The following is a 57671-nucleotide window of genomic DNA, read 5'->3' as shown; positions in this document are numbered from 1 at the left end:
CAGCAGGTTCGTCTTGCCCGACTCGGTGTCGCCCACCACGATCATGTGCGGGTTCTCGGTGAAGTCGTGCCACACCGGCTCGAGTTCGTTCTCGTCCAGACCGATGGCGAGGCGGAGCCCGTGCTCGCCCCGAGGTCCGGGCAACTCCCCCACGGGCAGCGAGGCCGGCAGCATCCGTACCCGGGGCGCGGGCGGGCCCGCCCAGTTCTCGGTGATCGCGGCGACCAGCCCGGCGACCCCGTCGGCGAGATCGTCCGCCTCCTCGACGCCGTCGACGCGCGGCAGCGCCGCAAGGTAGTGCAGCTTGTCCGAGGTCAGGCCCCGTCCCGGGCTGCGCGGGACCGTGGCCGCCCGGCGGGAATCGATCCCTGAGTCCATCGCGTCGCCCATCCGCAGCTCCAGCCGGGTTCCGGCCTGGTCGCGCACCGAGGACGGCAGCTCCACCCAGCGGGCCGTGGTGACCATCAGGTGCACGCCGTAGTTGAGGCCGCGGGCGGCCAGGGCGTTGAAGGCGGGGATCTGCCGGTCGTAGTCCTGGCGCACCGACGACCATCCGTCGACGACCAGGAAGACGTCCCCGTGCGGTTCGCCGGGGAACTCACCCGCCGCGCGCCGCCTGCGGTAGGTCGGCATGGAGTCGATGCCGTGCTCCAGGAAGAACCGCTCCCGCCTGCTGAGCAGCGTGGTGACCTCCGCGATCGTACGGCTCACCCGCTCGGTGTCCACGCGTGCGGCCACCCCGCTCACATGGGGCAGCCCGTCCAGGCCGGCGAGCGTGCCACCGCCGAAGTCCAGGCAGTAGAACTGCACTTCGCGTGGCGTGTGGGTGAGGGCCAGCGCCGTGATGAGGGTCCGCAGCAGCGTGCTCTTACCGCTCTGCGGGCCGCCCCCGATGACCACATGGCCACCGGCGCCCGACAGGTCGACCGTCAGCAGATCGCGCAGCTGGTCGAACGGCCGGTCCACGACACCCACCGGCACGGTGAGCCGGCCCCGCTGCGGCCAGTCGGCCGTCGTCAGACCGTGGCGCGGGTCCGGCGTCAGCGGCGGCAGGATCTGGTCCAGGGTGGCCGGCGCGCCCAGCGGCGGCAGCCAGACCTGATGCGCCGGCGGGCCCGCACCGCGCAGGCGGTCCAGCGCCACCGACAGCAGCGTCTCCCCGTTCTCCGTGTCGGTCCCCTCCGCCCCCTCCTCTTCCTCCGGCCCACCGGCGGGATCGGGATCGGCGGGCGCACGCGGCACCACCCACTCGGCCGTCCACGGCACCACCTGGCGGGCGACCTGCGCCTGTACGAGGGCACGCCGCCGCCGGTACGGGCCGGAGACGTACGCGGCCCGGAACCGGGTCAGCGCCTCGACACCGCTCTTGAGGAAACCGGCACCCGGCTGCGCCGGCAGCTCGTACGCGTCCGGCACCCCCAGCACCCCGCGGCTCTCCATCGCGGAGAAGGTCCGCAGACCGATCCGGTACGACAGATGGCTCTCCAGCTGGTGCATGCGGCCCTCGTCCAACCGCTGCGAGGCCAGCAGCAGATGGACCCCGAGACTGCGCCCCAGCCGGCCGATCATCACGAACAGCTCCATGAAGTCCCGGTGCGCGGACAGCAGTTCGCTGAACTCGTCGACCACGACGAACAGGCTGGGCAGCGGCTGCAACGGCGTACCGGCCGCGCGGGCCTTCTCGTACTCCAGCGCCGAGGTGTAGTTGCCGGCGGCGCGCAGCAGCTCCTGGCGGCGGATCAGCTCGCCGTGCAGGGCGTCCTGCATCCGGGAGACCAGGGACACCTCGTCGGCGAGATTGGTGATGACCGCGGAGGTGTGCGGCAGTTCGTCCAGGCCGAGGAAGGTGGCGCCGCCCTTGAAGTCGACCAGGACGAAGTTCAGCGTCTCGGAGGAGTTCGTCAGCGCGAGCGCCAGCACGAGGGTGCGCAGCAGTTCGCTCTTGCCGGAGCCGGTGGCGCCGATCAGCATCCCGTGCGGGCCCGTGCCGCCCTGAGCGGACTCCTTGATGTCCAGCTCCACCGGCCGGCCGTCGCCGCCGACCGCGATCGGCACCCGCAGCCGGGCACTGCCGGTGTACCGCTCCCAGAGGGTGGCCGGTTCGTGCCGGTGCAGGTCGGGGATGTTCAGCAGCGACGTCAGCTCGACCTCGTCGGTCAGCGGCCGGGAGTCGTCCCCGCCCATGCTCATCCGGTACGGCGCGAGCAGCCGGGCCAGCGTCAGGGCCCCCGCCGGCCCCAGCCGGTCGGGCCGGCCGAGCAGCGTCGACTGCTCCTTGCGGTCCCGGTCGGTCCGCACCAGGGCGACACCGTTCTCCTCCACCTCCAGGCGCAGGGTGGTCCGTCCGGGCTTCCAGACGAGGGCCCCGGAGAGGTCGAGCACCACGGCGTTGCGGAAACCGTGCCCGTCGAAACGGTGACCCGAGGGCACCGCACACCCGTCGATCACGATCACCGTGTACGGCTCCTCCCGCCCCGGCACCGCGTCCGGGTCGGCGCCCGGCCGCTCGTGGAACTCGGCACCGAGCAGGTTCTCCAGCTCGTTGAAGGCCGAGACGATCATGCGGGTCGGACCGGCGCCGTCCTCCTCGTGCCGGTGCAGACTGTGCGGGAGCCACTTCGCCCACTCCCACTCGGCACGCCGCTCGTCCGACACGCACAGCGCGATCCACAGGTCGTCGGGGGAGTGGAAGACCGCCAACTGGGCCAGAACGGACCGGGCGAGCGACCGTACGCGATCCGCGTCCCCGCGGAACAGCACCTTGGACCAGGCCCGTAGGAAGATCGCGATGGGCTGGTCCCGCACCGAGGCGTACGCCCGGGTGAAACTGCGCAGCGCGTGCGCGGACAGCGGTTCCAGGTCCTCGACCGGTTTCGTCGACAGCGGCGTCAGCCGCATCGCCAGCCGCTGGTCACCGATGCCCATCCGGACCTCGGCGAAGTCCTCGTCGGACGACCGGCGCTCCCACAGGCGGGTGGTGCGCACCAGGGAGGACAGCGCCTCGGGCTCGGGATGACGCCAGGCCAGGGCGAGCCGCTGGTCGACGATGGACGCCCGCACCGTGCGCCGGGTCTGCCGCAGATAGCGCAGGTAGTCGCGGCGCTCCCCTTTCATCCGCTGCTTGCGTTCGCTGTTGCGGCGCATCACCTGACCGAGCATCATGCCCGCGGACGCGATCACCATCACTCCGAGCGCGATGTAGATGAATCCGCCGCTGGACCGGGTGATTCCGGGGCGCATGAACATGAGCATCATGGAAACCGACATCAGCGCCATCGGCAGGTACGTCCATACCGCCGAACTGTCCGGAACCACTTCCGGAAGTGTGGGCGGCTCCTGAAGGCTCACGTCCCCCGACGGCAATTCAGGCCCTTTGCGGCGGGCCGGCCTGCGGAACAGGATCACGCTCAACGAAAAGGCCTCCTCGAAGATGGCGGAGCAATTCCGCGGCCACGGCCAGGTAAACACCGGAGCCCGCATCACCCCGGCGTGAAAATATCCGCGGGGTTCCGGAACAGTGAATTGTTGGGGGGAGTTGCGAAAATGCCCGGCCTGCCGTCAAACTCGTCGGCGCGTGCCCCGTCCGACTTCCCGTCGCATTCAGCGGCCGACCGGCGAGCCACTGCTCATTCCCAGCCACCGTGCATCCCGTGGTCCGCCAGAAAGCGTGAACCCGAATCCCATGACCGATCTTCAGACGGCGAATCTGAGCCGCCTCACCGTACGCGCCCCGGCCAGGACCATCGACCTGGCCGTGCCCTCCGACGTCCCCGTGGCCGATCTGCTGCCCACAGTGATCGGCTACGGAGGGGACGACCTGGCCGAAGCCGGTCTGGAGCATGGCGGCTGGGTACTGCAACGCCTCGGCGGCCCACCGCTCGACCCCGAGAGTACCCTGGACTCCCTCGGTCTGCGGGACGGTGAGGAACTTCATCTACGGCCCCGCGACGAGGCCTTGGCCGAAGTGCACCTCGACGACCTGGTCGACGGCATCGCGGATGTCATGCAGCGCAGGCCGCACGGCTGGAGCGCCGAAGCGGGTCGGCGACTGCTGCGCGGTCTGTCGCTCACCACCCTGACGCTGGGCATCGTCCTCCTCGCCCTGCCGGGAACCGAGGGCTGGGTACGGGCCGTGGCGGCCTCCGCCGCGGGTCTGCTGCTGCTGGCCGGCGCGGGCTCCGCGACCCGTGCCGTCGGCGACGCCGGTGCGGGTTCGGCACTGGGTCTCATGGTGGGCCCCTTCTTCGCCCTCGCGGGCTGGCTGCTGCCCGGCGGCCAGCTGGGCGGCGACGACGGCGAAACCGTCCTGGCCGCACGCCTGCTGGCGGCCTCGGCGGCGGGCGGAGCGGGCGCGATCCTCGCCCTGGCGGCGGTCGGGGTGTACCCGGCGCTGTTCGTCGGCGCCGCCTGCGTCGCCGCGGCCGGAGCGCTCGGCGCCACCCTCATCGGCCTCGATCTGTCCCCGGCACAGGCGGCAGGCGTCGTCGCCGTCGTGGTGGTCCTGTTCGGCGGCTTCGTCCCCACGCTGTCGTTCCGGCTCGCCGGTATGCGGATGCCGCCGCTGCCCACCAACGTCCAGCAGTTGCAGCAGGGCATCGATCCGTACCCCGCGGCGGACGTCGAGGTACGGTCCACGCTGGCCGACGGCTGGATGACGGCCCTCTACGGGGCCATCGGAATCATCTGCCTGCCCTGCCTGGCGGCACTCCTGGCCGGCGGTCCGGAACTCCCCCGCGTCCTCACCGTGGCAGCACTCTCGCTGCTGCTCCTGCTGCACAGCCGCGGGCTGGGCAACGTCTGGCAGCGGCTCGCTCTGACCATCGCGGGCGCCTGGGGCGTGATCCTCCTGCTGGCCGCGTTCGCCCGTTCCCTCGACGCGGTTGACCGACTGACCCTGACGGCTGGGCTGCTGGGCCTCGCGGCCGGTCTCGTCATCGCCTCGTGGACCGTGCCCGGCCGGCGGCTCGTCCCGTACTGGGGGCGCGCGGCCGAGTTGCTGCACTCGCTGGCCGCCCTCAGCATCCTGCCGCTGACGCTCTGGTCGATGGGCGTCTACGGCCTGCTCCGCGGCATCAACGGCTGACCCCGGGAGAACGGCGACCATGCACAGCAAACGAGACCAGGTACAGGCGCATCTCTTCGTCATGGGCAGGCTGGCCTCGGCCATGCTGCGCGCCGAGCCCGACGACCCCGAGAGCCCTCTGGGCCGCACCAACCGCGGCGCCGCCATCGGCGTGATCATCTCCCTGCTGGTGTGCGCCGGGGCCTTCGTCTTCGGGCTGATCCAGCCCGGCGGGAACGACACGTGGCGATCCGGGGAGAAACTGATCGTCGACAAGGAGACGGGAGCGCGCTACCTGTACCTGGACGGGCGGCTGCGCCCGGTCCGCAACTACGCGTCGGCGCGGCTGATCGCCGGCGGCGACCTCGGTGTCACCACCGTGCGTACGTCGTCGCTGGCCGGCGCCCCGCACGGCTCCCCCGTCGGCATCCCGGGCGGTCCCGAGGCACTGCCGGGCCCCGGTGACCTGGACGGCACACCCTGGCTGGTCTGTTCGGGCACCCGCCCGAGAACCACGGGCGTCGTCACGGCGGTCACCACGCTCGCCCTCGGCGCCGGCCGGCCCCAGGACCTTCCCGGCGGACGGCAGCTGGGAGAGCGGGACGGCCTGCTGGTCACCGGTCCCCAGGACGCCACGTACCTGCTGTGGCAGGGCAGCCGGCTCCGGCTGGACACGCGGGCGAAGGCGGCCGAGTCCCTGGGCTACGCGAGCGTCACCCCCCGACCGGTCTCGGCCGCGTTCCTCGACGCCTTCCCCCAGGGGCCCGACCTGTCCCCGGCCGAGGTGCCCGGCCGGGGCGAGGAGGGACCCGGCCTGGCGGGGCACGGCACCAGGGTCGGACAGCTCTTCCGGGTCGATGTCCCCGGCTCGGCGCCCCGTCACCATCTGCTCACCAGGGAAGGCCTGGTGCCGCTCACGGCCACCGGGGCGACGCTGCTGCTGGGCGACCCCGAGACGCGTGAGAAGGCGTACGACGGCGCTGCCGTGACCGTGGCGACGCTCGGCGCCGACACCCTGACCGAGCATCTGGCCCCGGGCTCCGGGAACCCCGCGGAGAACGCGGCGAAGCTGCCGCAGACGCCACCGGAGGCGGTCACGCCCGGCGACGGCGCCGTGGTCTGCGCGGCCGTCGACTCCACGGCGGGGGGCGTCCGGGTCGGTACGTCCTTGCTGCCCGGGAGCGCACTGCCGGACGCCGCGCAGGCACCCGGCCCCGAGGCCGAACCGGCGTGTCTGAAGGTCGATGTCACCGCGGTGCGGGCCGGAAAGGGCGCGCTGGTCAGGGCGTTGAGCGCGAGTGGCAGCTCCCTGGGCAGCACCACCTACCTGGTGACGGAGGCCGGTGTGAAGTACCGGCTGCCGTCCCGGGAGGGGGTGGAGGCGCTGGGCTACGGGGACGTGCAGGAGCGGAGCATGCCGGCCATGATGCTGGCGATGCTCCCCACCGGGCCGGACCTCACTCCCGAAGCGGCCTCCTCGAGCGCGGCCCGGGTGACGCTGCGGTGTCCGGGAGCGTAGCGGGCGGGAACGGAGAAAACGGTCGTTCCGCTGCCCCGCCCCGTGAGAACTTCTTGAATGCGCGCCATCACGTCAGGTGAGGAAAGGCGCCCGGACGTATCGCGGCCAAGGGTGGAGATGACCGATCTGCCCGACTGAATTCATGACGGTGCTCAGGTGAGCGCAGTGAATTCCGCGTGATTTCTCAATTGAGCGCGCGGAATGTACTCGGAAGATCGCCGAGTGGGTGCGGTGATTGATTGCCAACCGTATGGGAGCCGGTTAGCATCCTGCCGTCCCGTGTCCTGGCCGACCGGTTGGGAATCCGTGGGCCCCGTCTGCCCGCGGGGTCCGATCATCCGTGAACGGCAGTGAAACATGAACGCTATCGAATTGTTTCGCCGAAAGGAGTTTCCTGATGGCCATGCAGCAGTCCGAGGAGCGGGCGACCCGTAATGGGATCATGGCGCTGGAGCAGGCATTCACCGGTGTCCAGCGCTGCCAGCAGGACGTGCAGGCTACGTCGCACACGCTCGCCTCGCATTACGGGGGTGCGGACGGCGGGAAGTACAAGGGCCTGCTGGAGCAGTGGGACCAGCACGTCGACACCATCCTGATCAACCTGGACCGCATGGTCGACGAGCTCAACGGCACGCTTCAGGAGCACGGCCTGGTCCAGGGATCCACCAACGACGCGATCGACGCGGCGTACTCGCGCTCCACGACCGTGTTCGACGAGCTCAACGGCACCAGCACGGCCGCCTCCTAGCCCCACCCACGCACCCGGCCGGCCCTGCCCCCGCCCACCGACCGCTGCCCCGGACGGTGTGCGGCACCGCGCGGCCCTCCCGGCGAATCGAGGAATCTGATGGACTTCTCCGACGGCTTCATCCACGTCGACTACAACCACGCCGAAGGCGCGGCGGACGACATGGTCGGCCAGTCGCAGGCGATCATGAGCATCATCGCGAATCTCGAAATGGAACTGACCGAGCTCAGGGCCAGCTGGATCGGTGACGACAAGGACGTCTACAGCGAAGTGCAGGCGGCGTGGGACCAGGCCGTGACGAACATCAGGAACCTGCTCGCTCAGCATTCCGGTCTGCTCACCGACATCTCCTCCAACTACCGGTACACGGAGCAGAGCCTCTCCCAGCGGTGGGGTGACATCCGGATCGGCAGTCGCTGACGATCCGACGGGAGAAGGGATGCCGAGATGGCCACAACCCTTGACGCCGCATTCCTGAGGCAGTTCATCACCCACCACATCACCGAGTTCAGGGCCGCGCTGGCCGGCATCGCCACGGACGATCCGAACGGTGTCCCGGCCATGTCGAGTCTCCTGGACATGGGCGGCACCACCATCGACTCCACGAAGCCGCTCGTGATCGGGCTCATGGCCGGCGAGGGCAGTGCGGTCGGCGGCGATGCGCTGAACAAGTCCATCCAGGGGGTCGCGGAGACGATCGAGGGAATCCTCAAGGACCATGGATTCCTCTTCGAGGACATCGAGGAGGCGTTGCGGGAAACGATCGACGAGCTGCTGGGGACGCAGGACAGGAATCTCGAGAACATCGCCGTGGACGACTTCATGGACGTCTTCGAAGACGTGGACACCGACCTCTCCCATCCTCCCCCTGCCGCCGGCCCGGCGCAGTAGCGCGGTGCGGCGGTCGGCCGTCGCCCACGGCGGAACGACGCAACCCCGGTAGTTTCCCCCTTCACGATCCCGCGGAGCTCGGTGATGGCTGAGACGGTAGACAACAATGCGGACAACTGGGGCAGGGCAGTCAAGTTGCTCACCGGTTACGAAGCGCCTGAACTGAGAACGCTGTTCGAAAACGACGATCTGAAGGGCAACGACGGCATCCCGCTGATTCATGTCAAGGTGGACCGGGTCGGCGGCTCGGAACCGGTGGACGGATTCCTCGAGGACGCCGGCTGGAAGAAGCTCAACACCAATTACATCGCGCCGTTCTACCGTCCCAAGGACGGTGATGAGGCGGTGGTGCGTCCGGGCACCCGCCTGGATCACTACCGGGCGTTCATGACCTTCCTCCTCACCGGTGGTGAAGAGCCGCCCGCCGGGTCGGGGACGATCGCTGACTACGAGAAGACCAGTGAACACCTGGAGGAGGAGGTCAGCTGGAACACCAAGAGCCTGACCCGGTACATCTACGGAACCCGGGACGCTCTTGATGAGCTGATCGCAGGACCCGACTACAGCACCCACGGCTTCAACACCACACGCGGCAAGGTGGAGGATCCCCACTACGTCGACCTGCTCTCCTTCACGAGGACCGCCCAGGCGTTCGACCGGACCGTCACGTTCTTCCAGGACAGCGCGCGCACCATGGAGAAGTGGGACACCGAGGACATCGGGGAGGGGAGCGAGTCCTGGGACGGCACCCCGGCGGCCATCTTCAAAGGGTTGATCCACAAGCTCGCACGCAACTACGAGGGGTACGTCGAACAGCTGGGCGGCGACGGCACCGAGGGTGTCGATGTCACCATCGACGGGCAGATGGTGACGTCCGCGCCGGCCCGTGCCCTCGCCGAGGCACAGCGCGTGCTCCTCGAGCAGGCGAAGAAACTCCGCCGGGCCTGGGACGCGTGGCGTCCCGAGAGCAATCCAGAGCGTTGGCTCTTCGACATGCTGGACAACATTCGCTGGGACTGGCTCGACACCCACTACGGTCCGACCACCGTCGGTGTCACCCATTGGGACTCTGTCCATCATGAGCAGGGCAACACCAGTGAGTCCTCCAGTACCACGGTGGATGTCGAGTCGGAGTCCGGGTTCCAGTACGTCGTCCACGTCGACGGTGTGGATTACGGCCCGCCACATGCCATGACGACGTGGAAACGGGTGGGCGAGGAGGCCGTGCGCCGCTGGGAGGACTCCGTACAGAAGTGGCTCGGTGCGGTGGCGGCAGAGGCCATCATCGAAATCAACAACGCCTTCGACGTCGCACGGCAGTCGTTCGACCCCCGCATGGTCGACAAGGACAGACGGCCCCTGTCGGACATCGCCGGCAAGGCACAGGCGGAGGCCGAGAAGAGCAAGGCGGAGGCCGAGCGGGCGGCGGCGAAGGCGGACGCCGAGAGGGAGCGGGCCGAGGCGGAGGCCAGGTACGAGAAGGACAAGGCGGACGCGGAGGCCGAGCAGGAGGCGGCGAAGGCGGACGCCGAGAGGGAGCGGGCCGAGGCGGAGGCCGAGTACGAGAAGGACAAGGCGGACGCGGAGGCCGAACAGCAGGCCGCGAAGGCGGACGCCGAGCGCGAGAAGGCCGACGCCGAGGCCGAGCAGGAGAAGCAGAGGGCGGAAGCCGAGCAGTATCAGCAGACGGTACTCGCGCAGAACCAGAGGGCGCAGGACGAGGCCCGGCGCGATCGTGAACGCGAGCGGGCACAGAACGAGGCGGACCGGGCCGAGGCGGAGGCCGAGCAGGACGCGGCCAGGGCGCAGGCCGAGAAGGACAGGGCCGAGGCGGAGGCCAGGTACGAGAAGGACAAGGCGGACGCGGAGGCCGAGCAGGAGGCCGCACAGGCCGCGGCCGAGGCCGAGCGGGAGCAGGCCCGCAGCGAGGCCGTGCTGGAGAAGCAACGGGCCCGGATGGAGGCCGAGGAGGCCAAGGCCGACGCTCAGGCGGAGTACGAGAAGGACAAGGCCGAGGCGAGAGCCGAACGGGAAGCCGCCGAGCAGGAGGCGGACCGTCAGGAGGCGCAGGCCAGGAGCGAGTACGAGCGGGAGAAGGCCGAGGCGCAGGAGCAGCGGGAACAGGCACGCGCCGAAGCCGAACAGGAGCGGGCGGAAGCACGCCAGGAGTACGAACGACAGACAGCCGCCGGCGTCGACGAGAGCGAGGCGCGCCGGGAGTACGAGGACCGGCTCGCGGAGATCGACGCAGCGGAACAGGAAGCCGTCGACCGGGCCGACGCCGCCGAACAGCGGGCCAGGGACGAATACGGGCAGGCCAGGGCCGACGCGCAGGAGGCGCGGGACCAAGCACGTGCCGATGCGGAGCAGGCGCGGAGGGACGCCCGGACCGAGTACGACCAGCGCATGGACGGCATCCGGGACCAGTACGACCGGATCGGCGGCGGCGAGCCGGACATGGAGGAACGGATCCGTCAGCGCCTCGCCGAGCTCCCCCAGGTCGCCGGGATCGACCTGGGTGCCGCCCCGGCGGGGCCTGCGTACTCGTCCCTGTTCAGCGACGACCCCCTCGGGCAGGGTGATCCCGTCGCGGCGCTGGGACGCCCTCAGGGCAGCGACGCGGGCGGCATGGGAGCGGGGTCGCCGGGGATGTACCCGCCGCCGATGATGCGGGGTGCCGGCGGCGAGGCGGGCGGGAACTCCGGTGAGCGGGTCAGGAACGTCATCGAGCCCGCCGTCGGCCGCCCCGGCAGGGTGCGGACCTCCTCCTCGGCCGTCGACGAGGAGCACCGCGTGAGCCCACGGGGCAGGCAGCAGACCAGCAGCGCGCCCTTCATGGGACCCATGGGCGGCGGCATGGGCGGCGCCGGGGACGGCAGGCAGCAGACCGAGAGCGGGGACCGGGAGCGCACCACATGGCTGGCCGAGGACGAGGACGTCTGGGGCACCGACGAGGGCGGCACGCCCCAGGCGCTGGGCCGTTGAACGTGAGGAGAGGGACATGAGTCAGCCGATGGAGGAGCGTGTGGCTCAGGCGATGGCCCGGCTGAAGGCGGCGGAGGAGGCCGCGGCCACGGCGCAGGCCGAACTGGCCGCGCAGTCGGTCACCGCGCGTTCGGCGGACCGCTCGGTCCGGGTCGTCGTCGGGCCGCGGGGGGAACTCACCAACCTGGAGTTCCTCGACGGCAAGTACCGGACGATGGCGGCCGCGCAGCTGTCGGCCGCGGTGCTGGAGGCCGCGAACACGGCACGGGCCGAGATGGCCCGCCGGGTCGTCGACACGCTCGACCCGCTCACCCGCATGACCGCGCGGGGACCCGCCCCGGAACGCATGGGCGTCAACTGGGCAGCGGTCTTCGGGGCACTGCTCGACGAGAACTCCGTGCCGACGGAGTCGAGGGCGATGAGCCGCCTCCGCGACGAGATCGTCGAGGACGAGGAGGAGGCCGCCGCTCCGTCCGGGAACCGTGATGCGGGCGGCGGACGGAACGGGGACGCGTAACCGTGGGTGCCAGCTATTCCGCCGACATCAGCAACATACTGGCCAAGTCCCGGTTCCTGGCCGATGCCGTGCGCTACACCGAGGAGATGCCGCACCGGTTCCGGGCCGGCTGCGACGAGTACGCGGGCTGCTGGGGTGAGGAGGACGAGGACAGGGACCCCCTTGCCCTGGCGCTCGGCACGCAGGACCGGCTGGAGCAGGAGCAGGCCCTGGAGTCGATGCGGACCATCCACGCAGGCTTCCTGCCCCTGGTGGAAGTCCTCGCGGCAGAGGCCCGGCACGTACAACGGCCGCAGATCCAGGCGCTGGACGACATCCACGCGCAAGGGGCGGAGAGCGAGAACAGGCGCTGACATGGCCCTGATGTTTCCCGATGAGCTGATCGAGTTCATGAGGTGGTTCCTGGGAGCTCCGGTCGCCACGGGAAACGAGGACCGGGGCGCGGCGAGCCGTGTGGTGTTCGATCGTGCGGCGGATGACGTCGGTGATCTGTCGGCCGCGATGACGAGGGCGATCTCCGAGGTCGGGAGTTCGCTGCCGCCACAGATCGCCGATGCGTTCACGGCGGCCATGAAGTCCTTCGTCGATGACGGCGGGACGAATCATCTGCTGGCATTCGCCGATGAGTTGCGGGCTCTGGGCGGGCGACGCGTCGACCGTTCGATTCTGCTGGCGGAGTCGAAGTACCAGATTCTCCTCGAGTTCATCGTTCTGAAGATCGAACTGGCTGTGATCGCCCTGTTGTCGGTGTTCACGGGGGGTGCGTCGCTGGCCGAGAGCGCGGCGGCGAGGTGGCGTACGGCACTGGCGATTCTGTTGATCGCGCAGCGGTTCGGGCACGCCGTGCCCACACCGTTGTCGGTGGTGCAGGAGGCGCTGCAGGAGGCGTTTCTCACGCTCGGCGCGCAGCTGCTGTCGATGACGGTGCCGGTTGATCCGGAGCGCCGGCGGGAGAATCTGGACTGGGACGACGTCATCAAGTCGGCGGTCTTCGGTGCGCTGGCCGGTTTCTTCGCGGGGCTCTTCTCCCAGTTCGCGGAGCCGTTCGTACGCCACTTGTTCAAGAACGACCGGGTGTGGCGGGAGGCGTCCGAGCTTCCCGTCGCCTTCGTGAACGAGGGACAGGCGGAGACACTGGCGCAGGCGGTCACCGTGTACCTGTACACGGGCCGTTTCGTGATGGATCCGGATACGTTCCTGTCCGCCGGTATCAGCGGGCTGCTCTTCGAGGTCGGGGCGGACATCGCCGAGTACGGCGGGAAGTGGGTGCACCACCAGTTCGTCCACAGGCCGGAGTTCGGTCCCGACGTCATCAATCCGTCCCCGGCGGGCGCCGGGGGCGGTGCGTCCCCGGCGCCCGCTCAGGAGGCGACGTACGCGACCGACTCCGGGGCCGGGCGCCGAATCGGAACCAGGGCGGCCGACACCGTCGGCATGCCCCCGCCCTCCTATTTCCACGACTCCCCGGGTGACTTCGCAGCCGGGCCCCCGTCCCCGGTCGGCACCGTCTCCACCGCCGACGTCAGCGGCTTCCCGCCCCCGCCCCGGCCCGGCCCGGCGTCCTTTGCCGGCGACGCCAGTGACGCCCCGTCGGCCTTCAGCGACGTCACCGACGTCTCGTCCGTCCCCGACCCGGACCGTGACGCCGGTATCGGTGCCTACGGCAGCCAGGGGACGGTGCCCGACGCCGGCACCACACCCACCGGCTCGACGGCCCCGGCCACCGGCAAACCCTCGCCCGCCTACGCCTCCCCGAACGAGTACGACGATTACGGCGACGCCGACGGGAACCTCTCCGCGGACGACGCGAGTGATATCGACGGAGTGGACGGCGCCGGCGGGCCCCCGGAATCCGCCACCGACGCCAACCGTCCGCCGTCACCGGCGTCAACGGGTCCCGACCGTGTCCGCTCCTCCCTTGACCCCCAGCCGGACACGAACCCGGAGACCGGCCCGACCGCCGGCACAGGTGACCGCGTTCCGGCGAACCCGCTCGCCACCGCGGGCTCTCCGGCCCCGCAACCGCCCGCGCACCAGGCCGCGGCCGGGCAGCACCCGGTGGCCGAGGACGAGTCCGCGTCCGACCGGCAGGAACAGCCCACCCCGCAGTCACCCCGGGCGCCGTCCACCGACCACGCCCCCGACCCGCTCCCCACACCCGCCTCCCCTGCGGCTCCCGCCGCTGCTCCGGCTTCCGCCTCCCCTGCGGTTCCCGCCGCTGCTCCGGCTTCCGCCTCCCCTGCGCCGGCTCCCGCGGCGCCGGCCGCTGCCCCGGCTTCCGGCTCGCCCGCCCCGGCCGCGGGACCGCAGCAGCGGCCGCAACCGCGGCCCCTCGACGCGCCCGGCTCAGCCTCCGCGGCTATCGGGACGAGCGAGAACGCCCCCACACCGTCGACGGACGAGCAAGGTCGGAGTCCCAGGCAGCCGGAGACCGGATCGGTGTCCGATGCGCCGTCGCCGTACCGACCCGTACGGACCGAGTCCGAGGCGCTGCCCACTGTTGCCACGGCGGGTCGGGACTCGGCCGTCCCCGCGACGGAACCGCCGCGACCGTCTGCCGGGCCCGGTGAGGGTCCGCTCGGCGTCCGGGCGTCGGCCGAGCCCATGCTCCGTCACCTGGATCCCGGCGAGCCCCTGTCGGGCCGTGGTGCTGTCGATTCCGACGAGAGCGACGACGACAGCTCCTCGGCGGACTCGGACGAGTACTGGACCAACATGCTGGATCCGGAGGAGCGGGAACGGGCGTCGCTGCGGGATGCCTTCGGCCCCGACATCACGTCGGCCCCCGTGTACAGCCGCCTCCGAGACGTCTTCCCGCGGCTCGAGAGGTGGCGCGAAACCGATCCGGTTCTGCGTGTCGCCCCGCTGGATCTGGACGCCATGGCTCGTCGTGTGCTGCACATCGGCGACGGCGATCCGGTGCTCCAGCGGCACCGCAGGGAGCTGCTGCTCCGGGTGGCGACGGAGCCGGAGTGGGCGTCGGCGGGGAGCCTGGCGGCTCTGGCGGCGTTGCGTGTCAGGAGTGAGCATGGTCTGTTCTCCTCCCACGACGCGCTGACTGCCGCGAATGGCCGGTTCCTGGGTCGCGACTGGACGGGCTCGAAGATCAAGGATCTGGATCTCACTCGCTCGGTGAAGGAGAGCGAGCCCGGTGTCGGCGTGAAGCCGGGCGATGCCAAGCCCGCACCGTGGTATGCGCCGGACGGGCCGGAGCCGTATGTGCTGCGGGCGGAGGGCGACCACAAGGGTGTTGAGGTGCGGGGTGCCGACGGAGAGCGGGAAGAGGTGCCGTGGGATGTGTTCGCGGAGTTGCTGGCCCTGAACCCGGAATTGGCGGCGCTTCCTCTGGATGTGCCCGTGGTGTTGCTGATATCGGGAGCCGGAGCGCGGGGTCTGGAGTTGCCGCGTGCGGTGGCGGACCGGCTGGGCAGGGAGGTCTGGGCGGCCACCGGTCCGGTGGGGGAGTACCGGCAGCATGACTCCCTGCCGACTCTCGTGACGATCCAGGACGCCCCTGACATGCCGCCCACGGAGTGGATACTCAGTCTCCCGGGTATGGTCCCGGCCCCTGAGGAAGCCGCGCAGGCGCAGCCTTGGGAAGCGGATCTGCTTTCCCACACCGTCGTCGTCGACGGCCGGCCGGCCGGCCGGATCGTGTACAAGGACGCGGAGGCCGCGTGGCGGTTGGGGGGTATCCGGGACGCGATCACGGGAGGGGAATTCTGGCACCATGACCGGATCGCCCACACCTCGGCCAAGGACGACGAGGCCGTTCCATGGGCCGGCAAGCCGGTCTACATGTTCTCCGCCCACGGTCTGCCCGGCGTAACCAAGCTGCCGACAGCCAAAGAACCGGAGCACTCGGCCGGCCCGTCGCGGACCGCGGGCATGCTCAGGCGACGCCCCAGTGTGAGGCGGCTCCCCCGAGACCACGGGATCGTCGTCCTTTCGTGCGCCGCCGCGCAGCAGGGCGGCGCCGTGCGCGCCCATGCATACGGCGTCGACGCTCATACTCATGATCCGCTGGCGGTCGTCGGCGTGGCCCAGGAGATATCCAACCAGACAGGTCGCACCACCTACTCCCCGAGCGAGGCGGTTTCCCTCTCGGCCGTGGAGGGGAAGACGGCCCTCTGGATGTGGACGGACCGGCTGGGGCGCCGGGGCAAGTGGCTGGTGATGCGGCCGGAACCCACCGGCGTCCGGCTCGACGGCCTCGCTCGCGATGCGGGCCTGCACACGGGGCGGGGTGAGGCGTCGGAGGCGATTCGTGGACGGACGCTCCGGCTGGTGCGTGCGCTGCGCCTGACGTTCGGTGTCGAGATCGAGGACGACAGCGGCTACGGAGACCTGCTCGCCGGTCTCGGAGCGTTGGAGAAGGAGTACGAGGCCGATCCGGTGCTGCGCCGGTTCGGGCCGTTCACGCTGGATCTGCTGGAGCGCCTGGCCCATGAGAATCTCGTCCGGAACCAGGGCAGCGAGCCGTACCAGCCGGGCCCCGAGGCCTACCGTGAGCTGTTGCTCCGGCACGGTGGGACCGAGGAGTCGCCATCGGGCCGTCTACGGTCCGGCGATGGCACCGTTCTCCGGTTCGTGCACCAGGCGGCGCAGTGGTTGAGCAGTTTCCCGGATCAGGACGCGTACACGGCCGACTTCGTGAAGGCGGTTGGCGGGCCCGCGGCAGTCATGGACTCCGAGCGGCTGCGGGTGTTCTGGGCAGCGGTAAAGGCTTTGGAGTGGGAGTTCTGGTTCCCTGACCAGGGTGATGCCGCCAGGGTTCTGCATGCCGATTCGCTGGGCCCCGATTGGCGCTCGGAGCTGGTTGAGCTGGTCATGCGAGCGGCGGATGCCGGAGTCGACTCGCGAGACCTGGATGAACTGGGCGCGTTCCACCTGGAACTGCTGGGAGCTCTCTCGCCGCAGACCCAGCTGGTGGACGCGGCCGGCAAACCGGCCGGGCGCGGTTGGGCACGGGGCGTGTCAAGGGCGAAGGTGGACGTCAACCAGGCGGTCACCATGGCCGGCACGAGCACGGGCGGTTTTGTCGCTGCGGGCCGGGCGAGTGTGCCGTGGACCGACGATGCCACGGGACACGCGCCGTACCTGGTGTGGGCCGAGGGCGGACCCGGCCATGTGGTGATGAACCTGCCCGGGAACGTCCGCCGCCGGGCGCGGTACGCGGAAGTCGCCCAACTGCTGATGCGAGACCATGCGCTGCGTCTGCGGCCGCGCGGGGAAGGTGTCGTCCTGGCCTTTTCCCAGTGGGTCCCGGAAACCCGGCAGGGTGCTCCGGTGTCTGCCGGGACAAGCGACGGCGGCACATCGGTCCGAGATCTCCGCTTGTTCATCGCTCGCCACACGGACCGCAGGCTGTGGACCCTGCCGGGCACCGTGAAACTGCTGGAGCAGGACAATCCGTCAGACCCACGCGTGCTTTCCCTGTTCCCTCTCCCGGACGGACGACACCCGAGGGCTGCGGACTGGATCGCTACCACTCCTTACGCAGGCTCTGAGGCGAACGCCCCGGGAGCACCCCTCATGGCCACCGCCGAGGCGGGCGGCGGCCCGTCGAGGGGTTCGGACAGCGATGCCGCGACCGACGACGACACGTCCATGGCCGGACCGTCCGCGCCCCCGCCGGACACTTCTGCGCTCGCCCGCCGTGACGAGCTCCGCCGGGCCGATCCGGCCCAGGTGCTGTCCAACCCGGAGTGGTCCTCGGAGCAGCGCATGGCAGCCCTGGCGGCGCGACATCTCGCCGGTCAGGGATACGTGTTCTCCGCCGCGTACGCGGTGACCGCAGCGGACGGCAGTGTCCTGGGCCGTGACTGGACGAGAGACAAGGTGACAGACCTGGATCTCACCCATTCCGCACGGTGGGAACGCGGACGGGACGGCAGCCCCCTGCTCAGGACCGGGCCTGCGAAGTGGTCCCGGCCAGGTGAGCCGGAGCCGTACTTCTTCAGGGGCAGGAGTGAACACGCAGGTGCCTTCGTACCGGGACCCCACGACACGCGGCAATGGGTGCCGAGGCCCGTGCTGGAGGAACTGCTGCCCCTTGATCCGGCACTGGCCGCGCGGGACGGGAACGTCGCGGTCGCCTTGTTCCTCTCGGATGCCGGGAGGCAGGGCCTGGAACTGCCGCAAGGGGTGTCCGACCGCACCGGCAGAGAGGTCTGGTCGGCCAGTGGCCCGGTGGAGATGGTGAGGACATCCAGGCGCGGGACACCCCGCTCCGTCGTCGCCGTCCGGGATGTCCCCGAAGCGGCGCGTACCGAGTGGATCCGCAGGAGTCCCCGTCCGGCTCCTCGTCCTGAGGCCCCGGCCTGGCACGCCCGGGTGCTGTCCCGCAGCATCGTCAGCAAGAACCGTTCGATCGGCAGATCCGTGTACCGCCCCCACGATGCCGAGCAGATGGCGGACGGCGACCGGAACGCGGCGAACGCGGTGGAGCTGTGGCACCGTAACCCGGTCACCAAGCAGTGGACCAAGGACGACCAGGACGTTCCGTTCGCCGGTGTGCCGGTGTACTCCCTCTCCATGCACAGCACTGTGCATGCCATGGAAATGCCGCTGGAGGGGGATCCGGACCACGTGGCCCCCTGGCCGGATGCCACCGGCTATCTCGTGAGGCGTCGGAGCCTGGAGGAACTGCCCGACGACCACGCCGTCCTCTCGCTGGGATGCGAGAGCGCGACACCGCCGGGCCTGACCCGCGAGCGCGCCGGTGTTCTCGACGTCTTCGTCCCCGACCCGTTGGCCGAAGCGAGCGGGGCACAGCACCAGTCCAACGGAACCGGTCGCTCGGTCTACGGCGCAACCCACCGCACTGCCGTCGGACGGAAGGGCGAGACGTGGCTGCATCTCATGGACACGAATGCGCGGGGGCGGCGTGGCAGGTGGGTGCTGCATCGGCCGGAGCCCACCGTCGAGGAACTCGATGTGCTGGCCCACAGGGCGGGGCTGCACCACGGGCCGGTGCCGGTTCCGGACGCGACCAGGGAGCGGACGCTGCGGTTGGTGCGCGCGCTGCGCTTCACGTTCGGGGTGCAGGTAGAGGACGGCCGGGGGCGCGAGGACGGTGAGTACTGGAGGCTTCTGGCCGGTATCGGCGCGTTGGAGAGGATGAGGGAGGCCGATCCGGTGCTGCGTCGATCAGGACCGTTCACCCTGGCCCTGCTGAGACAGGTGGCCCTCGGGGAGAACGAGGCCGTGGGTGAGCTGGACGCGGATGTCTACCGCCGCACGCTGAGCGCGGTCGCCGAGAAGGCGGGCAGGGAGCCCGGCTTCGTGAACCGGGCGCTCACCACCGAGCTGACGGTGCCGCGCGTACTCGACGCGGCGCAACGGCTGAACACGCTCTCGGACTCTGCGCTGGCGGAGCGAGCCGGGAGCGTACTGGGGCTGGAGCCGGTTCCGGCGAACGTGAGTGAGGCGGAGCGACTGCGGCTGTTCCTGGCGACGCTGAGGGCCGTGGAGTGGGAGAGCGGGCGCTCCGACGCCGCGCTGACCGGCCTCACAGGCAGGATTCTGCACCAGCGGCCGGACCCGGGCCTCCGTTCCCAGCTGTTCGACCTGGTCGCCCGAGCGGCGGCTGTCGGCGTCGATGTGGACAACCTGGCCGAACTGGGTGCGTTCCACCTGGTGGATCTGGGGGCCCTCTCGCCGGAGACCCAGCTCTTCAGGCCCGATGGCGCAGCCAACGGCCGTGCCTGGGTGCCGGGGATGTCAGGTGCGCGGGTCAACCTCGGCGTCGGGCACGTCATGGAGGCCGTGGGAGACGGCACGTTCCGCCGTTCGGCGCGGCGGGGAATGCCCTGGGCCGGTGACGACCACCGCACGTCGGCGTACGTCGCCCTCTTCGGTGCACAGGGGCCGGACGGCCTGCTGCTCCACCTGCCCGGGGGCCTGGAGGTCCGGGCGCGGAACGACGAGTTCGCCGAGTTGCTGACGTTGGACCGGCAGCTTTACGCGACTCGGTTCCAGGCCAGAATCGTCCTGGCCGACTGGCATCGGACGCCCGCCGGGCAGTTGGCCCCGCCGTACACCATGAAGAGGTGGCAGTGGGCCCCCGCCGTCACTCCATCGCACGGCAATGGTGTTCCGTACACGCGCCGACAGCAGGTCATCAGCAACATCACCGGTCACAGTGTGTGGGACGGGCCGGGCACCGTGTCTCTGCTCGACCGGGAGAACTCGTCCCGCCCGAAGGTCCTCGCCCTGTACCCCCTCGCGGACGGACGGTCCCCGCAGCCGGAGGACTGGACGCTCTTCCATTCCACCGACAGGCAGCGGGCACTCTCCGCCGCACTCCAGGGCGGTGGACGGACTGGGTCGCATCCCCAGCCGTCGGACGCCTTCTCCGGCCTACGTGATCCGGAACTGGTGAACATGGCCGACGCCCTGTTCCAGAGCCTGGACGGCGCTGTGGGCGACCTGTTCCGGCACACGGAAGTACCCTCCCCCGGGGGCGAGGAGGCCGACGCCGACGTACCAGGGGCGCCGCAGCCGGTCCCGGGCCCCGCCCCGGGCACGACACCTCCGCCGGGGCGGGTCCCGACCCCGGTTCCGGAGCCGGCTCCCGCCCCGGATCCGACCCCTGATCCGGATCCTGATCCTGTGGATTCGGACCCCGGCCCGCAGGATCCGTCTCCCTGGTACTTCGAGCACGGCGCGATGGGCGAAGCGGTCGTCGCGAAGTCCGTGGCGGACGTGGAGTTCGACGAGGAGCGGGCGGAGCACTGGGCGCGGCGGATCGGCGAGCATCTGGACCTGCAGGGTCCCGGCCCGCACGACGCGCTGCGTTCGGGGATCCAGGACGCCGTCCGCGATCTGCTGCTGACGACCGACCCCAGGAAGTGGGACGACATCCTGGCGGCCGGCCGGACACTGGTGGTCGACGGCCGGCTGGTGTGGCTGCGCCCCGTACTGAGTGGCCTGACGGGCATCCCGAGGGCGAAGGACGACATCGCCGATCCGCCCATCAAGTTCGGCTACACCACGGCCGGAGAACAGGGAGCCCGGGAGAAGCGCAGGGGAATCGAGTCGGTTCTGTTCAGCCTCGTCAACCTGGGGGTGTCCGCGGGACTCGCCTCCGTGGGCGCGGTGGCCGCCCCGCAGATCAGAATGGGTTCCTCCGAGACCAGGTCGTCGGGCAGGGTGCGGACGGTCCTGTTCGGCCGGAGGCTCTCCACCAAGGATTTGAGCCGCTTCAGCGCGGGTCTGAGGATGCAGGTGTTCGTCGACGGCCAGGACGTCACCCCCACCCCGCACCACCGGGTCACCGTGCCCGACCGGCTCCACATCGATCTGCCGGCCGCCTACTCCGGTGCCGACGCACCCCGTCCGGACCGGGTGGCACCCGAGGCGCCCTCGCGTCCGGAGCCGAGAACATCGAGGCCCTCCCAGGCCCGTGAACTGCTCCTCGCGGTCAACCTCACCCCCGCGGTCGCCGCCCTGCACCGGAACATGCGGGCCGCGGGCCTCACCGCTCCCACGGTGCGGAAGATCCTGACGGCGGCCCAGATGGACGGCACGCAGGGATTCCTGACCGAGACGACCGCCCACAACCGGAATCCGTGGTGGGCCAGTGGTGACTCGAGCAGCGCAATCGACGTCGTGGGGCCGTTGGGCGAGCGATTCCGGGGGCATCTGCGGATCCGCAGGGAGATCGACAGTCTCCAGTACGTCGGCGAGAACAAGGTCGAGACCCGGGACGACATCGGTGCGGCCGTCAACACGGTCCAGGACAGCAAGGGTGCCACCGACGGCAGTCTGGGCCTCGCCTACAACAGCGCAGGCACCGGCGGCGGTGTGTGGTCGGACGAGTCCGGCTCGGACGGCGCGGACGGCGGGGGGACCAGGGCTCTGGTTCCGACGTTCAGCGCGTCCCTGGGGGTGGATCGTGGTGTCTCGCACGCCCTGGACACGGCGCACGGCATCCGTACGGTCCTCAAGGACCCCGGTGGACAGACCCGTTACCGGGCCGGGCTGCGCATCGATCTGAGCCTGGAGTCCAGCACGCACCGGATCGCGCCGGTTCGGGATGTGACCGTGGGCGAGGTCAGCGTCCCCCGGCGGGAGGCGGCGCACTTCGTACGGCGGACCGTGGGCGGCGGGTGGACCGCAGACCTGCGTCCGGTCTCCGGGGGTGACGACGCGCCGCGTCACCGTGTGCCGGCGCTGCCGAAGAAGCGCCGTGTGCTGCGGCTGCCGACCTCACGGCCGCCGTTCCGGTTCCGGATGGTGCTCGACCGGGTGAAGGAACGGGTGACGCCGCACCCGAGGGAGCCGCTGGCGTTGGCCTCGCGGCGGGGCCTCGGTTTCGGTGTGCCGATCGGGTTGCCGGGCGTCGAGACCCTGCAGCAGGACCTGCGGGACGCCATCGAGCAGTTCCACGTCAAGGACGTGGGTGCCAAGAGGGCGCTCACGAGCGACTGGGCCACCGCGGACCGGGACCTCGCGGCGTACTACGGCCGTCCCGCGCTGGAGGCGGACCCGGCGCAGGCACTGCTGGGTGTGTACCGCACCATCGAGGTCGACGGCCGGCGCTACCGGGTGGCCGCGAAAGCGGTGTGGGGCCACCGTGTCGACGGGCCCAACCCGATGGCCGACCCGGTCGACCCGGCCGATCCCACGACCACCGGCGACAGCTTCCCGATGAAGATCAACGTCCGCACCAGGTCCGTGGCGAAGGCGTCCGGCAAGCGCGGTACGGGCTGGAAGGCCAATGTGTCGTTCGGCGCCGGTCTGCTCCAGAACATCGAGGCGCGGGAGGTCTCGCTCGGCCCGCTGCGCTTCACCACCCCGACCATGCGTCTGCAGATCGGCTCCGTTCGGGCGCTCTGGCGCAAGGGGAAGGACAAGAGCGACAGACTCAGCGGTACAGCTTTCGGCTACCGCCGCACGGACACCCTGAAGCAGGTCGACGAGCACCGCTATCTGATGGCCGTGAACTGGACGGTCACCCCCGAAACCACGAAGCGCCCGCACATCGGCGGTCGTATCCCCTTCCTGACCGGCAAGCGTGGATACATCAGCGGCCGCACCCCCTTCGTGGCGCGCCTCGTCCTCCCCGACGGACACGCCCCGAAGCGGCCCGTCACGGTGGACGAGGCGCAGGCGCTGCGGACATCACCGGCCAGAGAGGTGGCCGGGCTCCCGGACGCCGTCCGTCGCAAGCTCGACTTCTCCAAGGGCGCCAACGGTATCTACCCCGCCTTCCACCTCATGCCGGAACTGGCCCAACTCGGCGCCAGGATGTACGCCGAGCAGAACTTCCCGGGGGCCGAGCGGCACGAGATCGACGCGTGGCTCGACGATCCCTCGGGGTGGCCGGAGGAGATCCGCGACCTGGCGCACCCCGGCATCCTCGCCCGCCGTTTCGGTGAGACCGTCCGGCACCGCAGCGGCACCGCGGCCAAGGCGGCCACGGGTGGCTTCGAGACGGAGTTGCCGAAGGACGGGCACATCAAACAGGCACTGCGGCTCAAGATCCACGCATACGACCTGGACGACCTCGGCCCCACGTCGGACGTCCAGGTGCAGCACTACCTGAAGGGCGAGGCGGAACACGCGGACGAGCGGGACGGCGGTACGGCGGCAGGTGTGGCCGCGACCGTCGGCCCCCAGATGTGGTTCGGGGCGGACGGTGCCGGCCAACCCGACGGGCCCAGAGGCCGGTTCAACCTCGTCGGCTACGCCTCGGCCCTCTGGAAGCGGGGGAGGGGAGGCGGCCGCATCGGCGGACGGGCCGACATCGTCAGGACCATTTACGGCAGCCGCGTGCGCACGGTCCGCACCGACCCGGTCTTCGAACTGACCCTCGTACGCTGGCGCAACGACGAGCTCACCGAGACCACCCGGTACCTGACGGCCGAGAAGGCGCTCGAGATGCTCGTCACCGAACGCCGTTACGCCGATCTCCTCCCACCGGCGGACGACACGACCACGGCCGCCGGTCCGGCCCGGGTGGAGGAGCAGGCAGCGACGACGAACCCGGTGGAGGAGTCGGCGGCGGCCCCGGAAGCGGCGCACGAGACCCGACCGGAGACCGTCCGCACCTATGTCGACACCGGTCTGATCTCCAGGGGGGCGCGCCCCGAGGTCATGACGGCCGACGCCGTGCTGGACACGATCAACAGCCGGCTGCGTGCCCGAGGGGTCGTTCCCACGGAGAAGGACCCCGCCACCGCACCCCGTCCCAACCTTCTCCAGCGGTCCCTGAAGGCGTCGTTCTCGTCGGACGCGTTGCAGACCGAGTGGCAGGCCCTCACCACCCAGGGTGTCCGGCGCTGGATCCCGGTGAAGGACTCGTGGGGCAACACGCGCTACCTGTGGGTGAGGGTCACCGCGGCGCGCATCGGTGCTCCCCAGCGGCAGCAGACCCGTGACGAGCTGAAACTCTCCTTCAGAAGCGAGGCGCCGGACGGCGAGAAGCGCAAGTCGCACCGCGCTTCGGAATTCACCGGCGGCGTCGATGCCCGTATCCGGGCCGGGAACGAGACGGCGCAAGGCGGAGCCGAGGCAGTGGCCGAGTACTCCGAGTCGTCGAAGAAGACGGACGCGGTCACCGCGAAGGCGGCCCAGCACACCATCTACAACCCCGATGACACCTCCGAGGATTTCGAGCACGACGTCGTGTTCCGCGTCGAGATGGGCATGGCGAGGGAACGCCCGGCGCTGCTCACCATGCCCGCACGTACCAGGGACAGGATCGAGCGGGTGACGTCGGGAGGCACGGACCTGGACCGTGAACGGAGCGCCCTTCTCTGGTACGAGCCCGGAGACCGGCCGGGGGACGAAGTGGAAGGGCAGGTGCGGTTGGTCGTGCCGCGGCATCTCACGCGTCTGACCGACCAGCCGCAGCAGTGGCCCCTGGACCTCACCGGCCCGCTCGAGACAGGGGTCAGCTGGCAGCCCCGGCCCCTCGGGAACCCGAAGCGGCCCGGCCCGGTGACCGCGTCGGCGGCTCCGGAGCTGCCCGACGCGTTCCTGGACCGGCTCGACGCCTGGACCCTGCCCGCCGCCGCTGCCGTCAACCGTTGGGCGAAGACGACCGCCGTACGGCATCGGACCGGGTTCAGCCCTGAGGTGGGCCGGCCTCCGGCGGTCAGGGGACTGGATCCGGTGATCAGCGACGCGGGTGTGGCGTACACCCACTACGCCGACACCGTCATGATGCGGCCCCGCATCAAGGAGTTGCTGCAGCACCGGTACCGGCTGCCGATGGGCGGCTGGGAGGGCCTGGTGGGCCTGGAGCTGGACAGCGCGGACATCGTGGCCTCGGAGGCCGGTGACGCGGTCAAGGAGAACGACTACACGCAGTACGACTACACCCCCGAGCACGAGGAGGAGCTGGGCAGGGGGTGGCGTATGGCGATCGGTCCCTTCGGCGGCGGCCCGGTCCACGACGACGTACGCGTGCTCGGGCGAGCGCGGGTCACCCTCAAGGACGGGACGGACACCCAGCTCCGCAGCGGCGGTAACAACAACGCCGAGATGCGTGAGGAGGGGAGGGCACGAACCTACCGGCTCTACCGCTTCGGGGTCACCGCGGTCGTCCACGGGCCGTTCGGCACGGTGCGTATCAAGGTGCCCAAGGGCCTCTACGGACTGCTGCCGGTCGACACGTCGACCGGCCAACTGGAAGCCGGCCTGGAGGACCACCCCACCCTCGGCCCCCTCCTCCGCCCCCGCCCCACCGAGCCCGAGTCCGTACCGGCCCTCGCGACCGAGCCCGGTCCCGCGACCGTGTCCGTACCGGCCCCCACGACCGAGCCCGGACCTGAGCCCGGACCCGAGCCGGACCCTGCGCCCGACCCCGCGCACGGTCTACCGGCGGACGCAGCGCCCAAGCCCTCGGTTCCCGCGGCCCCTCCCGCGGCCCCTCCCGCGGCCCCTCCCGCGGCTCCCCCCGCGCGCACCACACCGGCCACCGGCCCCGAGACGGCGCCCCTCTCCGCCGTGCGCTACCGGCGCACCGGTCCGGTCACCGCAAAGCTGCACGGCACGGCCCTGTCGCTGCGCCCCGTTGTGGGGGCCGATGACGCCTTCGGCGAGGCACTGGCCCACGCCTTGGAGAGGGCCGGCGCGAATTCACCGGTGGCCGCGAGTGACCTGCGCGCCTGGGCCGTCGCACGCGTGACCGAAGCCGACCTGACGGACTCCGCACCGCCGCGAGTGGACGGCACCCACGACATCGAACTCGGGACACTGACCGCGGCAGGTATTCGGCTGACGCCGGCCCAGCACACGGAGGCGCTCCTGCGCGGAGGACGGCTGAGCGCCGGTGACCTCGACCTCGGGCCGCTCGAGCACTTCCGCCTGCTGGCGGACCACGCCGAGCTGTCGGCCGACCCGGACGCCACCTCCGTCGCGGTCAACGCGGCCGTGGCCAGGGCTGTGGCCCGGGAGGTGAGCGTCCCGTTCGCCGGCGGGTCGGGCCCTGCCGACGGGCCGCAGCAGTCCGACGGTCCGGGCGGAAACACGACGCAGGGGCTCAGTGCGCCACTGTCTCCGCCTTCCCTCGCCACGTTCGGCTTCGAGGTGGAATTCGGCTCTCTCACGGTCCCCTTCTACGCCCGGGGTGCGGTGCTGCTCCGTGGCAGCGGGTGGAGACTGGAGACCGACACACCCGACAACCCGCCGTACGAGCGCTCCAACCTGGAATTCGTGTCAGAGCCTCTGTCGGACCTGGCGCAGGTTGAACGTGTTCTCCGCCAGATGATCGCTGCCGTAGCGCGGATGCGGACCCTGGCCACGGCCGAGCCGGAGCACCGGTTCCCGTTGTCCGACCTGCTCGACGGAGCCCCGGACATGCACGGCGTCACATTGGAGCGGGACGCAACCGTCACAGCAGGGGATCTCAGGTTCATAGGCACACTGCAGATCACGTGCGGCGTCGGACTGCCGGTTCTCGACACGGCTGTCGCTGATCTGTACTCCCCCCAGCAGACGGAGGCGTTGCGGGAGAAAGTGGCCCTGGTCGACTCGTTCTTCGCCGAGAAGTACAACCGGCCCCTGCCCCTCCGCGCTCGCGAGTTCATGCGGCTGATCACCCTCTATCTGGAGCGAGCGGGAGAGAAGCCGGGAAAGGTGAGGGAGAAGGCCATACGGCGGCATGTGGCGGTTGCCTTCCGGCTGATGGCCCGCAGCGACTTCTGCTCCGTGCACGACCGGCTCCTCACTGCGGAGGAACGGAAGGACGCCGACCTGCTTCTGCTCGGCCGAACGGGTCAGCAGGGTCCGGACCTCCTACGAGTACTGGGATACGACCCGTCGGAGCGGGTGTTCTGGGGGCCTTACGAAGACGAGGACAACGTCCTGAACGCCGGCCCCACCAGGGCCGACTGGCTGCACTCGATCGTGTACGGCAGGGGCGAGGGCGAGTACAAGAAGGACCTCCTTTCACCGCCGCCGGGCAAGAACCTGCACAGCGGAGACCAGGACAAGAGCTTCGGCATGGGCGCCATGGGCGTCGACACGACAGGACAGCACGTCATCTTCGAAGTGCGGGCCGCGCCCGACCGCGTCCGGGTTCCCATGAACGGTGCCATGGTCCACGTACTGGCCGGGGAGTTCGTGAGGGCGATGCGCTACAACCCGGCCTTGACGCGGGACCCCGCCGCTGCCGAACCGTGGCAGGAGGGCGTCGCGGAAGTCGCGAGGCTCGAAGAGCTGCTGGGGGAGCTCATGAGAGTGACGGACGCCACCCGCAAGGTTGCCCTGTACCCCACCCCTGTGACCAGGAAACTGATCCCGCGCTCCCTTCACGAATCCCGGTCGGGTGTCGAGCAGTTCCTCGCGAGAGGCGGTCCCGTTCATCTGCCGACCGTCCAGGACGCTCTGCGCGGCACGTCGGAGGCGCTCCGGATGATGATGAGCGCGTGGCCGGAGCCCGGTGATGCGCTCAACGCTGATGTACTCACCGCGATAGCCGACCTCGAAACGGCGGCAAAGGCGTTCGAGGACGAGCTGTGGGAGGCCGAGAACCGGATGGGTGGCCCGGTTCCCGGTATCGGTGCGCCCTTTGCGCATTCGTCCGCCACATCGGCGGACGAGGGTGCGGTGGAACCCGAGGAGAGGAGCCGGGGCGTAGCCGGCAGCCTCCCACCGCCGGCAGGCTTGCACACCGGCCTGTTCGATCCGACCTCGTTCCAGGACGGGAATGCCCCCCTGGAGAGCCTGAACGGCCTGTTGGCCGGGCTGGATGCCGCTTCGACGGAGCAGGAACAGCCCTCGGTCCCGCAGGTCGTGCTGACAACCGCCGAGGGCGAGAACGTGGAACTCGGCGGGGACGGGGACCCGGAGCCCGGCGGGGACGGGGACCCGGAGCCCGGCGGCAGCACGGACGGCACGTCCCCGGCCGTGCCCCTCGAAGGTCCGGACCCCTCACCCTGGTACTTCGCGCACGGCGCGATGGGCCAGACCGTCGTCTCGAAGTCGACGGCCGACGTGGACTTCCCGGAAGAGAGGGCCGACTTCTGGGCGGAGCGGATCAGCGCGCACCTGGACCTGCGCGGTCCCGGCCCGCACACGGCACTGCGCGCGGGAATCAGGACCGCGGTCCGTGACCTGCTGCTGACGACCGACCCCAGGAAGTGGGACGACATCCTGGCGGCCGGCCGCACCCTGGTCGTCGACGGACGCCTGGTGTGGCTGCGTCCCGTGCTGAACGGTCTGACCGGCATCCCGATGCCCCGGGGGGACGTCTCCGAATACCCCGTCGGCTTCGGCTCCACCGCGACGGGAGGAGAGAGCGACCACGAGACGAGCCTGGGCGTCGACTCCGTACTGTTCACCCTCTTCAACGTGGGGACGAGTGTCCTGGCGTCGGCGGCCGCGCTGGTGGCCCCGCAGATCAAGGCGGGTTCCTCCCGGAGCAGGTCGCGCGGCTGGCTGCGTACGGTCCTGACCGGCCGGAAGCCCTTCATCAACGACCTGAGCCGCTTCGGCGCAGGTCTGAGGATGCAGGTGTACGTCAACGGCGAGGACGCCACGCCCACCCCGCACCACCGGGTCACCGTGCCCGACCGGCTCCACGTCGACGTACCGACCGCCTACACCGGGACGGACGGGCACCGCCCCGACGAGGGGGCACCCGAGGCGGAGCGGCCGTCCGCGGGCCGCCGGGCACGGCCGAACGAGGCCCGCGAACTGCTCCAGGCGGTCGACCTCACCCCCGCCATCGCCGCCCTGCACCGCAACATGCTCGCTGCCGGGCTGCCCGCTGCCGTGGCACGATCGATCCTGATGCGGGCCGGAATGGACCGTGCCCAGGGCTTCCTGACCGAGCCGACCGCCCGGAGCCGGTACGCCTGGTGGGGCGGCGGGGACTCGTCCAACACCATCGAGGTCACCGGGCCGCTGGGGAAGAAGTTCCGCGGACATCTGAGGATCCGCAGGGAGATCGACAGTCTCCAGTATCTCGGTGACAGCGAGATCGGCACCCGCGACGACATCGGCGCGGGTGACAGCCGCACCGGTGACACCACGGGAGGCACGGACGGAGGCCTGGGCGCCGGTTACAACAGTGCCGGCGTGGGCGGCGGTGACGCCGGTGCCGGTGGTGACCGGGCCTTCGCGGGTCATACGGACGGTGACCACCAGGGCGCGGAACTGACGGGCCTGGTACCCGCGTTCGGCGTGAACCTGGATCTGAACCGGAGCGCGGGCCACTCCCTGGACACGTCCCGCCTCAGCCACACGGTGCTCAACGACTTCTCGGGGCAGTCCCGTTACCGGGCCGGGCTGCGCATCGACCTGAGCCTGGAGTCCAGCACGCACAGAATCGCTCCGGTGCGGGAGACGACCGTGGGCGAGGTCAGTGTCGCCCGGCGGGAGGCGGCCCGCTTCGTGAGGCGGACCGTCGGCAACGGCTGGACCTCCGACCTGCGCCCGGTCGCCGGAGGGGAGAACGCACCGCGCCACCGGGTCCCCGCGCTGCCGAAGCCGCGCAGGATCCAGGCGCTGCCCACCACACGGCCGGCGTTCCGGTTCCGCATGGCGGTCACCGGGCTGAAACGCCTGATGACGCCCCACCCGCGGGAGCCCCTGGCACTGGCGTCCCGCAAGGGCCTCGGGTTCGCCGTACCGATCGGGCTGCCCGGCGTCGAGACCCTGCAGCAGGACCTGCGGGACGCCATCGAGCAGTTGCACACCCTGGAGACCGGTGAGGCCAGGGCACAGAAGAGCGACTGGGCCACCGCCGACCGGGACCTCGCGGCCTTCTACGGCCGTCCCGCGATCGAGGCGGACCTGTCCCAGGCACTGCTGGGCATCTACCGCCCCGTCAAGGTCGGCGGACGCACGTACGAGGTGGCGGCCAAGGCGGTGTGGGGGAGCCGTGTCGACGGGCCCGGCCCGACGGCCGACCCGGCGGGCGAGGGCGATCCCGGGGCAGCCGTCGAGAACTTCCCCATGAAGGTCAACACCCGGGCCGTGGCCGGGGCGAAGACCTCGGCCGGCCGCAGCACGGGCTGGAGGTTCGGTGTCGCGGGCGGTGGCGGTGCCCGGCTGGCCATCCCGGAACTCGACATCTCGATCGGCGGGCTGCGCTTCACCACGCCTCCCGTACGCTTCCAGTTCGGTGCGATCCGGGGGGTCTGGCGCAAGGGCAAGGGGAAGGGCGACAAGCTGACCGGTGCCGCCGGAAGCTACCGCCGGACGGAGACCTCCTCGCGGGTCGACGAGCACCGCTATCTGATGGCCATGGAGTGGACGGTGAGGCCGGCGAGGCAGCGCCGGTTCCTCGGCGGACGGGTCCCCTTCGTGGCACGCGTCGTCGTCCCGGACGAGCACACCCCGAAACAGCCCGTCACCCTGGAGAAGGCGCAACAGCTGCGGGCGACGGGCGTCGGTGAACCGGCCGCTCTCCCGGACGGAAAGCCCTCCGGGCTGGACTTCTCCGGGGGCGCCCAGGGGATCTACCCGGCCTTCCACCTCATGCCGGAACTGGCCCGGCTCGGCGCCACGATGTACGCCGGGCGGATGTTCCCGGGGGCGAAGAACGCGGCCCGGCGAGCGGCCTGGCTCGACGACCCTTCCGGCTGGCCGCAGGAGATCCGCGATCTGGCCCATCCCACGGTCCTCGCCTCCCATTTCGGCGAGGCGGCACGCAAGGGCGGCTACGAGACGGAGCTGCCGAAGGACGGGAACGTCACGCAGGCGCTGCGGCTCAGGATCCACGCGTACGACGCGGAGGACCTCGGGGCCAGTTCGGACGTGGAGGTCGAGCAGTACGCGAAGGCCAACCAGGAACACGCGGGCGAACAGGACGCCGGGACGGGACTGGGGGTGACCGGTTCCATCGGCCCTCAGCTGAGATTCGGTTCCGACGCCGGTAAGGAGGAGCATCCCACCGGCCCCGGCGGCCGGCTCAACCTGGTCGGCCACGCGTCCCTCATCAGGGAGCGGGGCAGCGGAAGCGGTGACACCCACGGGCGGATCGACATCACCCGGGCCACCTACGGCGGTCCCGTGCACACGGTGCGTACCACCCCGGTCTTCGAACTGACCTACGTACGCTGGCGCAACGACAAGCTCACGGAGGAGACCCGGTACCTGCGTGCCCAGGAGGCCCTCGACCTTCTCGTCCCCGAGCGCCGTATGGCCGACCTCGTCCCGCCGGCCGACGGCACGGTCGCGACGGAGAGCCCGCGGAAGGAATCGGTACCGGCAGGGGAGACGGCACCGGCAGGGGACAGGGCACCGGTACCGGGACCGGAGACGGCACCGGCGCCGGAGACCGAACCACCGGTGATGACCCGGACTTATCTCGACACCGGTCTGATGGCCGGTGTGGCGCATCCGGAGATCATGAGAGCCGACCACGTCCTGGACACCATCAACGACCGTCTGCGCGCCAAGGGCATCGTCCCCACCGAGGTCCCGGGCACAGCCCCGCGCCCCAGTCTTCTCCAGCGGTCCCTGAAGGCGTCGTACTCCTCGGACGCCCTGCAGACCGAGTGGCTCGCCCTCACCGACCACGGTGTCTTCCGCTGGTTCCCGGTGCCCGGCCCGTGGGGCACCACGCGCTACCTGTGGGTGAACGTCACCGCGACGCGCCTCGACCGGCCCAGGGGGCAGCAGCCCCGGGACGGGTTGAAACTCACCCTGCGCGGTGAAGCGGTGACGGCCGAGGAGAGCGAAAGGCACACCGGCTGGTCGTTCACCGGCGGTGCCGATGCACGTGCCCGTGCCGGAAACGAGACGGGGCACGGCGGAATCGAGGGCGGGGTCGACTACAACTACGTAACCAAGGCGGTGGACAAGGACACCGAAAAGACGGTCGACATCTACCGCGTCACCACGCAGGACTCCTCCGAGGAGTTCGAGCACGACGTCACGTTCCGCGTGGAGATGGGTATGGCCACGGAACTCCCGGCCCTGTTCACCATGCGTTCCCGCACGGTGAACAGGATCGAGCGTGCCTTCTCCGGCGGCGCGGACCCGGCACGCGGCAGGCGCTGCTTCGTCTGGCGCGATCCAGGGGACGAGCCGGGGCAACTGGTCAGCGGGTCCGTGCGGTTGGTCGTACCGCGTCACCTCACCCACGAGACCGCTCAGCCGCCCCCATGGCCCCTGGATCTCACCGCACCGCGCGAGACCGAGGTCGTCTGGGAGCAGCCGAACGCCACCGCGGAATCGGCGGCCCAGAAGGACCCGGCGGCCCCGAAGGACCCGGCGGCCCCCGAGCCTGCCCGGCCGTCGGCGACGTCGGCGCCGGCGTGGGACACGTTCGTGGAGGCTCTCCACCCCTGGACCGTGCCCGCGGCCCGGCCCATCGAACGCTGGGGCAAGCTGACCGCCGTACGGCAGCGGACGACTCCCGGCACCGAGGTGGGCAGCCCGCCGGACGTCGACGGCCTGGACCCGGTCACCGGCGTCGCCGGTGTGCGCTACACCCACTACGCCGGCAGCACCATGATGCGACCGCGTATCAAGGAGCTGCTGCGGCACACGTACAAACTGCCCATGGGAGACCGCGAAGCCCTGGTCGGCCTGGAGCTGGACGGCGCCGACATCCTCGGACCCGTGGAAGGCACCCTGGTCAAACAACGCGGGTACAGGCAGTCCGACGGAGAGCCCGAGCACGAGAGGCAAAAGGGCAAGGGCCTGAGCTTCTCGTTCGGTCCCGAAAGCGGCGGCCATGCGGCGGACGACAGGATGTTCGAGCGCATGCCGTTCGAAGTCAAGGCGTGGATGGACAGCGAGAGCCGCAGCGTCGCGTTGGGCGCCACCGACGAACGCAACAAGGAGGGCAAACGGCCCTACCGGATCTACCGCTTCGGGGTCACCACCACCGTCCGCGGACCGTTCGGCACGGTGCGGATCAAGGTGCCGGGGGGCCTTTACGGCATGCTGCCGGTGAACACGGCGACGGGCCGGCTGGCGGACGGCCTGGAGGACGACCCCGTACTGGGTCCCCTCCTGCGCCCCCGCACCACCGGGCCGCAGAGTGCTTCCCACGGGGAAACACCCCCGGAGCGCACACCGGCCGACCCACCTGTGCCAGGGCCGGCGGAAGCCGCTGGGGTCTCGGCCCCGCAGACGGCGGCCGGAGGGCCCGCGGCCGAGGCGGAGCTCATCGGGGGTCCCGCACCGGAGGGGGAGCCCGTCGGGAGGACTCCCACGCCGCCCTCGCCTCCGGGCACGCCGGCCCATGACGACACCGGCAAGCTGGACATCGGGCGCCGGGCCGGCGCCGCGCTGCACGGCCTCGGCCACCCGGTGGTGCTGGCCGGAGCCGCCCGCGGCCGAGTGCAGTTCGGTCAGTCCCGGCCGCTGGGCACCGTGGAGTTCCAGCTTCCCGCCGACACCCTGCCGGCCCTCACCGGGATACGCCGGGCGCTGGTGCGGGAGATCCCCGGAGCGGTGGTGCGGGTTCGGGGTGTCACGGGCGCCGGCCGGGTGCTGAACCTGTCGGTGAACGGCGTCGCGCTCAGGATCACGGCGGTGAACCGGCCGTTCCCCGGCGCGGTCACCGTCGACGGTTTCACCGTGCCGGCGCCCGCGGAATCGCTGGCGGACGCCGCCCTCGCCCTCGCCACCGGAACCGACCCGAAGCTGCGCCGACGCGACCTCCTCGACCTGCTGTGGGCGCTTCACCGTGCCCCCGCCGACGGTCCGCGCACGGTCGCGCCGACCCTCGCGCGTGAGGACGTCTACCGTGCCACGCCACCCGCCGGCGCCGCCCCCTCCCTAGCTGTACGACTGAGCGAACTGGTCGACTCCGTCGCCCTGGACCCCGACGCGCTCGCCCGCCACGAGGCTGCCTGGCGCCGACTCGGTGTCACCGACGGTGACCTGCCCGCGCTGCGCGCCGAGCTGACCTCGCTCGCCGACGGGCTGCGGGTCCGTCCGGAGGTCCACGCGGACCCGGTTCGCGCGCTCGCCTCGCGGTTGCCCGAGCTGTCCAAGGCCGGCCGCGACGCGGCCCTGGCGTTGCTGCCGCCGGCGGACCGTGAGCGGCTGGCCAGTGATCCCGCGCTGGTGGACGCCTTGCGCGACCGGCTCGCCCCGGCCGAGTTCGCCGCGGTCGCGGCGCACCTCATGACGCAGGTGTCCGCCGGGGTCGAGCAGCCTGTCTCCGCCGGTGACCGGGCCCGTACCCAGGTTGCCCGGCTGCTGCGGGATCCCCAGGTCACGGCGCGGTTGCTCAAGGACGGTGGGCGGGTCGTGGTGGTGCCCAGGACGGAGGCCATCACCTCTCTGGACGCCTTCCGCCACCTGAGGGGCGGTCGCACCGGTGACGGCCGTTCCTGGGACGAAGTACGCGGTGCGGGCACGCGCACCGCGGCCGTCACCGAGGAGAACCTCCTGGGTGAGCGCACCACGGTCCCCACCGACAGGTCCGCCTACTCCGACGGCTACTCGACCACCGTCCACGAGGTCGCCCACACCGTGCACCAATACGGCCTGGACGCCTCCGACAAGCGGCGCGTCACCGGCGCCTACCACGCCACCCAGCGGGCCGGCGAGGCCGGCTCCTGGCCCGACGGCGCCCTCTACGGTCACGATGCCGAAGGCCACCGAACCACTCCCAACTACAGCAGTCGCGACGAGTACGAGTTCTTCGCCCAACTCACCAATGTCTATCTCATGGCCAACGGCGGGAACGACCCGTACACCGGGCTACCGCGCAACAACGGCGGCCCGGACTGGGTGCGTGTGCACCAGCCCGGCCTGTATCCCTTGCTGCGCCGGCTGTACGGCGAAGGCCCCCGGCCCCGGACTCGTCATCCGCGCAGCGTCGAACCCGCCCGTCCGCGTGGTGTGCGCCCCGCGGCGGTCAACCCCGTCGAGGCCACCGACATCGAGAACGAGGCGCTGGCCCGCGCCCGCGCGCTGTGGGATGTCGCAGAGGCTGCCCCTGCTGACGGCGGTGACGCCCAAGTGGCCGTACGTGCGCTGTGGGACGGCACCACCGGCGCGCACACGCCGCAGCCGCACACTCCCGCGCCGCGGCCGTTCCCGGCTCCGTCGGTGCGGTCCGCCGCCGCGCCGCGGGCCTCGGCTGCCGCTCCCGGCGGGCCGCCAGTGCCCTCCGCCGCTTCCGCCGCGCCGCCGGTCTCCGCTGCCTCCTCCGGCGTACTGCCGGTACCCGTCGCCGCTCTCGCCACGCCGTCGGCTTCCGCGGGCGCCTCTGGCGCGCCGCCAGTGCCCACCGGCGCCCCTGCCCCGCCGTTGATCCCGGCCGGCGCGGCCGTCCTGACGGGCACCTCCGAGCCGTCGGCCCATGCGGATGCCGTCGGCACCTTCCACCTCGGGCCCACCGCACCCGCGCGCCGCGCCACGGCCACCCGTACCGTGCGCCCCTTCGACGCCCCCGTCCCCACCCCCGCTCCGCCCGGACCGGGCACTCCTCGCTACCCCGCGCCCGAGAAGATCAACGCCTCACCGGAGACCGCCGGCCTGGATTCCAGGCCCGCGACGGACGAGGCCCCCTGGTCCGTGTCGTCCTGGCGGCCCGCCGGGTCCCCTGGCACGGTCCGCTTCGCCGCCTCCTACCAGGACCGCGCATGGCGGCGGCTCAGTGTTCGGCTGGAGTTCGCCCTCGCCGGACTGCTGAGCTCGGACGTCCGGACCACCGAGACCGCCCGGACGGCGGTCTCCCGCCTGCGCTCCGAACTGGTGACGCGCTATGGCCAGGAGCGGGCGGACCGCGCCTTCTTCGAGCCGGACGACCTGCCCGGAGACCCCGGAGCGGCGCTGGACCGGCTGCTCACCCTGCCCCCCGGTGTCCGGACCCTCGACGAGCTGATGGCCCGATTCGCCCGTGCCGCCCACGCGGGCCGCACGCTGCCCGCCGATCTCGCCGCGGCGCTGGCACGCCCCGCCGGCGACCGCGGACGGTACGCCCCGGGCAGCGCCTACCGAGAGGTCCATGACAGCCGGGGCATGAGGCGGGTCGGCGGCGAGCGCGGTGCGGCGCTGCGGCTGATCCAGACCCATGCGGCACTGGCCGCGTCCCCCGACGAACTGGCGGCCTTCCGCGCAGCCTTGACCGCCTGGCTGATCCCGGCCGACCTGGCATCGCTGTACGAGATCCTGCACGCCTCCCAGCTCGCCGGGGTTGCCCCGGCCGGGGAGCGGGCCACCGCGCTGCGCGACGGTGCGGGCCTGCACTTGTGGGCGGCGCGGTCGCTGCGCATGTCCGGCGCAACGTCCGACGACGCGCGCGTCGGACAGGTGGTCCCGCCGCACCAGGTGATCTACGGCGCCCGGATGACGTACTCCTCGCAGATCACCCCTGGGCGCAAGCCGTCCGTCCCCGGCGACCTGACGGACCTGGTGAACGTGGCGCTGCGCGACCCCGACGCCCTCCGGGGGGAGCGCGGTGAGGTGCTGCGCGCCTGGCTCGCGCGCACCGGACCGTCCGGCCGGCGAGCCCTGGAGGAGCTGACTCCGGCACACTTGACGGCCCTCTACCTCTACAGCTGCAACGACTACCGTCTGATGAAGGCCCATCTCAACGGGCAGCGCCTGGGTGCGGGCCTGGCCCGCCGCCTGGTGCGGACCGCTACCTGGGCGATGATGCGCCGGGCCACCCTGGTCGGTAAGAGAACGGTGATTCCCGTCACACTGCGCGGTCTGGCGGGGATCGACGAACTCTTCGAGGCCATGTCGGCTGCCCACTTCGCGGCCAGGGCGGACGCCCGCTTCGATGTCAGGCGGGACGCCTTCGCCCAACACCTCGTTCCGGACGACCGGGCGGCGGAGCTGCGCCGCTGGTCGGACGTGTTCGCCGACCGGGTCCACGACGAGCTGCCGCTGCACGTCGACATGGCGGTCGAGGCGCTGGAGTTGCTGCCACCGGTCGAGCGGGAGGTCTGGTGGGGCGACCGGGGCATGCCCGGACCGCTGGACGACCCGGAGCACGGACCGGTCTACGGCAGGGACCTCATCGACGTGCCGTTCCTGCGCAGCACCTCACTCGACCCCAACATGGCGTTCGGATTCATGAGCCGCATCCTTCCCGGGCCGGCGGACGCGCACCGCGGCCTGGTGTACGTCCGCCGGTCCACGGCCCGTGAGGTCACCCCGTTCGTGGCTTTCCTGTACGAGGGAGAGGCGACGTATCCGCCGGGGCAGCGTTTCGCGGTGGCCCACCGTGATCGCTACAGGGACGTGCTCGACACGAGTATCCCGCCGGTGGATTACGAGTACCTCACTGTGGACGAGGCTCCGCCGTCGCACGCCGGGCCGCCGCCGCTGCGGCTGCTGGGCGCCCCGGACGACCTGCTGCGGATCGCCCCACATCCCGCCGTCCCCTGGCCGTCGCCGCCGGTGCTGAGGGAGGTCCGGAACAGGGAGGACCGGCTGACCGGGGTGGCGTCCTTCGACGACGCCGACTGGGCGGTGCGCGAACGGGATTACCGGCGGATCGGCGAACGCACCGACTTCGTCGCCTGGCAGCGGGATGCCGACGGGCACCCGGTGGCGACCCACCGCACACTGCCCGGGGGCGAGGGCACCTTCTACTTCGCCGCACACGGCGGAGCGGCCGGACTGGCCCTGCGCACCGAGGACGGCGGAGTCCGGCACAGCGACGGCACCTACGCCGGCCTGTCGCTGCGTCCGCTGCTGGGCCGGCGCTTCCGCAGCGTGACGGTGCTGGCCTGCGGCCCGGGCGGTGCCGTCGCCGACCCGGCCGCCGCACGGGTGCTGGCCCGGCGGCTCGCCGACGCCACCGGACTGCCGGTGCACCTGCCCGTGGGCCGGAACGCCTTCACCGACGGCGTGCCGCACCTGCTGGAGGACGCCGAGGGCCGGCCCACCGCATGGGTGACCGAGTATCCCGGCGGCCGGACACCGCCCACGGCCACGGTCCCGCGGGTCGCCGCCCCAGCCGCTTCCGCGACGCGCTACCCGGACACCGGGCAGGTGAACACCGACATCACGGACCCCGATGCGGAGGCCGACGGGTCCGACTCGGAGAACGACTCGGAGAACGACTCGGAGAACGACTCGGAGAACGACTCGGAGAACGGCTCGGAGAACGGCACCGAGGAACGGGACCACCGCCCGCCGAACCTCGCGTCCTGGCGGATCACCGGGGCGCCGGGCACCCCCCGCTTCACCGCCTTGTACACGAATCCCTACTGGCAGCGGGCCGCCGAGAACTTCGAGTTGGGTCTCGCCCAGCTTCTCGGGACGCGTCCCGAGGTCCACCAGGCGGTACGGGAGAACCTGGGCCGTACACACCGCTTCCTCGCCGCGCACCACGGCGAGGAAGCGGCCACCCGGGTCCTGTCCCCGCTGCCGGACACCCCGGTTCCCGGCGCCCCCGTCCGGCAGCCGGACGACCGGCTCGCCCACCTGCTCGGCCCCGACGCCCGCCCGAGCCTGCACGAGCTGTTCCTGGCCCTGGCCAACGGGGCCTTCGCCGGGCCGGACACACCCTTCACCGTCGCCGGGACCCTGCCCGACCGCGTCGGCGGGGCCGGACAGCCCCTGCGGGCCTTCCGCCCGGGCACGGGCCGGTACGACACACACGGTTTCCGCGAGGTCAACGGCGTGGACGGCCCGGCGTTGTGGCTGCTCCAGGCGGCGCGCGAGACGGGTGCGACCGCCGGGGAGATGGCGCTGCTGCGCACCGCTCTGATTGCCTGGGCGGTGCCCGCGGGGGTCCACTCCCTGCACGAGGTGCTGCGGGCCTCGCACCAACTCGGCATCGGCGGCCCCGAGGAGCACCGGGCGATCGCTCCGGACGCCTCCCGGATGCACAACTGGGCACGCGAGCACCTGGCCCCCTGGCATCTGATCCCGCCCGGTGGGGCGGGTGATTCCCTGCGACATCACCTGAGGGCCCCGCATGCCAGGATCTACGGCGACATCGTCAGCATCCCGTCGGCGGTGACGGAGGACCTCGACGTTCCAACGGACCTGATGAACATGGTGCGAGGGCTGATCGAGCCGGGCAGCACCTACGGCGATCTCGACAGGTACCGCCGGCAGACCGCCGAAGCATGGCTGCGGCACCACGGGGACGTGGGCCGCGAGGCACTGAGGCGCCTGGAGCCCGGCCATGTGACGGCCCTGTATCTCTACAGTGCCGCCGACTACCGGTTGTTCAAGGCGTTCCTGAAGGGCGAGCGGCTGGGGCGGGGCATGAGCCGCTGGCTGGTGCGCCGGATGGTCTGGAATCTCGTCAGACGGGGCGACTACGATCTACTGCCGCTGATCGTACTCACCCAGCCGGGTTTCGAGGGACTCCTGCAGGACGTGCGGCGAGCGCTCGAGGGCGGCGGCCCGGTCCAGCAGGCACGGGCGCGGCGACGACTCGACGCGGTTGCCCACGGTGTCCACGCCCAGTTGCCACTGCACATCGACATGGCCGCCGAAGCCCTGGAACTGCTGCCGCCGGTCAACGGCACCGTGTGGTGGGGCGACCGGGCCGTGCCGGGCTCCCTGCGCCGGCCGTCCCGTGACTCCGCGGTCCACGGGGAGCGGGGGATGACCATGCCGTTCTTCCGCAGTACGTCCCTGGAGCGCGACCAGGCCCTCATATTCGCGCTGCATCTGCGCGCCACACCGCCCGGGTACCACCCGCAGCTCACCGAGGTCGCCCGCTCCCAGGCGCGGGAGATCGCCATGTTCTCCATGCACTTCACGGAATCGGAGGCCCTCTACCCGCCCGGGGCGGCCTTCCGGCGTGAACACCGCTCGGTGCGTGTCCACGGCAGCGGCAGCGGCAGCCGGCCCTACGCCCACGTCCGTGTCACGGAGGCTCCGGTCGTCTCCGGGGCGACGACGGCTTCTCCGCGGCCGCCCGCCGGTCCCGACGGGCTCGGTGCGCTCTACTCCGACCCGCGCTGGTGGCTGCTGGCCACCGAGTACGAACGTGCACTCGGCCGGTTCCTGGCACAGGAGGACGCCGTCGTCGAAGCCGTCCGGGACGCCGTGCGCGCCCTCTTCACGTATCTCTCCGGTCATCTGGGCTCCGACGCCGTGGCCACCGCGTTCCCCGGCCTCGACGCCGGTCCCCCTCCGGCGGGCGGCCCCGGCGGACGGCTGGAGGACTTCCTGGGGCGCGGCGACCTCCACACCCTCGTCAAGGCCTTCACCGAGGCCGCCTACGGGCCACTGGAGCGTCCCGGACGGCACTCCCTGCGTCACCTGTGGCGCGAGCGGCCCGGACTCAACCCACGCGGTCTGCCCCACACCGTGGCCGACCCCGAGCCGCACTCGCCCGGGGGCAGTTGGTACCGCGACCGCCACGACCGGCTCGGTCACCTCGCGCACGAGGGCCACGCCACCCGGCTCGAGTGGATGCTGCGGGCCTACGCCACCCTGCCCGCGACCGACTCCGACGGCCTCCTGGGGCTGCGCACCGCGTTCCTGGCCGACCAGCTGGCCCGGGGCGGTCATTCGCTGGCCGAGCTGCTGGAGAGCGCGCAGGCGGCAGGGGTCCGTGACCCCGGCGAACCGCGGCCCGCCGATGTGGGTGCGGCGGCGCTGTACCGCTGGGCCGACGCCGTGTTCGCACCCCGCGCCCTGCCCGCAGCGGATCCGGGAGTGCGGCAGGCTCCTGGTCCCGGTCCTCGCCCCGACCCCGGCCCGTCCGAGCGGCTCATCCTGCCCCACCAGCGGCTCTACCAGCAGCACACCGCCTGGCTCACCCCCTGGATCACCGGCGGTGCCGCCGAACCGGCTGCGATCGTCTCGCTCATCGGACTGGACGGCGGTACGTGGAGCGCCGCCGACCTGGAGATGCTGCCGTGGCCCGCTGGAGCAGCCGCCCGCAGCCGGCGTGCGGCGCTGCGTGCCTGGCTGCTGCGGCACGGGGGCCCGAGCCTGCCGCGCCACCTGACCGCCGCGCACGTGGCCGCGCTCTACCTGGTCAGTGGTCCCGACGCGACGTTGCTCGAGGCCGCCGGGCGCACCACCCCGGACGCGGGCGAGCGGTTCCGCCGGGGCCTGGCCGCGTGGGCCGCCGAGCTGGTCGGCCGGGGCGCGAGCGACATGGCGTACCCGCTGGTGCTGCTGCGCGACACCCGGCTGCGCTCACTGGCGCGTCGGGCGGCCGCGATGCCCGGCCCCCACGGGGAAGCGACCCGCCGGTCCCTGGCCCGACAGGCGGGCAGCCGCGCCGCCGAACTCGCGGGCGACGCCCGTAGCGAACTGATCCTGCTCGGGGCCATGGCGCGGGAGGCGCTGGAACCGCTGCCACCGGTGGGCGGTACCGCGTACTGGTCCGCCTGGGAGACCGGTTCCGCCGAGGACGTCGCCACCGCCCGGCCGGGCACCGTCCACACCCGGCCCGCCGGGCACGTCGTCCACACCTCCCGGGAGCACGCCCTGCCCCCGCTCGCGGCCGTGCGGCCCCCGGCCGGGCGCCATCCGGTGCTCTACGAGGTGCGGGGCTCCACCGCGCGGGACATCGCGCCCTTCGCCCGCGTTCCCGGACAGCGCAGGGCGCTCCACCCGGACCCGGCCCGCTTCCGGGAGATCGCCAGCGAACCGCGCTACGACGCCGCGCTCAACCGCGTCCACACCCACGTCCTGCTCCAGGAGATCCACGGCCGGCCCGCCGCCCCCGACTGGGACCGGGAGACCCTCACCCGCGCCGTCGTCGCCCCCGACGGCAGCTGGACCGGGTTGACCTCCTACAGCGCCCAGGAGTCGGCCGAGCGCCACGGGGCCTTCGCCGGTCCGCCGGGCTCCGCCCCCTTCACGTCCCACGACGCCACCGAGGAAGTGGAGGCGGAGCACGCCACCCTGCACACCGGCCACGGCACGGTGTTCTTCGCCTCCCCGGGTGACCGTCACGCGGTGAACGCCGGCTCCCGGCTGAGCACCCGCCTGCGGGCGCGCGCGCATCTGCGGCGGCTGCTCGCCGGCCTCCGGGAGAAGACCAGGGTCGTCTTCTCTCCTCGCGTCGCCGGGTCGTCGGCCCGTACCCGCCCGGACACCTCCGAGCGCCCGGTCCTCACTGCCACCGTCACCGGGGACGGCCACGACCGCGCTCCCGACGAAGAGGTGCGCCACGGACGCCGGCCGGTCCCTGGCCCCGGGCAGTCGCGGCCCCGCCCGCCCGTCGTGCCCTCCGCCGCCACCACCGGTCGGTCGGAGGACCGCGAGTTCGCCGCCGACCTGCTCGCCTCGCTCTACGCCGACCCCCGCTGGCCCGAGGCGAGCCGAGCCTGGGAGCGCACCCTGGGCCTGACGCTGGCCTCCGACCCGGCGGTCCTGGACAGCGCACGCGCCGCGGTGCGTGCGCTGCACCGCTTCCACCTCGGGCGGACCGGCGACCCGATCCGTGCCGCGGCCGTCCTGTTCCCGGACGGGGCGACCGGGTCCGATCCGCTCGCCGCCCTGAACGGGCTTCTCGACCCCGGCGTCGATGTGCCCCTGTCGCACGTGATGACCGTCTACGCCCATGGCGCCGGCCTGACCGACTGGTTCCATCGAGCCCGGCCGTCCGACGAGGACGGCAACCACCGCCGTGACCACCGGGACCGCGGCCTGCCGCTCGGCGACGGTCCCGCCCACACCGCTCGCAAGGCCCTGGCACAGCACCTCGACCTGCCCGGTACAGGCCGGGCGGACACGATCGCCTTCCGCGAGGCGCTCCTCGGCTGGCTGCTGCCCACCGGTCGCCACTCACTCATCGAGATCCTGCGGGCCTCGCACGCCGTGGGCCTCGGCGACACCACCGAGCGCGCCGCCGTCCTCGGCGACGCCGTGCACCTGTACATGTGGGCGGAGCACACCCTGCGTCCCACCGACCGTCCCGGCGCCCCGGATTCCGCCGCGCTGCGCCCGCCGCACCGCGCCCTGTACGCCACAGGCGCGGGCCGGATCGACGCGGAGTCCACCGGCACCTGGGCGCTGCCCGGAGGTCTCGCCGACGCCATCCGGAGCGGCGAGCGGATCCTCGCCGCCGACCACGCCCCCGAGGGGCTGCCGGACCGGGAACAGGCGCTGCTGGACCGCACCCGGCGGCACGGCGGCTCGGCCCTGGACGGCCTGGACGCCTCCCACCTCACCGCGCTGTATCTGCTCGGCGGTCCCGACGCGGCACTGCTCGGCGGCGGCCCGGTGCTCCCGGCGGCCGCCGCCGCCCTGACCGCCGCGCTGGACGGCCGCACCGACGTCCCCGTCCTGCTGAGGCAACTGCCCGGGTTCGGCACCCTCCTCGCCCAGGACCCCCCTCCGCCCGCCGACCGCTCGACCGCGCTGCGGTCCGCCCTGGCCCGCTCCGCCGACCTCCTGCGTGCCCGCGCCGACCAGCACACCGCCGTCGCGCTGGAGGCACTGCCGCTGCTGCCGCCGGCGGACACCCGCGCATGGTGGGGCGCCTGGCTACCCGGCGAGCTGCCCGACTCCGAGCGGGCCGCTGACGTTCCGCCCGGTGAGTCGCCCGGTGAGTCGCCCGGTTCCGAGCAGGGTGTCGGTGTCGTGCGCGGTGAGTCGCCCGGCTCCGAGCAGGCCACCGGCGCTCTGCCCGGCGGGGTCACCGCGGCCCGGCTGCACTCCGTCCGGCTGAGCAAGGCCGCGGCCCTGCGGGAGCTGGCGGCCGGCGACCGGCTCGCCGGACACCACCCTGTGCTCCACGAGGTGGAGCGCTCCTCCGCCCGCGACATCAGCGCCTACACGGCCGACCCCGCGGAGCGCACCGCGGTGCACGCCGCCCCCACCGAGTTCACCGTCATCTCCCGCACCCCTCACACCGACCCCGACACCGGCCTGCGCTACACCCTGACGCTCCTCGCCGAGCGGTCGGCCACGCCCGCGGCCCCGGCAAAACGAACCACCGCCCCGCACCACCCCGAGCCCGACTACTGGAACAACCCGTGGGCGGACGGGCGCACCGTCACGTCTCCCGGCGACATCATCACCCAGGAGATCCACTCCGGCGGACGGCTCGTCGGCCGCGCCTCCTTCACCTCCGGCGACTGGGCGTTGCGCGCACCCTTCTACGCCGGTCTGCGGAACGCCACGCACTACACCGAGTGGGGCAGGGGTCCCGGCGGCATCCTGACCGCCAGACGCCGTGCGCTGCCCGCCACCGGCCGCCCCGGTGGCACGTTCTTCTGGGCCTCGCACGGCCGGGAGGGCGGCTTCACCGTGGCCGGGCCGGACGGCCTGCCGTCCGGCGCGACGGGGGAGACGGTCGGCCGACTCCTCGGTCCCGGGCTGAGAGCGGCGGGCTTCACCAGCGTCACCACCACGGCGTGTGACCCCGATTCCACCCGCGACGGCGACCCGGCGAAGACCGCAGGCCGCGCCCAGGGGATCGCCGACGCCACTGGCCTGGACGTGTATATCCCCACTGGCCGGGTCGCCGTCGTCCCGACGCGCGGCTGGGACGGCTCCCCGGCCGCCGCCGTCCACCTGCTGGAGAACACCGACGGCACCTCCGCGAACTGGCTGCGCGTCGTACCCGCGCACCGCTCGGCGCCGGCGTTGCCCGATCCCCCCTTCGAGGTCGTCGCCCCGGTCGGCCCCACCGGGCAGGCGACGCTGCCCGGCAATCCCTGGTCGGTGCCCCGCTGGCGGATCCCCGGTGAGCCCGACGGCATCCGCTTCGCTCCGTTGTACGCACGGCGGGACTGGCGCGAGTACAGCTACCAGTACGAGGTCGACCTGGCCCGGCACATCGCCGCCCGGCCGCAGACCCGTGCGGTGCTCGTCGATGCCGTCACCCGGTTGCACACTCACCTCGCCGCAACGCACGGCCCGCACGGCGCCGACCTGGCCTTCGGACTCGCCACCCCCGCGGGGCCGGACGGCCCGCAGCCTCCCGGTCCGGGCCACGCCCTGACGCGGTTCCTGGAGCACGGTCCCGGCCTCACCCGTCTGATGCAGGCCTTCGCCACGGCCGCCTACGGCCCCGCGCCCACCAGCCTGCGCAACTCCGCACCCGGCCGGATCGGCTCACCGCACCGGCCCCACCCGCGTGGCCACCGGCAGGGCACCTACCCCATGGCCCACACCGACCGTGGCTTCCGCTACGTCGGGGGCACCGTGGGCCCCGCCCTCTGGCTGCTCCAGGCGTACCGGCTGACCGGAGCGGATCCCGCCCGGATGTTCGCGTTCCGCTCGGCCGTGGTGGCCTGGTCCGTGCTCACCGACAGCCAGTCCCTCGCCGAGGTGCTGCGCGCCTCCCACCTCGCCGGCGTCGGCACCGACGAGGAGCGCGTCGTGCTCTCCCGCGACGGCGCCCGGCTCCATCTCTGGGCCCGCCGCGCCCTCGCCCCCGACCTGCCGACGTCCCTGCCGCACCACGCGGCCTACGACGCCACCACCCGCTTCAACTCCTCCTACGGGATCGAGGTCCCCGCGGACATCAGCACCGCGTTGTCCGCGGCCCTGTCCGGCACCGAGGCCCCCGAGCACCTGGCCCAACGCGCCGAGATCGCCCGGCAGTGGCTGGACAGGTTCGGGGAGGAGGGCCGCCGTGCGCTCACCGCGCTGGCGCCGGGCCACCTGACGGCGATGTTCCACTACACCAGTTCCGACCACGCGTTGTTCAAGACCCTCGTCGTCGTCGGCCGCTTCGGCAGAGCGGGCGCCCGGTGGCTGTTCCGCCGCCAGATATGGAACCTGGCGCTGGCCGACGTCCGCAACGACCACTCCGTCCTGCCCGAACTGCTGCTTGACGACGACGAGCTGGGTGACGCGATCGCTGACCTCTTCGACCTCGGGGAGACCCCCGATCCGGCAGACCTGGCCGAGGTACGGCGCCTGGTGAACCGGATCGCCGACCGGATCTTCGAGGAGTTGGCACTGCATGTCGATATGGCCACCGAGGCGTTGGAGACACTGCCACCGGTGGCTGCCCCGGTCTGGTGGGGCGGCTGGCTGCCCGGTCCCGCCAATGCGCCGGACCCCTCGCCGCTGACGCACGACGGCACGCTGTTCGTCACCCGCTTCCGCAGTGCCACCGAATGCCGGGAGCTGGCCCAGGACTTCGTCCGCGACGACGCCGACGGGGCTTCGGACCGCCACCCGGTCCTGGGCCATCTGCCCCGGTCGAGCGCCCCGCTGATCGCACCGTTCTCGGTATGGCTCAAAGAGCGGGAGGTCCTCTACCCGCCGGGCCGCGCCCTGTCCGTGGTCGCCCGGGAGGTCCGCACCGACGAGAGCGTCGATGAGCCGTACGCCGTTCTCACTCTCGCGGAACTCCCCCCGTACCCCCCACGGGCTTACCACAACACCGACCCCGCCCCACCCGCTGCCGGGGCGATACCGCGGGACACGGAGCACCGCGGAGCCGTCCTCGACAGCGCACAGGCCCTCCCCTCCGGTGCCCTGTCCGGTCGGGTGCCGGAGTCGCGGCCGGCCGGCCGCGGGGCGAGTGCCGTGACCGGGGAGGGCGAGGCTGTCCTCGGTGGAGTGGAGCCCGCCCCGGGTGGCCCAGCAGGGCCCGGTCATGCCCCGGTGTTGCCGCCTGCCACCCGCGGGGCACTGCGGCGGGCCGGTGACGGCGAAGCCGTTCTCGACGGCACCCGGTATGTCCTGCGTCCCGTGACTGCAGCGCCCGGCCGTGCCCCCGAGGCCGCGCTGCTGGCCGCCTTCGGCGAGCACGAGCCGCTGGCCGGGCTGCTCCCGGCAGCGGAGCCCGGGCGGAGTGCCGCCTTCCGCCAATGGATGGCGGACGCCCTCCATGACGACCACCTCACCGAGGCGCAAGTGCCCCGGCTGGACCAGTCGGCAAGGGTGTCACTGTCCCAGCTGGAGAGCGCGGACCGTCGGCTCGGCGGCTCCCTGCGGATGGAAGCCGCCCTGCTCCCGGGCGGCCTTCCGGTGGCCGGCCGCGACATCGCGCCCGCCGTGCGGCTGCGGCTGCTGCTCGCCGATCCCACCCTCGGAGGACCGGACACCGAACCGCCGCTGGTGGTGCTGTTGGCCGCCGCCGTGCGCGCGCTCGGAATACCGGCCGCCGTGGCGGAGCCGGACGGGACGGTCACCGTCCTCGGACCCACCAGGGAATCCTCCGCCGTACCGCAGCCCGGCCCGGGGACGGAGACCTCCGGTGCGGTCACGGAAACCTCGGCCGTACCGCAGCCCGGCCCGGGGACGGAGACCTCCGGTGCGGTCACGGAAACCTCCGCCGTACCGCAGCCCGGCCCGGGGACGGCAACCTCCTCCGCACCGCAGGCCGCCTCGGGCACCTCCGCCACCGGGGGCGGCCTACGGCACGCCGGCCATGCCCGCCGGACGGCGGCGCCCGGGCCACAGACCCCGGCCTTGACGCCGCCGCCCGTGCTCCTGCTCCGTAACGGCGGCCAGTGGCTCGTCGGCCGACCTGCCGCCGTCACGCCGCCCGCCTCCGACGGGCCCTCAGCGGCCCCGCCACCGACCGCCCCGGACCCGGCGCGGACCGCGCGGCCGCGCATTGTGCGGGCGATCGACGCCGCACCCCCGGCGGTCCGCCGCCGACTGCGGGAGCTGGCGTCCGTCCGGACCCCGAACCAGGTACCGGCCTGGGTCCGCGGCCGGGTGCGCTACCTGGAACAGGCCGAGCTCTTCGAGGAGCGCCTGGGCCGCTACCTCGCCGACCGGTCCGATCTCAACGACCAGATCGGCGTCATGACGGCCGAACTGTTCCGACGCGCCGACGCCGCCGGTCGCCGACACGAACTGGGTTCGGACGACGCCACTGTCGACGGTGCGGTCGGCCTGGACCCGGACCGCATCGAGGAGGTCGCCGTCTCCGGCAACCTGCGCGAGCGCTTGGGCCTGCTCTGGGTCGCCGAGGCGACCACGGCCGACCTGTTGGGCATCTCCGCCCTCAACCCGCCCGAGATACAAGGCGAGCGCGCAGACCGACTGCCCGCTCCCGACCTGACGGCGTACGAGGCCCTGGCGGCCCGAGGCAGCGGCCTGTCCCCCGCCGAGCGCGAGCGCTTCGCCCGCCTGGAGCGCGCACTGCGCGTCCCGATGTCCCCCGAGCACGTCCGGCCGCCGCTGAGCGTCGCCGAACGGGCGCTGATGCGCGCGGACGGCGTCCTGCGCTGGATCCCCGGTGCGGCCCGCTGGGACATCGCCATGAGCACCGCGCTGCCGTTCGCCGCCGAGGCCACCGGAGGTCTGGTGATGGCCGGCACCTCCGGCAGCACGTACCGGCTGCTGCGCCTGGCCGCCGGGATGCGCGACGACTGGGGTCTGGACATCGACCTGGGGCTGGTGCGGCTCGCCCTGATGGCGGAGATGCTGTCCGTCCGCCACCACTCGCTGCACGAGATCATGAGGGGATCCCAGTTCGTCCTGAACGAATTGCGGGCCCGCGGGACGAGCGAGTCATCCGACCTCGATTACCAGGACAACTGGGGACGTTACTGGCGCATCGCTCCGCTCACGGAGGAGGAGCTGCGTACCCACGTCGCCGGCGACGGTCTCTTCCCCGACGAGCATGCGCTGGCCGAGATGGCCCGGCCGCCCGGCGGCCCCCCGGTGGGTGAGGCGGGCCGGACGCCGGACCCGGACGAGACGGCCTGGTTCCGCGCGCACCAGCACACCCTGCCCGACATTCTCGACCTGCTGACGGCGCTCGGCCCGGACGTCGTCCCCGACGCCCAGGACGGCCCGGTCGCCCTCGACCGGCTGCGCCGGCTCGTCGAGGACTGGTTCCGGGACCGGGGCCTTGCCCCGTGGGCAGACGTCCACCGGAACATCTGGCAGATCCTGCACGACCATCCCCTCCATCTCCCGAGGAACCCATGAGCGACACCACCGCAGCAGCCGGCACCACGACCGCGCACGACGAGGACACCACGACCGCGCACGACGAAGACACCACGCCACCCGTGCCGGAGGGGATCAGGGAGGCGGCGCGGCTCGCTCCCGACCACTGGCTCGGCATGGTGGACCCGACATGGACCGGTGCGGGGGAGCCGCCGAACTGGGCGGTGGTCGGCCAGTGGCGGTCCGACGTCGACGGGGAGATCGCGGAGTGGCGGCCCAACGAGGAGTACCGGCCCTCCCCGCAGGCCCTCGACTGGCCCGCTCCCACCGACCCGATCGACGAGGCGGTCCAGCTCGCCGCCACCGGATACGGCCCTGGCGACGCGGTGACACGCACCCTGGCCACCGCTGAGGTGGCGATGCTCCTCGGCCCCGGCCGGTCCCCGCTCTCGGCCACTTCCCCGGACGGTGAGCCGGTGGTCCCGGTCTTCACCTCGCCCGTGCATCTCCATGCCGCCGGCCGCTTCGGTTACGAGCTGCTCCCCGCCGTGGACATCCTGGACCGCCTCCCGGAGGGGCACCTGCTGTACCTCAACCCCTCCGGACCGGTCAGCATGACGGTCGACAGTGCCGCGCTGCGCGACGCGGCGGCGGAGGCCGAATCGGCGTCCGAGGGCGACGCGCACCAGGCCGACGAGGGCGCTGGTGCCGCGGAGACCCCCGGCACCACCTCGGCCGCCGAAGGCGGTGACCGGCCATGACGCCGCCCCCACCCCGCCCCGGCGCCGAGGAACCGACCGCTTCCCCGGCGGGGAGCGGTCCTGCCGGAGACGCACCGGCAGGGGAACGCCCCAGCCGTCGTCCCTCGCGGTGACCGCCGTTTCCACGAACCTCCGGTGGGCCGCGTGGCCGCCGCCCGCTGGCCCCGGGCCAATGGCCCGCGGCAATCGGCCGGCGCATCCGGCGAGGCGCCGCCGGTGTGGGCGGTGACGGGATGCCGGCGCAGCGACGCCCGGGAAAGATCGTCGAGGGGGAGGAGAATCCCGCCCACCGGCCTTTTGATGGCGGCGCCCGCCGTCGTCGACCGGCTCCCCGAGGGCTGCGGAGTGCTGTTCCTCAGCTCCCCCTCCTCCCACCTCCTCCCACCGAGGTCTGGCGCCATGAGGAGCACAGCTCTCACGAGGAGCAGAAGGGCGCGGCCCTCCTCAGCACTCGATGATGTTGACCGCCAGCCCGCCCCGCGCCGTCTCCTTGTACTTGACCGACATGTCGGCGCCGGTCTCCTTCATTGTCTTGATGACTTTGTCCAGGGACACCTTGTGGGAGCCGTCGCCGCGCATCGCCATCCGGGCCGCCGTGACCGCCTTCACCGCGGCCATCCCGTTGCGCTCGATGCACGGGATCTGGACGAGGCCGCCGACCGGGTCGCAGGTCAGGCCGAGGTTGTGCTCCATGCCGATCTCGGCGGCGTTCTCCACCTGCTCCGGGCTGCCGCCCAGTACCTCCGCCAGCGCGCCCGCCGCCATCGAGCAGGCCGAGCCGACCTCGCCCTGGCAGCCGACCTCGGCGCCGGAGATGGAGGCGTTCTCCTTGAAGAGCATGCCGATCGCGCCGGCCGCCAGCAGGAAGCGGACCACGCCCTCCTCGTCGGCGCCGGGGACGAAGTTCACGTAGTAGTGCAGGACCGCCGGGATGATCCCCGCCGCGCCGTTCGTCGGCGCCGTGACGACCCGGCCGCCGGCCGCGTTCTCCTCGTTCACGGCCATCGCGTAGAGGGTGATCCACTCCATGGCCAGGGCCTGCGGGTCGCCCTCGGAGCGCAGCTTGCGGGCGGTGTTCGCGGCGCGGCGGCGCACCTTCAGGCCACCCGGCAGGATGCCCTCACGGGACATGCCCCGGTCCACGCACGTCCGCATCACGCGCCAGATCTCCAGCAGGCCCTCGCGGATCTCTTCCTCGGTCCGCCAGGCGCGCTCGTTCTCGAGCATCAGGGCGGAGATGGACAAGCCGGTCTCCTCGGCGAGGCGCAGCAGCTCGTCGCCCGTGCGGAAGGGGTACTTGAGGACCGTGTCGTCGAGCACGATGCGGTCCGCGCCCACCGCCTCCTCGTCGACGACGAATCCGCCGCCCACCGAGTAGTACGTCTTCGACAGCAGCTCCGCCCCGGAGGCGCCGTACGCCCACAGCGTCATGCCGTTGGCGTGGTACGGCAGTGCCTTGCGGCGGTGCAGCACCATGTCGTCGTCGTAGGTGAACGCGATCTCGTGGTCGCCGAGCAGACGGAGCCGGCCACCGTCCTTGATCTTCTCCACCCGTTCGTCGGCCGACTCCACGTCCACCGTGCGCGGTGAGTCGCCCTCCAGGCCCAGCAGCACCGCCTTGGGCGTGCCGTGGCCGTGGCCGGTGGCGCCCAGGGAGCCGTACAGCTCGGCCCGCACCGAGGCGACGGAGTCCAGCAGGTCCTCGTTGCGCAGCCGCCGGGCGAACATCCGGGCCGCCCGCATCGGGCCGACCGTGTGCGAGCTGGACGGGCCGATGCCGATCGAGAACAGATCGAAGACCGAGATGGCCACGGGGGGACTCCTAAGGGTTCGGCGGACGACGCTGTCCACCGGGGAGGGGGTGGTTCAGAGGTGAGCGGAAACGTTCATGCGGTTCATGGCGTGGGGCATCGCGCCCACCGACCCAGTGTGCGCGATGCCCCGGACGTCCGTACCAAGAAAAGCGTACGAAATTACGTCAGACCGGGGTACAGCGGGTGCTTCCCGGCGAGGGCCGTCACCCGGGCCCGGAGCGCGTCGACGTCGTAGGACGGCTTCAGCGTCTCGGCGATCACGTCCGCGACCTCGGTGAAGTCCTCGGTCGTGAAACCGCGGGTGGCCAGGGCGGGCGTGCCGATGCGCAGACCCGAGGTGACCATCGGCGGGCGGGGGTCGTTCGGGATCGCGTTGCGGTTGACGGTGATGCCGACCTCGTGGAGACGGTCCTCGGCCTGCTGGCCGTCCAGCTCGGAGTTCCGCAGGTCCACCAGGACCAGGTGCACGTCCGTACCGCCGGACAGCACGTCCACGCCCACGGCCCTGACGTCGTCCTTGACCAGGCGCTCGGCCAGGATGCGGGCGCCCTCCAGGGTGCGGCGCTGGCGCTCCTTGAACTCCTCGGTGGCGCACACCTTGAACGCGACCGCCTTGGCGGCGACCACGTGCTCCAGCGGGCCGCCCTGCTGACCGGGGAAGACGGCCGAGTTGATCTTCTTGGCCAGTTCGGCCGTGGAGAGGATCACCCCGCCGCGCGGACCGCCGAGGGTCTTGTGCGTGGTGGTCGTCACGACATGGGCGTGCGGGACCGGGTTCGGGTGCAGGCCCGCGGCCACCAGACCGGCGAAGTGCGCCATGTCGACCATGAGGTACGCGCCGACCTCGTCCGCGATCCGGCGGAACGCGGCGAAGTCCAGCTGACGCGGGTACGCCGACCAGCCGGCCACGATCAGCTTCGGTTTGTTCTCCTTGGCCAGCCGCTCGACCTCGGCCATGTCGACCTGGCCGTCGTCGCCGACGTGGTAGGCCACCACGTTGTAGAGCTTGCCGGAGAAGTTGATCTTCATGCCGTGGGTCAGGTGCCCGCCGTGCGCGAGGTTCAGACCCATGATCGTGTCACCGGGCTTGAGCAGCGCGAACATCGCGGCGGCGTTGGCCTGCGCACCCGAGTGCGGCTGCACGTTGGCGTGCTCGGCTCCGAAGAGCTCCTTGACCCGGTCGATCGCGATCTGCTCGATCACGTCGACGTGCTCGCAGCCGCCGTAGTAGCGGCGGCCGGGGTAGCCCTCGGCGTACTTGTTGGTGAGGACCGAGCCCTGGGCCTCCATGACCGCGACCGGGGCGAAGTTCTCCGAGGCGATCATCTCGAGGGTGGACTGCTGGCGGTGCAGCTCGGCGTCGACCGCGGCGGCCACCGCCGGGTCGAGCTCGTGCAGGGGCGTGTTCAGAACGGACATGCGGCTACAGACTCCTCAGCCGGCGATTTCGGCGTCGTACTCGGCGGCGGTCAGCAGGTCGGCCGGCTCGTCGGTGACGCGCACCTTGAACAGCCAACCACCCTCGAAGGGGGCGGAGTTCACCAGCGACGGGTCGTTCACGACATCCTCGTTGACCTCGGTGATCTCACCGCTGACCGGGGAGTACAGGTCGCTGACCGACTTGGTCGACTCCAGTTCGCCGCAGGTCTCGCCCGCGGTCACGCTGTCACCGACCTCGGGGAGCTGGACGAAGACCACGTCGCCGAGCGCGTTGGCCGCGTGCTCCGTGATACCGACCGTCGACACGCCGTCCTCGGCGGCCGTCAGCCACTCGTGCTCCTTGCTGTAACGCAGCTGCGTGGGGTTGCTCATGGCCTGAATTCTCCTGTACGGGGGACGGGGGATGGCTGAAGGGACTGCGGGCGACGCGGGTGGGTGGGGGACGACGCGCCCACCTCACGCGCGAAAGACGAAAAGAAGCGAGGACGCGAGGACGCGAGGAACCGTCCTACGACGGTGTCACTTCTGCCGCTTGTAGAACGGCAGCGCCACGACCTCGTAGGGCTCGTGGCTGCCCCGGATGTCCACGCCGACGCCCTCGGTGCCGGGCGCCGCGTGCGCCGGGTCGACGTACGCCATCGCGATCGGCTTGCCCAGCGTGGGGGAGGGGGCACCGGAGGTGACCTCGCCGACCACCTCGCCGCCGGCCACCACCGCGTACCCGGCGCGCGGCACCCGGCGGCCCTCGGCGACCAGGCCGACCAGGACACGGGGCGGCTCGGCGGCGGCGCGCTCGGCGGCCTGGGCCAGGGCGGCGCGGCCCACGAAGTCGCCCTCCTTCTCGAACTTCACCACCCGGCCAAAACCGGCGTCGAAGGGCGTCAGGGAGGTGCTCAGCTCGTTCCCGTACAGCGGCATGCCCGCCTCCAGGCGCAGCGTGTCCCGGCAGGACAGCCCGCACGGCACCAGGCCCGCGCCCTCACCGGCCTTGGTCAGCGCCTGCCACAGCTCGACCGCGTGCTCCGGCTTCACGAACAGCTCGAAGCCGTCCTCGCCGGTGTAACCGGTGCGGGCGACGAGTGCGGGGACACCGGCGACCGTGCCCGGCAGACCGGCGTAGTACTTCAGGCCGTCCAGGTCGGCGTCGGTGAGCGAAGCGAGGATGGCCTGGGACTCGGGGCCCTGCACGGCGAGCAGCGCGTACGCGTCGCGGTCGTCGCGGATCTCGGCATCGAAGCCGGCCGAGCGCTCGAGGAGGGCGTCGAGCACCGTCTGGGCGTTGGAGGCGTTGGCGACGACCATGTACTCCGACTCACCGAGCCGGTAGACGATCAGGTCGTCCAGGATGCCGCCGTCCTCGCGGCAGATCATGGTGTAGCGGGCGCGGCCGGGCTTGACGCCACTGATGTTGCCGACGAGGGCGTGGTCGAGGAGTGCGGCGGCGGCCGGGCCGGTGACCGCGATCTCGCCCATGTGCGAGAGGTCGAAGAGGCCGGCCTTCGTGCGTACGGCGTTGTGCTCGTCGCGCTCGGAGCCGTAGCGCAGGGGCATGTCCCAGCCGGCGAAGTCGGTCATCGTCGCGCCGAGCGAGCGATGCAGGGCATCGAGCGCGGTCCGGCGAGGTTCGGTACTGCTCATCGGTCGGTCTCCCAAAGACGATGGGGGAAGGCGAGGGCGTTCCTCCCCATCTGTCATCGGAACCTGAGAGGTTCGCCATGACCGCCCGCACGGGGAGGATCATGGTTTGCACCTTGGGTGGAGCCACTGGAGCACGGCTGCAGCGGCCCGCTTTTCAGATGTGCCTCGCCCGCGCGGTAACGGGGCCTGAGAGATTCAAGGGAGGGACTTGCTCCTTCGGCGCCCCGGCGGCAAACGGTGCCGGGGACTCTCCCGCGCGGATTCAAACGGCCGGTATGCAGTTGGCGCGCTCATCATTGCACGCATCGCGAGGGCGCGGCAGGGGGACCCTTCCCTGGGATGCACAGGTTGTACGGGCACGGTCACAGGGAGCTGTGACAGGCCTGTTTCAGGAAAGGCACGGAAACGAGAGGCACCTGGCATTACTTTCTCTTTACGCTCAGCGGGGACCCGGACTCGTGCCGGCCCCAGGGGAGGACCATCACGGTGAACAGGACCACGGCGTGCGCCACCACCACGGGCGTCGCGCTGCCCCCGCAGTCGGCCGCGCGGGCCCGCGGGGCGCTGCCGGCGCCCGTCGTCCGCGACCTGCGCGAGCGGGGCGGCCGCAGCCCACGCGCGCTGCTCTTCGGGCCCCGCGACCTCGTCGTGGTCACCGGACTGCCCGGCAGCGGCAAGTCCACACTGATGCGCCGCGCGGTGCGCGGTGCCCGCGTCGACTCCCAGGACAGCCGTGACCGCTGGGACCACCGCATGCCCCGCTTCCTCCCCTACGCCGTCTACCGCCCCCTGGTCCGCCTCGCCCACTACGCCGGTCTGCGCCGGTCGCTGCGCGCCGGTGGGGCGGTCGTCGTCCACGACTGCGGTACGCAGGCATGGGTGCGGCGCTGGCTCGCCCGCGAGGCCCGCCGCCGGGGGGCGAGCCTGCACCTGCTGCTGCTCGACGTCACCCCGCAGCAGGCCCTGGCCGGGCAGCGCGAGCGCGGACGCGGCGTCTCCCGGTACGCGTTCGGGCGCCACCGCGCGGCGAGCGACAGGCTGTTGCGCGCGGTGGAGCGCGGCCGGCTGCCCGCGGGCTGTGGTTCGGCGGTGCTGATCGACCGGGACGCGGCGAACGCGCTGCGCAGGATCGGCTTCGCGGACTGACCGGATAACCTTGCCGACCACAGCAGTGGTTCCAGGCAGGCGGTAGGCGAACGATGGACTTCCCGGCGGGTTTCCCGGCCCAGACGCACCCCCATCCGCACGGCGGATGGCCCGGCAACGAGCTGGAGGAGGTGCTTTCCGCGTCCCTCGGCGTTCCGTCGGCGGGCGCCAGGATCATGGAGGTGCTGGGCCGCAGCTTCGTCTGGGTCCCGCTGCCCAGCGGCGGCGGCCCGCACAGTGGCCCGCTGGACCTGCCCACCATGGAACTCGACGGGCAGGCCTACGTCCCCGTGTTCAGCTCCGAGGAACAGTTCCGCCAGGTCGTCGGCTCCCACCTGTCGTACACCATCGCGCCCGCCGTGGAGTTCGCCCGCGGTCTGCCACCGCAGGCCGGGATCGCGGTGAACCCCGGTGGCGTGGTCTCCGTCCCGCTGCCGCCGGCCGCCGTGGCCGAACTGTGCCGGGCCGGACACGGGCCGCTGGACGGCCCGGCGAGCGGCGGCCGGGTCCGGCTGTTCCAGCCCGACTGGCAGGACGACCCGGTTGACTTCCTGGCCGCGGCCTCGGAGGAGTTCGAGGCCATCGGCGTGGTGACGACCGCCCGCCGCTGCCTCGCCGCGATCGAGACGGCGGACCCGGTCCTCTTCGTCGGCGTGGAACTGGCCCACTGGGAGGGCGACGCCCGCACCCTCCCCCTGGACGCCCTGGGCCGGGCCCTGGGCCGCATGCCGGCCCCTTGGCCGGTCAACCTGATCGTCCTGGACATCGCCCAGGACCTGGTGGCCGACTGGATGCGCACCCACGTCAACCCCTTTTACCAGCGTCAGCGGTAACCCCCAGGTGCGCGGCGCTGAACCGACCCACGGCTCCGCCGCGCGGCCGCGACCAACCCCCCAGGGGCGCGGCGCTGAACCGACCTACGGCTCCGCCGCGCGGCCGCGACCAACCCCCCAGGGGCGCGGGGAACTGCGCGAACAACCCCAACGCACCGGCACCCGCCACACAACGCCACCACCCGAGCTCTCCCGCGCACAGCACACCTGCGGACCACCCGGTCCCGCACCCGGCACCGCACCCGGCACCGCACACCCGACCTCGCCTCACCGCCGGCGGCATAAGCTAGGTTCATCCGCTGGCGAGGTTGTACAAAGGGGCGATACAAAGTGAGCGCTGGCACCGCGGCGGCCGGGCAGGTCGAGCACATGCTGCGCCAGGTGACGCCCGGGCGTTACGACGCCTACGAGGCGTTGCTGCGCGCTCTCGCCACTCCTTCGTCCGGCCAGGTCTGGATGCTGCTGTGGCACGGCCAGGCCGGCTCCCCCGACGCCCAGTACGGGAACATGGAGGTCGACGGCTTCGGCTACGCGCCCTGCGTCACCTCCGCGCAGGAACTGTCGGCCAGCGGCTGGAACAGATCGTACGAGGTGATCGACGGCCTCGAAGCGGCCCGGGCGCTCTTCCCCGACCGCTACGGACTCTGGCTCAATCCGCACGCCCCGGGCGGCGGCGTCGGCATCCCCTGGCTGGACCTGCGCCGGATCGCCGGCGGTCTGGACCGCCAGCCCGCCGGACCGCTGAGGCTCTCCGAACCCGCCATCGAGATCCCGCAGTTCTACGCCCTCCTCGCGCAGAACGCCCACCGCACCCCGGCGGTCCGCGGACTGCGCCGCGCCTGGGTGCAGCCCGCCCTGGGTGCCCCGTACCTCGCCATCGGCCTGGACGTGTACGACGCCTCCCCGCCCGCCGTGGACGCGGTGCGCGCGATGATGCAGCAGTCCCTCGCCGCGGTCCCGGACGGACTGCCCGTGTCGACCGTCGCGATGTCCGACGAGCACGACCCGGTCGCGATGTGGCTGCGGGCCAACGCCCGGCCCTTCTACGACCGCGAGGCGCACGGCGCCGTTCAGCCCCCGGCCTCGGGCTACGGCTACCCGCCCGCGCACCACCGCTGACCGGGCCGTATCCGTGCTACCCCCGGCGCTGCCCACCGGCCGCGCTCCGGCTCGTGCTGAC

18 protein-coding genes and 2 riboswitches (1 of these 20 cut by a window edge) are annotated in these 57671 nt (G+C 72.0%); of the genes, 13 read left to right on the top strand and 5 right to left on the bottom strand.

The window, feature by feature from the left end:
* A protein-coding gene (eccCa, locus tag ACZ5C2_RS20695) for a type VII secretion protein EccCa (protein WP_468793150.1) crosses the window boundary here: on the bottom strand, positions 1–3405 show its 5' portion. 579 nt of this gene lie to the left of the window's left edge; the window shows 3405 of its 3984 coding nt (coding positions 1–3405); the start codon lies at positions 3403–3405; its stop codon lies off the left edge, out of view.
* 277 nt (positions 3406–3682) lie between these two features.
* Here eccCa and eccD point away from each other — a divergent pair, with 277 nt between their 5' ends.
* The 10 genes from eccD to ACZ5C2_RS20645 all read left to right on the top strand — a co-directional run bounded on the left by eccD (position 3683) and on the right by ACZ5C2_RS20645 (position 49620).
* Entirely contained in the window at positions 3683–5083 is a 1401-nt protein-coding gene (gene eccD, locus ACZ5C2_RS20690; protein ID WP_468793039.1) for a type VII secretion integral membrane protein EccD, read from the top strand.
* Positions 5084–5102: 19 nt separating this feature from the next.
* On the top strand, positions 5103–6581 hold the full coding sequence (gene eccB, locus ACZ5C2_RS20685; protein ID WP_468793036.1) for a type VII secretion protein EccB: 1479 nt from the start codon (positions 5103–5105) through the stop codon (positions 6579–6581).
* Positions 6582–6978: 397 nt separating this feature from the next.
* The gene (locus ACZ5C2_RS20680) at positions 6979–7329 is read left to right on the top strand and encodes a hypothetical protein (RefSeq protein ID WP_468793033.1); all 351 of its coding nucleotides are present in this window, start codon (positions 6979–6981) and stop codon (positions 7327–7329) included.
* Between the two features lie 99 nt (positions 7330–7428).
* Complete coding sequence (locus ACZ5C2_RS20675) at positions 7429–7749, top strand: WXG100 family type VII secretion target (protein ID WP_468793030.1); 321 nt, start codon at positions 7429–7431, stop codon at positions 7747–7749.
* A 27-nt stretch (positions 7750–7776) separates the two neighbouring features.
* The gene (locus tag ACZ5C2_RS20670) at positions 7777–8220 is read left to right on the top strand and encodes a type VII secretion system-associated protein (RefSeq protein ID WP_468793027.1); all 444 of its coding nucleotides are present in this window, start codon (positions 7777–7779) and stop codon (positions 8218–8220) included.
* Positions 8221–8304: 84 nt separating this feature from the next.
* The gene (locus ACZ5C2_RS20665) at positions 8305–11205 is read left to right on the top strand and encodes an AAWKG family protein (RefSeq protein WP_468793024.1); all 2901 of its coding nucleotides are present in this window, start codon (positions 8305–8307) and stop codon (positions 11203–11205) included.
* Between the two features lie 16 nt (positions 11206–11221).
* Positions 11222–11722 (top strand): YbaB/EbfC family nucleoid-associated protein, encoded by a 501-nt coding sequence (locus ACZ5C2_RS20660; protein WP_468793021.1) that lies wholly within the window; start codon positions 11222–11224, stop codon positions 11720–11722.
* A 2-nt stretch (positions 11723–11724) separates the two neighbouring features.
* Complete coding sequence (locus tag ACZ5C2_RS20655; protein ID WP_468793018.1) at positions 11725–12075, top strand: hypothetical protein; 351 nt, start codon at positions 11725–11727, stop codon at positions 12073–12075.
* Position 12076: 1 nt separating this feature from the next.
* Positions 12077–48898, top strand: a complete 36822-nt coding sequence (locus tag ACZ5C2_RS20650; RefSeq protein ID WP_468793015.1) for a lonely Cys domain-containing protein — start codon at positions 12077–12079, stop codon at positions 48896–48898.
* A complete protein-coding gene (locus ACZ5C2_RS20645) occupies positions 48895–49620 on the top strand; it encodes a type VII secretion system-associated protein (protein WP_468793012.1) in 726 nt (241 codons plus the stop codon). The genes ACZ5C2_RS20650 and ACZ5C2_RS20645 overlap by 4 nt, the downstream gene beginning before the upstream one ends.
* Before the next feature lie 444 nt (positions 49621–50064).
* On the opposite strand, the gene ACZ5C2_RS20640 is transcribed toward ACZ5C2_RS20645, so the two are convergent.
* The 4 genes from ACZ5C2_RS20640 to gcvT all read right to left on the bottom strand — a co-directional run bounded on the left by ACZ5C2_RS20640 (position 50065) and on the right by gcvT (position 54512).
* A complete protein-coding gene (locus ACZ5C2_RS20640; RefSeq protein WP_468793009.1) occupies positions 50065–51432 on the bottom strand; it encodes an L-serine ammonia-lyase in 1368 nt (455 codons plus the stop codon).
* Between the two features lie 161 nt (positions 51433–51593).
* Positions 51594–52853 carry a serine hydroxymethyltransferase gene (gene glyA, locus ACZ5C2_RS20635; RefSeq protein ID WP_468793006.1) on the bottom strand — a complete coding sequence of 420 codons (1260 nt, stop codon included), beginning with the start codon at positions 52851–52853 and terminating at the stop codon, positions 51594–51596.
* A gap of 15 nt (positions 52854–52868) precedes the next feature.
* A complete protein-coding gene (gene gcvH / locus ACZ5C2_RS20630) occupies positions 52869–53246 on the bottom strand; it encodes a glycine cleavage system protein GcvH (protein WP_468793003.1) in 378 nt (125 codons plus the stop codon).
* A gap of 147 nt (positions 53247–53393) precedes the next feature.
* Positions 53394–54512, bottom strand: a complete 1119-nt coding sequence (gcvT, locus tag ACZ5C2_RS20625; protein WP_468793000.1) for a glycine cleavage system aminomethyltransferase GcvT — start codon at positions 54510–54512, stop codon at positions 53394–53396.
* 40 nt (positions 54513–54552) lie between these two features.
* Positions 54553–54676: riboswitch (glycine riboswitch) on the bottom strand.
* Positions 54677–54777: riboswitch (glycine riboswitch) on the bottom strand. It abuts the riboswitch before it with no gap.
* A 221-nt stretch (positions 54778–54998) separates the two neighbouring features.
* On the opposite strand from gcvT, the gene ACZ5C2_RS20620 reads away from it, so the two are divergent.
* From ACZ5C2_RS20620 to ACZ5C2_RS20610, 3 genes are all read left to right on the top strand, one after another.
* The gene (locus ACZ5C2_RS20620; protein WP_468792998.1) at positions 54999–55658 is read left to right on the top strand and encodes an AAA family ATPase; all 660 of its coding nucleotides are present in this window, start codon (positions 54999–55001) and stop codon (positions 55656–55658) included.
* Between the two features lie 53 nt (positions 55659–55711).
* The gene (locus ACZ5C2_RS20615; protein ID WP_468792995.1) at positions 55712–56491 is read left to right on the top strand and encodes an enhanced serine sensitivity protein SseB; all 780 of its coding nucleotides are present in this window, start codon (positions 55712–55714) and stop codon (positions 56489–56491) included.
* Between the two features lie 369 nt (positions 56492–56860).
* Positions 56861–57610 (top strand): enhanced serine sensitivity protein SseB C-terminal domain-containing protein, encoded by a 750-nt coding sequence (locus tag ACZ5C2_RS20610; protein ID WP_468793147.1) that lies wholly within the window; start codon positions 56861–56863, stop codon positions 57608–57610.
* Positions 57611–57671 lie beyond the last annotated feature (61 nt).

This window comes from Streptomyces sp. NPDC031365, from assembly GCF_055569765.1.
The sequence above is the reverse complement of the archived record's forward strand: the minus strand, read 5'-3'. Positions and strand labels throughout refer to the sequence as shown.

Coding starts and splice junctions, on each gene's coding strand:
- glyA (WP_468793006.1), bottom strand. CDS start 52,853: ATGTCCGTTCTGAACACGCCCCTGCACGAGCTCGACCCGGCGGTGGCC.
- eccB (WP_468793036.1), top strand. CDS start 5,103: ATGCACAGCAAACGAGACCAGGTACAGGCGCATCTCTTCGTCATGGGC.
- ACZ5C2_RS20650 (WP_468793015.1), top strand. CDS start 12,077: ATGGCCCTGATGTTTCCCGATGAGCTGATCGAGTTCATGAGGTGGTTC.
- gcvT (WP_468793000.1), bottom strand. CDS start 54,512: ATGAGCAGTACCGAACCTCGCCGGACCGCGCTCGATGCCCTGCATCGC.
- ACZ5C2_RS20660 (WP_468793021.1), top strand. CDS start 11,222: ATGAGTCAGCCGATGGAGGAGCGTGTGGCTCAGGCGATGGCCCGGCTG.
- ACZ5C2_RS20680 (WP_468793033.1), top strand. CDS start 6,979: ATGGCCATGCAGCAGTCCGAGGAGCGGGCGACCCGTAATGGGATCATG.
- ACZ5C2_RS20665 (WP_468793024.1), top strand. CDS start 8,305: ATGGCTGAGACGGTAGACAACAATGCGGACAACTGGGGCAGGGCAGTC.
- ACZ5C2_RS20610 (WP_468793147.1), top strand. CDS start 56,861: ATGCTGCGCCAGGTGACGCCCGGGCGTTACGACGCCTACGAGGCGTTG.
- ACZ5C2_RS20645 (WP_468793012.1), top strand. CDS start 48,895: ATGAGCGACACCACCGCAGCAGCCGGCACCACGACCGCGCACGACGAG.
- ACZ5C2_RS20675 (WP_468793030.1), top strand. CDS start 7,429: ATGGACTTCTCCGACGGCTTCATCCACGTCGACTACAACCACGCCGAA.
- ACZ5C2_RS20615 (WP_468792995.1), top strand. CDS start 55,712: ATGGACTTCCCGGCGGGTTTCCCGGCCCAGACGCACCCCCATCCGCAC.
- gcvH (WP_468793003.1), bottom strand. CDS start 53,246: ATGAGCAACCCCACGCAGCTGCGTTACAGCAAGGAGCACGAGTGGCTG.
- eccD (WP_468793039.1), top strand. CDS start 3,683: ATGACCGATCTTCAGACGGCGAATCTGAGCCGCCTCACCGTACGCGCC.
- ACZ5C2_RS20670 (WP_468793027.1), top strand. CDS start 7,777: ATGGCCACAACCCTTGACGCCGCATTCCTGAGGCAGTTCATCACCCAC.